Source organism: Coleofasciculus sp. C1-SOL-03 (genome assembly GCF_040220555.1).
Classification (GTDB): domain Bacteria; phylum Cyanobacteriota; class Cyanobacteriia; order Cyanobacteriales; family Coleofasciculaceae; genus Coleofasciculus.
Genome location: NZ_JAVJUO010000207.1, coordinates 1 through 57,671 on the forward strand (window position 1 = coordinate 1; position 57,671 = coordinate 57,671).

The window sequence follows — 57,671 nt, forward strand, 5'->3', positions numbered from 1 at the left end:
CGAAAAATCGGGCGTTTCGGCTTTTAGAAGTTAGCTTGACCGAACCTAATTTTGTACGGTTTTTCCCCCTTGTCTACTTTCCTTCCTTGTCCTCCTTGTCTTGTCCCAACCATAAAATAAAAAACCTACACCTGTAAGCTCACCCCCAACCCCTCTCCCACGCCGGGGAGAGGGGAGCAAGATAAGATATAGCCAGCTACATTTTTTATCATTAATAATTCCGGTTCCCCTTCTCCCTTGATGGGAGAAGGGGTTAGGGGAAGAGGGTGAAAATTATCACCATAGAGATACAGTATCCTAATGTTTATCGGTCTTGATTTTGCCAAAATCACTGGATTGAATCAGGGTGAAACGAGATTAAAGATAGTAGAGGGCGGGTTTAGTCCAGTTATCGGTTGAGGCTGAAACGTTATCGGTAAAACCCGCCCCTACAACCGGAATTAAGGACTATAGCGTTTCTCATAAGATGAGGTGTAGGGGTGAGGACGCTTTGCTGAACTTCTGCCTCTGCTTTCAATTGACGAAATCTCTGTCGTGCCAGAGAAGGATTCTGTTTCTGCTCGTCTCGCTGTTGACGGCAAAATGCTAACCAATCTGCCAAGTAAGCACTCACTTCTTCGGTGTTGTGTAGATAGTAAAGAATCGTCGCATAAACCTGTTTTAGGGTAATGCTTTCAAATTGTTGAGCGATTTCTTCAGGGGTTTTAGCTCGGTAAATATACTCGTAAAGAACGCTTTCAATCCCGATGCGACTGTCCTGAATGCGGATATCATCAGGAGCAAGAAAGTTGAAGTAGTCTCGAATTTGCATAGCCAGTTGCTTTTACCATCACGGGGAATTATTTTCTGGGAAATTAGTCAGTCAGATACTCAAAGTCCAATTTTACCTCATTTGTGGTTGAACAGCCCACTCTCCTAATCTTATTCCTAGTAGCTGTAGTGCCACGTTGTATGATTAACCTCGCCAGTTGTCTAGATGCAACTTATAACCTAATAATTGAATGCGTTGATAATGAGATACATTACCAGTTACTAACGTCAAATTCTTATGCATCGCTATAGCTGCAATCATCGTATCAGCAAGACCAATGGGTTGCCCTGTACGTTCTAAGTCGGCGTAGATTCGCCCTGCTAGTTCAGCACTGGACAAATCCAGATTTAACACTTCAACATCAGTGATAACATTAAGAAACTGTTGAATGCGGTCTTGCCGTTGACGCTTATGCCAGCCTTTGATAATTTCGAGAACCGTAATGACCGAAATTGTGTAGGAACCGAAGGTATCGCGATACGCCCTAGCTCTAGTGACAATATTGGAATTTATGCCTTTTTGCACTTCGGAAAAAATATCAGTGTCAAGGAGTGCTTTGTTCACAGTTCTGATTGAGAGGATGTGCAGCGCGATCGCGCATAATCTCTTCTAGTATCTCATCAACAACGTCAGGTTCATCAGCAAACATTCCCATTATCCGGTCTTGTGCCGATTCTTTAACAGCCAGCTTGTTGATGGCGTCTGTAATCAGTTCAGATAGATTACAACGGCGCGACTCGGCTAACCATCGCGCCAGTTCGAGGGTCTTTTTATCAAGTTTAAGTTCTAGTGTCTCCATTCGTTTTTTGTTTTGAGATTACCGTATAGTTTGATCATGCCATAACCGCGTTCCTTGTTCCTTCCCCTTGGCAATGGGAGAGTTAGGGAGGGGTCAGATCAAGGGAACGTGTTTCTGGTTGAACCTGTGGTGAGGTTGGCGTTATTTCAGGTGTAGTTTCTGGCGGTGGTGCTGATTGCGGCTTGAGGGCTAAAAACCCAGCAATCATACTCAAAACCCCAGCAATTGTGCCAATAATCGTTAACCAAATTGTCAAATCCCAATTACGCCACGGTTGGGGAATTTGAGGCACAACCCCCAATAAATCCAACCATTCCTGCATCGTTTGGGGGCGTTCTTCGGGGGCTAACGCCATCCCTCGCAGAATCGCCTGATTCGTGCGATCGCTCATTTGGGGATTCACGTCTTGAGGCGGCTTTAATTTAGCCCTTCCCAAACTGCGATCGCGGACACTGGGCGGTTTTTCTCCGGTTAATAATTGATACAATGTGGCGGCTAAAGAATACACATCCGTATAAGCGCCGCGTTCGGCATCCTCATGATATAATTCCAGGGGTGTAAACCCATCGGCAGTTGTCGGATTAATCGTCGTTAACGGGTGATCAAATCCCACGGCTAACCCAAAATCAATTAACACCGCCTCCCGTTTCCCCTGACGCATGATAATATTCCCAGGTCGAACATCCCGATGTACCAAGTTATTTTCATGCACAACCATCAGTGCTGAACCAATCTGGCGAATATAGTGTAAGGCTTCTTTTTCAGTTAGTCGGTTCGCATGGGTTAAATCTTGCCCCTGAATATACTCCATGACAAGACAAACTTGCTGACCTTCTTTAAACGAATCCTTAACCCGGACAATATGAGGATGCTTGCACTGCGCCAACTTCACCGCCTCTTGCCACAACTTATCCTGAAGTCGATTAAGTTCTGCTGGAGTAAGCTGATTGAGTAACGTATCACTCAGGGTTTTCACCACACAGCGTTGGGACGTGCGATCGCGTGCTAAATAGGTTATCCCAAACCGCCCTGAACCTAACTCCTTCTCAATCGTATATTTGCCACGTTGCAACTGCTGTCCCGCCGACCAAGCCATTGCCGATTATCTCAAATACTGTCTTGATTGTGGCATAATATTATGTCCGGTTGAATACTCACTAGATTGTGGAGACAAGGCAGAGGGCAGAGGGCAGAAGGCAGAAGGCAGAAGGCAGAAGGCAGAGGGCAGAGGGCAGAAGGGAAGGAGCTTTTGTTGCAAGGAAGAAGGATATTACGGTTATTTCGGCGGACATAATATCAGTTGGTTGTCCTTTGTCCTTTGTCATACTCACTCTTTTGCACTGCAACTTGGTATCAGTTGGCACAGGGGAATCCTGCTTTGACGGGAACTTGTAACCATAAAACTGCTTTTTTGTCAAATCATTCCCTGAACGAGTACTGTTCCTTCTCGATGTCTTCCCACCCTGGTATTTACGGTTAAACGTTGAATTTATTGCTAAGGAATTGACCCCCAATGCCGCAACAAATGGCAACCACCGCTACAATGATTTGAGTGGCAAGATAATGATGATGGTGAGGATGATCCTCATGAATTTGGCTGATTGCCTCGAAATCAATCCCGCGATCGCTAACGGGAATTGTTAACATATCCCAATGACTATCCTCACCAATCTCCACCTCCCACTCTCCAGTGACGGAATAATCTGGTTCAAAGACAAACAGTCCTTGTTCGTTTGTCATTCCTTCAATCGGTGCATAGTCTGAACCTTTAGGAGGATGGACAATCACAGGAGCCTCTTTAAACGCTTCCCCTGTGCTGAACAGGGATTGAATTTCTAAGGACTTAATGTTTAATTGATAGTTCGTTTCTACACCATGGGCTAGGGCTTGGCTGGGAAAGCCCAAAAGACTGACAAGTACCAGGAGGAGAACCAAGAACTGTTTTGCTTTCATCTGATATCTGTAAAAAAATTGTGATTGACTGTGCCTCATAACGAGGTAGTGATTGAAACACATGTTATACCAATGCCAATGACCATGATCACGATCGCACTCAAAATTGATAACTTCTGTAACACTTGATCGGTTTGCGGCAATCGCTCTAGCCACTGGCGAGCATAAATGGCAATGACACCCAAAATAACCAACACCGATGCTAATCCTAGACTAAACCCGCCCACTAAAAATAGCCCATAGCTGATCTGGTGTAATGCCACAGCACTCAATAACATCACCAATGCCGAAGGACAAGGAATTAATCCGCCGGCAATCCCTAATTTAACTAAGGATGAAAGGCTAGTGGGTTTGTGTGCGTGTGAATGGGAATGGAAATGGGAATGGGAATGTAGCCGCTTTCTCAGCAGGCTCAATCCCACGATACCAATGGTTAACCCGCTTACCAAACTCAGCACGGGATAGGATTGTTCCGGCAAAACGTATTGAGAGGCAAACAGCGCGATTACACCCAAGATAAAAATACTCAGTGTATGAGTAAAGGTTATCGTTAATCCCAGTAAAACCGCCTGCTGTGGAGTGCCTTGAGAACCGATAAAATAGGCACTGACGAGGGTTTTGCCATGTCCGGGGGAGAGGGCATGAACCGCACCGAATCCAAATGCGATCGCGATTCCGATGATAATCGTGCTTAGTGTAGGTTCAGAGGCGATCAGGTTCGGCACAGCGGATGTGTGATTGAAGTGAGCTAAAATACACGCTTGTGACATGGGACAAGTGGGTGAGTCAGTTAGGTAATTATATCAAAACGGGACAACAGACAACCTTCGCTCAATCATTGCTAAGTAGTCGGACAAACCTAAAAAACACAACCCAAAAAACCGACTCAACCAACCGTTCACTCTCTATTATTTCCAGAACAGACTTCCTACCGTAACGCAACCGTCGTTACTTTATAAAAAAATGTGACAAGATGAAACCCGAAAAGCAATTATTTTGTATCCTATCTCTAGCCGTCTTCAATCCGAACCTGAACCTTGATGAACCCTAGCCACTTAACCGGAGTAAACCTAACTGTTTACTAAACTCAGCCTCGCATTTAAACGCCGAAATGATTGACAAACTGTAACACAGGCTACAAAATATCTCTGATTTTGACTTTTGACTGGGTACAGATGTTGCTTTTCACCTCTCTAGACAGCCGTCCATCCGCTTAGTTATCACAGCTCACCACCAACGACTGATTGGTGAGAATTTGCCGCCCAAATAGTCGAGGGACTTCATCGCCATCACGAATAGACCGAATAACACCTGAGCAACAACTATACCTTACTCTAAACTTGAAACTTGAGACATAACTATGGGAAAACCAACTGGCTTTATCGAATATCTGCGCGAATTACCCTCAGAACTGCAACCCGACAGTCGCATTGGCAACTGGGATGAGTTCCATCTACCCATGCCCGAGGAAAAACTCCAAACTCAGGCGGCGCGGTGTATGGACTGTGGCACACCCTTTTGCCATACCGGAACGATGATCAAGGGTATGGCAAGCGGTTGTCCCATTAACAACCTAATCCCAGAGTGGAACGACCTGATTTATCGAGGTCGATGGCGCGAGGCACTTGATCGCCTGCACAAAACCAACAACTTCCCCGAATTCACCGGTCGTGTCTGTCCCGCGCCCTGTGAGGGGTCTTGTGTCCTGGGTATCCATAACCCCCCCGTGACCATCAAAAATATCGAATGTTCGATTATTGACAAAGGCTGGGAGGAAGGCTGGGTCGAACCCGAACCCCCAACTAAGCGCACCGGGAAAAAAGTGGCGATCGTGGGGTCTGGACCGGCTGGACTCTGTGCGGCTGCCCAACTCAATAAAGCGGGTCATTGGATCACCGTATTTGAACGGGCAGATCGTCCCGGCGGCTTACTCATGTATGGCATCCCTAACATGAAACTGGACAAAAAGCAAGTCGTTCAGCGCCGCCTTGATCTGCTGGAACAAGAAGGGGTTAAATTTATCTGCAACACTGAGGTGGGTAAAGACTTCCCCACCGAGAATCTACTCAAAGAATTTGACGCCGTAGTCCTTTGTACCGGGGCAACCAAGCCACGGAACTTACCCATCGAAGGACGGGAGTTAAAGGGCATCCACTTCGCCATGGATTTCCTCACCGCCAATACCAAGGCGCTTTTAGATAACAGCAAAAACGGCAACTTTATCTCCGCTGAAGGCAAAGATGTGGTGATTATCGGTGGCGGTGATACGGGAACCGACTGCGTTGGCACCTCCCTGCGCCACGGGTGTAAGAGTCTGACGCAACTGGAAATCATGCCCCAGCCGCCCCTAGAACGCGCCCCGGACAACCCCTGGCCCGAGTGGCCCAAGATTTATCGCATGGATTACGGGCAGGAAGAAGCGGCGGCGAAGTTTGGCGCTGATCCCCGTTCCTATCTCACCACCGCGACCAAGTTTGAGGGGGATGAGGAAGGAAATGTGAAAGCGGTGCATACAGTGACAATCGAGTGGCAGAAAAATGAGCAAGGTCGATTTATTCCCAGTCCGGTTCCGGGTACGGAAAAAGTGATTCCCGCCCAGCTTGTTCTGTTAGCCATGGGATTCCTAGGACCCGAACAACCCCTGCTAGATGCCTTGGATCTCGAACGCGATGCCCGGAGTAATATCAAAGCCGATTATGGGAAATATGCCACCAGTATTCCCGGTGTCTTTGCCGCCGGAGACTGTCGCCGGGGTCAGAGTTTGGTGGTTTGGGCATTCAACGAAGGACGTGGTGCCGCCCGCGCCTGTGATCTTTACTTGATGGGGAGTACAGATTTGCCAGGTTAATCCCAGAAGGTTTCAGACGAGTCATAGTGCGTCTTTTGTGATGATTCTGGTTCCCCTTCTCCCTTGATGGACTTTGCTGGCGAATGTTACAAAAGAAGGCTCAAAGCCAATAAAAGCGTTAGCTGCTCTAACGTATTTTGGTCATTCTAGGGCGTAATGTTAAATTCGCCAGTTATCGGTGGGGAGGGCGGGTTTTGTTGTTCCGTTAGTGGTGACTAGCTGCATTGATTCCCTAAACCCGCCCCTACAATTGTCCCTAAACCCGCCCCTACAATTGTCCCTAAACCCGCCCCTACAATTGTCCCTAAACCCGCTCCTACAATTGTCCCTAAACCCGTCCCTAAAACTGTGGCTAAACCTATCCCGACAATTAACCTATTAGTTCAGGGGAATGGATCAGCAAGAGTTCACCAACGCATTTACCAAACTTACACCGCGACAAAAGGAAGTTTTACAGCAATTTGTCGCCGGGAAAAATGATGGTGAAATTGCGGCAGAACTCTGTATTTCTCAAGGAACGGTGCGGAAACATATTCAGAATATCTGTCATATTTTTGCCCTAAACCATGACGAAGATAAAGGATCATCTCACCGTTCTAAGTTAATTACTGCCATTGCTCACAATTTACCTAATTTAATCCCTGGAGATACGCAGGCGGCGACCAATCAACCTCAGGTTATTCTGAGTTATCATTGTGGCACTGATCCGGATAAAAGCCTGGCGACGCAATTAGAAACGGCGTTAACTGCCCAAGGATGTCAGGTGTTCATTGCTAATGGTAGTCTCCGTATGGCAACCCAGGGATTGCAGCAAATTTATGCCGAATTAAACCGTTGCGATCGCGTGGTGCTATTATTATCCCCTCTGGCGGCGTCGAGTGAGATGGTAACCGAAGAGGTGCAATGGGCAAAACGGCGGCGGGATCAACACCCGGAGGGGAAACCCGATATTTTGGCGATTCGGATTAATTGCCCTTGGACATTACTCAACCATGACTTACGCGGTTATCTTAAAGGGGTGTCTCAGCAGGAGTGGCGATCGCCTGAGGATACGCCGATTGTGTTAAACTCAGTTCGGGATTGGCTTTGTACTGATCAACCAACCGTTACCCCAGAAGGCAATCCCAAATCCGCGACGTTTCCCAGTGCCTATTCCCTCACCCCCAATCATCCGCCTCAACCTGTCGCTGAACCGGAATTACCCCGAGGACAAGTCGAATTAGCCTCGGCGTTTTATGTGGAACGCCCTGGTGTTGAACAACGTTGCTATGAAGCGGTAGCTAAACCGGGTGCCTTAATCCGAATTAAAGCGCCGCGACAAATGGGAAAAACGTCGTTAATGGCACGAATTTTGCATCGGGGAAATCAGTTGAATTATGCCACCGTTCCGTTAAGTTTTCAATTAGCGGATAGTAACGTTTTTACGAATTTAGATCGCTTCTTGCAGTGGTTTTGTGCGGTGATTACCCTCGAACTGGAATTACCCGATCGCTTGGAGAAGTATTGGAGTCAAATGTTTGGCAGTAAGGTGAGTTGTAAGTCCTATTTTGAGCGGTATTTATTGGCAACGATTGCCACACCGTTGGTGTTAGGGTTAGATGAAGTGGATCGGGTGTTTCATTATCCTGAACTCACGGCTGATTTTTTTGGCTTGTTGCGATCGTGGCATGAAGAGGCGAAAAATCGGGAAATATGGCGTAAGTTGCGATTAGTTGTGGTGCATTCGACGGAAGCTTATATTCCCATGGACATTAATCAGTCTCCGTTTAATGTGGGATTACCGATTGATTTACCGGAATTTGCAGCCGCACAAGTCCAAGATTTAGCCCACCGTCACGGATTAGTCTGGGAATCGAATCAAGTGGAACAATTAATGGCAATGGTTGGGGGTCATCCCTATTTAATCAGACTAGCGCTGTACGCGATCGCCCGTCAAGAGATTACCTTAGCACAACTGTTGGTTACAGCACCAACGGATGCTGGATTGTATGGTGATCATTTGCGGCGACATTTGTGGAATTTATCCCAACATCCGGAGTTAGCTACGGCGTTGAAGAAGGTGGTTACGGCTGATTATCCGATACAACTAGAACCGATGCAAGGATTTAAGTTGCACAGTATGGGATTGGTGAATCTGCAAGGGAATGAGGTGACGCCTCGGTGCGATTTGTATTGTCAATATTTTCGGCTGCGTTTGAATCGTGTTCATGAATAAATGCTGTGTCTATCTATTCATCGACATTTTCCCCCTCATCCCCTAACCCCTTCTCCCACCGTGGGGAGAAGGGGGATCGGATACTCTTGCTCCCCTCTCCTGTGCAAAAAAAGCGAAGCATCCTCTGTTCTCCCCCTTTTCCCTGGGGTAGAAACCGTAGGGGCGCAAGGCTTGCGCCCTTAAACCTGTAAAATCTCTTCCACTATTTTTGAGAACAACAATAAATTACCAGGCAGAAATTATTAATTTATAGCACTTCATGGAGTCAATCGATTATGACTTTCGGCATCATTGTAGAGACGTTACATGCAACGTCTCTACTTTTCTCCAGGATAAACAAACCTGATTCGGGGCGGGTTTAGTTACTTATGGGTGCAACAGAACAGATAATAGTGAAACCCGCCCCTACTGGACTGACACAGCTAAAATTGTGGAATAGATTTGACGTTTAAACCGGGCGCAAGCCTTGCGCCCCTACAATGCTAATCCACCAATTAATGTGTGCCACACCACTCACACTTCATACGATGAAAATTAAGCTAATTAGACCGAATCGCTTGACCTGTTCTTTCATCAAAGAAATGAACTTTATCAGCATTAATCGATAACCAAATTTGATCGCCAACTTTGACGAGATGATCGGCGGGAATTCTAGCTTGTAAACGGGTTTTTCGATCCAGTTTGACTAATAAATAGGTATCATTGCCCAAGGCTTCGACTTGTTCAACAGTGACCGATAAGTTTTTGGGGGCGGGAACACTGACACTCAAATGTTCGGGACGAATTCCCAGAATTAAAGAACGTCCATCATACTCTTGCAAAAAGGATTGCCAAACCTCTGGAAGCGTGAGTCGAAATTGACGATGCTGAATCAGCAGGGGCGCTTTAAATTGAACCGGAATAAAGTTCATCGGCGGTGAACCGATAAATTCGGCGACAAAGCGATTAGCCGGGTAGTTATAGAGTTCTAGGGGAGGGGCGATTTGCTGGATTTCCCCCTGATTCATTACCGCAATGCGATCGCCCATCGTCATGGCTTCGGTTTGATCGTGGGTGACATAGAGGGTAGTGGTTCCTAATTGGCGTTGCAAGCGCACGATTTGACTGCGGGTTTCCGCCCGGAGTTTGGCATCGAGATTGGAGAGGGGTTCATCCATGAGAAAGACTTGGGGATTCCGGGCGATCGCACGCCCTAGGGCGACTCGTTGTTTTTGTCCCCCAGATAGCTGTTTGGGGCGTCGATTCAGCAGGGGTTCAATTTGCAGGAGTTTGGCGACGTAGCGAACCTGATCATCAATCGCCCGTTCGCGATCGGAGAAATAGCGCCATTGTTTGGGAAGCGATCGCGTCATCCTGATTAAAGCATTCTCCATCCAAAGCGGCTTCTCGGTGGTAGGCTTTTCGTAGGCTAATCCCACCCTTGTCCGCCGCAAGCCAAAGGCAATATTGTCGTAGACTGTGAGGTGCGGATAGAGGGCATAATTTTGAAACACCATGGCGATATTGCGGGCTTTTGGGGGTAAATCATTCACCATGCGATCGCCTACCCAAATTTTCCCCCCGGTTAATTCCTCTAATCCCGCAATCACCCGCAGCAGGGTACTTTTACCACAACCCGAAGGACCCACCAATACCATAAACTCGCCATCGTAGACTCTCAGATTAATCCGCCGCAAAACATTCACGCTTCCCGATGACGCAGAGGATTGATCAACGGCTATCAGTGGCGCTTCATCCGTAGGAGTCAACAAGGGTTCTGTCGTCACAGGCGCGACAGTTGACCTGTCCTGGCGACTAGGAAAGCTTTTGTAAACGTTTTCGAGAACAACCTGGGACACGATGGTGACTGGGGATGAGCGACAGTGATAGAGGTAACTATACTATTATGTTCCTTGGCGTCATGAACTGAGGTCCCGAACCCAAGTCCTCGGTGAGAAGCTGGTTATCAAACTGGGTTCGTAGTTGGTACTTTAGTACCATCAGCGCTAAAGCGCTGACTACAAACTCTAAACTTGAAGTTAATTTTTTCATCTGCGATCGCCAGGGCTTTTCTCGGTTTACTTGTTCAGTAGTTCCCTTGATTGAGAATAACAAATTGACTCATATAAAACTCCTTGTTCTGCTAAACGATAGCGTTCCTCGTCTGCTTCTAGCTTGATCAGATCTCGATGACTTTCGCAGTAATGGATCACTTCATAGATTGCAGGTAGAGGCAAATCCCAATTTTCTGCGGCTTGTTCTGGTGTCATTTCATTGGCAATCTTATCGTGCCAAACTGTTGAAGCCAGGAGTTTGCGTCCTTTTATGTAAAGTTGGCGTCGCCACGGATGGGGACGTGCCACCAGATAGTGCCAGTTTTCCTGTAGGTTGGTATCGTCCAGAGATTGAATAATCGCACTGATCAGGGCGAGGCGATCGCTTACCGATAATTGGTTAATCTGTTCTTTGATCTCTGGCAAAGACATAGAGATACTCCGACCCATGCTGGTGTCTATATACAACTAGATCTAGTTTATCCAATTGCGCGATCGCTCTGTTCATTCTCGCTGGTCATTGCTGAAGTTGGTAGCTTTTATCCTGTAGGGTGGGCAAACGTTATCAACTTGAAAATGCTGATGTTATCGTTTTTTACCTTTGCCCACCTCACGGTAACGGGGGATTTATTATTTGTGTGGCAAGATTTCAGGAGAGGGACAGTATCAGATAGATGAGGAAGGGTGGGTTTTGTTGAGAGGTTATCGGTAAATACCCAAATTAAACGGCTAAACTCGCCCTTGCTGCTGAAGTACTTCGTTCAAGCAATTAGATCCAATTGCGATTTGGCGTTGGTCATTGAGAGTTTTGCTGATTTCAACTACCTGTTGGAAAGCTTCGATAGCTTCATCGAGCCGTTCTTGCTGCTGGAATACTCTGCCCAAGCGGTTGAGTCCAATTGCCAATGAGCGTTGGTCATCGAGAGTTTTACTGATCTCAATCCAACGTTGGAAAGCTTGGATGGCTTCATCAAACCGTCCTTGTTTTTGGAGTACTCCACCTAAGCAGTTAAGTCCAATTGCCAATGATTTTTGGTCATTGAGAGTTTGGCTGATCTCAATCTGACGTTGGAAAACTTCGATGGCTTCGTCAAGCTGTCCTTGCTGCTGGAATACTCCACCTAAGCAATTGAGTCCAATTACCAATGATTTTTGGTCATTGAAAGTTTGGCTGATCTCAACCTGACGTTGGAAAGCTTGGATAGCTTCATCAAACCGTCTTTGTTTTTGGAATACCAAGCCTAGACTATTGAGTGTTATTCTAAGACTATATTGATCGCCCAAAGCATCTTCAAGAGCATAGCAACGCTGGAGAATAGCTTCAGCTTGATCAAGAGATCCTTGCTGTCGTAAAACCCGACCTAAACTATCTAGGACATTCCGCAAGCTTTCTGAATCATCCAATGCTTCAGCAATGTCAACACAACGTTGCAGGACATCCACAGCCTCCTTAAACTGTTTTTGGCGCTGTAGTACATTACCCAACCGAGTCAGCCACCTTACCTGGGAACGCTGACGAGTCTTTGGTTCATCGATTCGGCTGAGGAATTCTGGAATCGGTTTTAGCACCTCCTCCGCTTTTAACAATTCACCTTGTAAAGACAAATATTTTGCCTGTCGCGTACAAAAAATGACAACAGTTTCCCAGTCTTGACAACGTTCTGCTAATAATTGAAATCCTGACATCAACTCAATAGCCTGTTGCCAATAGCCATATTCTTCAAAAAATAAGTTAAGGAAATCGGCAAATACATAATCGGCTGTTTCCTGTCGCTGTAACCACTGGGCTGCCAGAATAATGTCGTCTAAGTCCTCTGCTATTTCAGCCGCGATCGCTCGATTAGTGACCTCACTGGACTTCACCAACTCAATAAAAAACTGACCGTGTCGTTCCGCCGCCGCCGCTTGCACCTGCCGCGTTTCTGCCAATTCCTGAGCAAATAAGCGAATCAGGGGGTGAAAGACAAAGCGATTTTCTCCCACCTCCGCATAATTAAGCAGTGAAAGTTGGTAAAGATAATCCAGATACTCTTGCGCTGTCCACTCGTCCTGACAATTCCCCACAACCATCGCCGTGCGTCGGGAAAATCCCTCTTTAGCACAAACACTCAGACAGGCGAAAAAGTCAATCTCATCTGGCTCAAGTAATTCTACACTTAAGGTTAACGAGGCATTTACATTTAACGCCTCGTCTCCTCGCACTTTCAGTCGAACCAATCGCGTCTTTTCTTCCCGTAATGATGCCGCATAATCTGCCAAACTCCGCCGTTTTTGCCGCAATGCTGCACCGACAATTTGTAACCCTAGGGGTAAATTCCCGACTAACTGAATAATTTCCCTCGCCGCTTCTTCCTCCGCCGCCATCCGTTCTTCACCCAAAATCTTCTCCAGCAAACGCCATGAATCGGGTTCAGGAAGGGGAGGAAGGTCAATCGTACCTTCATCGGGAATATCTAAGGATAAAGGGAGATTGCGATCGCGGGTTGTAATAATTACTGCACATCGATTCCCACCCGGACGTAATACCTTAATTTTTGCCTGATCCGCATTATCAAAAATCAGCAACATCCGGCGATGAGCAAACACCTCCTGCATAATTGTGGCAGCATCTCGCTCATCCTCCGGATCAAGTTCCGCCCCAATCCGGCGCACAAACTCCCGCGCAATGGTATCCACATCCTTCCCACTCACCTGTATCCCAATCACCCCATCAGGGAATTCGCCGCGATACTGGGTCGCAAAGTGACAGGCGAGGGCTGACTTGCCAATTCCCCCCGCACCCGCTAACCCAACAATGCTGCACAGTTTTGATCCTTGGCGCTGGAGTAGCAAGTCTTCGAGTTGTTGCAATTCTTGCTCTCGCCCGGTAAACGTGGAGACATCAAGCTGGGGTAAAATAAAGGGAATGGAGGATGATTTTTGGCGATGAGACTCACCTCGGAACTCGTACTCCCATCCCTGATCATCTAAAGCGCCAATATCGGCAATTAAACCCCTGAGTTTTTGTTGATCCTCGACACCAATCCACGGGTTTATACCGTCCACCGGGCTTGCTACCAGATTATTCAGAAATGAAAGCAACTCAGTCTTTCCTTCCGAAGTCAGCAGATTGACCAGTTCCGTAAAAAAGACAAAATTATTGCTATTGTCCCACTTAATTTTGCTGCTTAGGCATTCAAACCCCAGGTAAGCCAAGAGTGCTTTTCGTTCTCTCACGGTTTGAATGGTTGGCATTCTCGCCAAAAACCGTAATAGTTGGGGCTTGAGTTTCATCACCGACGGCTATTCCAGATAGTCTTTGGGCTTCAGGATTAAGCTGAATGCTACTGACTTAAGCTGGGTTCGTAGTAGGCACTTTAGTGCCAGAAGCGAAGACAGCGCTTACTACAAACTCTAAAGTCAGTTACATTCGGGTTAAGCTGTTGCCCCTGAACGAATCCGTTCTGCCAGTTCTGGAGGCAAATCAGCGAGAATCCTACTTACCAGTATGCCTTCATTCCGAAAATAACGGCGTTGTGTGGTCGGTTCGAGAATATTTCCCCCCGCATGATGCAGGGCGACGACATCCCATCGATCATTAAACACGGGTGAACCCGAAGAACCATTTAACGTAGAGGTGACATACTGAACCACATCTCCCCCTAAATACTCAACAAAATTATTCTGAAGGGAAATCTGTTTCGGTTGACCTAATGGATGCTGAATAATATTAACCCGTTCCCGCCGCCGAATCCTTGTCTCCACCAACGATAACCATCCCCATTGGTTCCCCGGTTCTCCAACCAATTGCACCACGGTATAATCTAAAGCCGAGTTCGTCTGAAAAATCCCATCAACCTGAGCGCGATATTCTTCCGGTTGCTGTGCCTCTCCCTGAAAATTTTCCTCATAGTTAAACCGAAAAATCGTATGGGTCAATAAATCAGCACTGGGTAGGACATGATGATTCGTCAACAGCAAATTCGCCCCGATTAAAAACCCCGAACCCGACCAATTTCCTTGAGGACTGCGAACCCCGATATACGCCACAGAACGCGCCACTTTTATTCCTTGTTGAAGAAACGCGATCGGACGCAGCGTACTTTCGCCAATAATCTTCTCAAAAATATCTGTAGGCGTTTCTCGACCTTGCCACTGATCAATCGGCGGTAATGTGGCAATTGGCGTCATCATTTCATAGTCAGTTAAAAGCCGATCAATAAACTGCTGTTGCTGCACACCAACAATATTAAAAATCTTGAGACCATTCAAGAACACACCCAACGCCTCACGGTCATAACTCAAGCGCCCATAATTCGACAACTTAGTGATAATTTCACTAATCGCAACAAACGCAGAACCCGAAACATCCAGCATTGACAGCAATGGCGTTAAGCCCGCCTCTGTCAAGAATTGCCGACGCGATCGCTCGTTACTGAGTTCGGGAATGTCTTTGAGAAGTGCAATTAATTGTTGGCGATCTTCATTTTTTAGGTTAATCATTTATATCGGGGCTATAGTAGAGATTATTGGGGGATTATTTAAATTATTTTAACTTAATTATTGCACTTTTTTCAGTAAGTTACTCCTTTTTTGCCACGGGGATTAAAATTGCTGTTACATAAACTTGCGTCCACTTGACAAGGACTGAATTATAACGGGAGAGGCAAGTGCCACATTTATTCTTTAATCTCTGCCAGAGACATGGAGGGAGTCCAACCAATGTTGGTGTTTATAGTAATCACATATAAAAACTGTAACTGATCTGCGGATTATCATCAGGACTTAAGTATTTCATCACTTGTCCCACTTTTCTAGCACATGCCAACGTAATTGGATACTTGCCATCAAATTGAGTGTTGTTCCAATTCATTTTTGTCAAACCTAAAATTTCTTGGGAAATTACGCCAGGAGATTCATCTGACCTAACAATGCGAATATCAAGAGGTTGTGGAATATATTTTCCTGGATAGGTTCTGTAGTATTCCACTGCACCACGAGTATAGAGGAGATGATTGGCTTCATCAAATTCCAGATGCATACCTCGGTAAGGCGGATATTCTTTCCCACGTAACAGGCGTAGTTCGCTATCAAGAATCGTTACAAAATCAATCTTACGAATCCGCATTTCCTCAGCCGTGGACTCAAACCCAGCCAATTCTTCATCACTATAGTTCGAGGATTTATGCAGGACAATCCGTGCTGGAGACGTATCCATTGCCATTTCATATTCAGTCAAAGCACGTTTTAAAAGTTGATAAGCTTGATCGGCTTGCAAATGAGGTCTTCGATCACGTTTATCGATATCCACTGGCGTACCTCGAAGAATAACATTATTGCCTAACTCATCAAATATTTGAGCTAAACTCGTATTGAGTACCTGGCGATCGCGACTGCGATAAAAGCTAATCCCAATAAAACATACTGATGGTCGATTGATGTTGGTTGAAAGTTTCCAAGGAACTGTTTGATTCGTTTTGTAATACAAAGCCGTACAAAAATTCCAAGCTTTTGTTGCCTCATCTTGTTGACCTTTGAGGTTCGACTCTAAAGAAACCTCTCTGACAAGTTGCAAGGGTTTACCAAGATGCATTGCTCTGGCTTTTAGGGCGCGTCTAAAGTTTGCCTCTAAAATATCATCATGCTGATCTTGATCACTCTCTAAGCTTTCCTCTCTAGAAACCACTTTGGGTTTAGAAATTTGATCATAGAGTTTAGTCGGTACAATGCAGACGATTACGTCAACGACGCGGTTTTGAGCTAAAAATTTAGCTTGGCGATAGTACAGGGCAACGGCTGCATCAATTCGTTCATTCCAATCCTCAATCCGAATGACTTCATTGATATCTGAAGAATTTAATGTTCGAGTAATCTGCTCGTCAATGACAAGGCTAGATTTAAATCCAAAGTCGGGTTTAAAGCCACAAAATGGAGCAAACAAATTAGGTTGGCGACTATCCGGTTTAGAAGGAATAGGTTGTGAACATTTTTCTAGCCAAGAATACAACTTGGATAGCGTATCGCTAGTTCCTACAGCACCAACTAAGACTCGCTCACGTCTAATTTTAAGTTTGGTATCATAAACATCATAATTAGCAATGCCTGCTCTCGGACAAACGTGAGAGTCTTGACCAAATTCTAGCAATGGTTCTCTAATATAGTGCAATTTCATATATCTAACGGCAACTCCATTTGCTGCCAATTATCGGTATTAACGCTGTCATTCTTCGATGTTTTAGGATTCCATGCATCATCATCAAGTGAGGGGGCATTGTCAAAAGTAATCAGTTCGCCAAACTTTAAGAAAGGATAAGATGCTCTTTTAATAAATAAATCTGACGGTTTCTCAGTTTTTAAGAATGCGGTAATAAAACGCAGATGGTTGTAAATATTTTTGTCATGTTCATGCCGCTTCAGCCAATCGAGTTTATCCTTAGCATAAAAAGATCGTCGATAGCCGTCAAAACTAAAAAACCAGTCTGGAATAATAATAAGATACCACTTTTTGCCAAACCGTCGATATCTTGTCCGAAAGGCAAAGTGCTTGCAGTAAAAGATTTCGTCAGGCTTATTATTTTTCATGAATCGTTCATAAACCGTGCGGGTTTCTTTCTTATTACTATACCATTCCTCTTTGCGAATCGCCGCACCATCGACTTCGACAAAAATGAATAGTTTTTCTCGATGTTGCCAGAGGACTTGCTGATGGTATAATTTTTGCTGCAAACATCGACGTAACAATGATTTAAAAACCTTATCATTATTATCATCCATTTCGTAAAAATCTTGAGAATTAAGGACTGTTGTTGTGCTGCGATCAATAATTGCTGTCAGTGGCAGATCATCCTTTGTTAAATCATAAAAAGTCACAAGTTTTCCTTCATGACAAACCCAATCAACGCCAAATGCCAATCCTGCCTGTTCTAAAGCCGAACGAACAACATCTCGTGCTGATGCATTTTTTTGAAGTTTTAGTTTATAATTTGTGGAGTTTTTAATGATTTCATCTCGATTAACTATTAAGCCTGATGTGTATATTTTTTTAGGTAATATCAATTGCAATAAATTCAAATAAATCTTTTCATGAATTTGACTATCTGGTAAGCTGTAATTTTTATTGTTAACCGGATTTTCTTGTCCTCGCCATCTACCAACCGCAGATAATTCAGCGATTGGTGTCATCATTTCATAGTCAGTTAATAGTTGATCAATAAACTGCTGTTGCTGCACACCAACAGCATCAAAAATCTTGAGACCATTCAAGAACAAACCCAACGCCTCCCGGTCATCATTCAAGCGCCCATAATTCGACAACTTAGTGATAATTTCACTAATAGCTATAAACGGAGAACCCGAAAGATTCAGCCTTGGCAGCAATGGCGTTAAGCCCGCCTCTGTCAAGAATTGCCGACGCGATCGCTCGTTACTGAGTTCGGGAATGTCTTTGAGGAGTGCAATTAATTGTTGGCGGTCTTCATTTTTTAGGTTAATCATTTATACCTGGGCTATAGTAGAGATTATTTTGTGATTATTTCAATCATTTTAACGGAGATATTGTACCTTTGTCAGTAAGTACCACCACCCGATAAGGAGTTCAAAGCCCTGTCACCAAGCTACTGTCCCTTACTAAGGAACTAAAACTCTTATCCACGGGTCTTTAGAGACTTACCACAATATAGTGCTAATTTTCAGGCAGGTTGGTATCTTGCCCAGACTGGCAATTACTCTAATCAATGCTGGTGTCTATGTACAAGTAGATCGAGTTTATACGATTGCGCGATCGCTCTGTTTATCTGAAGCAAAAGCGACTACCAGCGCATCGGATTGGATACCCATAAGTCCATCGCCCAACGCTGAAACCTTGACCAGTTAATCTTTTCCCTTGGAACCCTTTGCCCTCTGCCTTTTGCTATATCAATGTTTCAAAGCCTTTGTTGATTTTATAGAACAAATTTAAAACACAGTACAGTCCTAAAAAATGGTGCGTTACGTTTCACTAACGCACCCTACGATTTATTTAATTTATAGACATAGGAGTTGAGTAAAGGAGTTCCCTTGCCAATTGAGGGGAATAGAGTTTAAGCTGAATGGTGCGTTCAAGAACCCCTTTTAGATCAATGCTATTTTATGACGTTTCTGTAACTTCTTTCTCTTCTTTCTCCAGTCGTCGTTGACTCCTATAAGGTCTAATCACTAAACTGACGCCAACCGCCCAAGCAATGGATGCCATCCAACCTGCAATAATATCACTGGGGTAGTGAACACCTAAATACATCCGCGTCCAACCGATTGCGATCGCAAACACGATACCCCCAACCACAGTCAGCCAGCGCCAACGGGTATTCCAGGTCAAAATAATTAATACAATCGCAAACGTCACGCTTCCCATCGCATGTCCACTAGGAAACGCATAATCAGATTCTGGCGCAGGGGATTCCCACAAACTCGGACGTACTCGCTGGAAAGTTAACTTAGCGGTACGATTAATAATAAGACTGCCTAAATAGGTTATCAGCGCATAGGTGAGGAATCGCCACTGGCGTCGGAATGCCAATACCAGTACTATCGCTACAGCTAAGGGAAACACCCCCCAATAGGCACCCAACTTTGTCAGGTTTATCGCAAACGCATCGAGTTGAGGGGAAGTTGTTGAGTGAATCGCTAATAAAATTGGCACATCCCAGGGAAAACCCCCTTCGTTTTTCCAAATCTCCTCGGCTAATTCTCCGAAGATTTGCACGGGGACATAGACACCCAGAAATAATATGACCAGAGAACGCCAATTACTGATTAATAATTTGACCAGAAATTTCCAGAAGGATTGAATACGCTTGGAGAGTTCATCAGTAGACATTAAACAGAACGAAATGTGACGGTGTACAAGTTGAAAAAAAGGGCGAATTCCTCAAAATTCTGATTATCCCACATCCAAGGACAAAGGACATAAATAAATTATTTATCCCTCATCCCTATACATACATTTAAAATTAGGTCAGTCAGGGCGGGTTTTGATTCAATGTTATCATCAATGGCGAAACGAAAGTCCCTAAACCAGCCCCTACAATTGGGCGGGTTTTGATTCAACGTTATCATCAATGGCGAGACGAAAGTCCCTAAACCTACCCCTACAATTGGGCGGGTTTCGATTCAATCTTATCATCAATAGCGAAACGAAAGTCCCTAAACCAGCCCCTACAATTGGGCGGGTTTAGTCACATCTGGGTCTAAAAGAAACGATGGTTGTAAAACCCGCCCCTACAAATTATTTATGCGCTTTTTCCGCAGCCAAGGGTCACAACTTTTTCACAGATACATTTTCCGAAATCCACTGTAAATAAGCCTCAGATCCAGCAATAATCGGCAAGCCAATAATTTCGGGAACGTCGTAACTATGCAACTCCTGAATTTTGGCAGCTAACTGATCAAATTGAGATAAATCTGTTTTTATCACCAATTGCCACTCTTGATCACGATTCACTTTCCCGTCCCAGGTATAAATCGATCGCACAGGTGCAATACTGACACAAGCTGCCATTCGCGCTTCCACCAAGGATGAAGCGATCGCGTCTGCTTCTTCTGGGGATGTCGCCGTTACCAAGACTACACCATGGCTAGAGGTTGACGGTTTCTCCATACAATCATTCCTGCGTTCCTACGCCGGGTTAATTGTATCAACTTACCGGGAAAAAAACATATTGACACACACTACCGTGCGATCGCCGAGTATCTATTCGGACTTACGCATACCCTTTATCTGTAGGGTGCGTTAGCGCAGCGTAACGCACCATTGGCATTATATATGCTGGCTATCTCTGCTGCGGAAACAGGCATCCCTCATCCTCAATTCTCTCTCACCCAGGAAATCCTCAAAAGCATTATGCTGTTGGCAAAAGCATGTAACCTCAGAAAACGCCTAACGAGTTACCGCTACGGTTTGGGCGGCGTGAGAACGGATGCAATCGCTACAGAAGAGTTGACAGGTAGACAATTTTTGCCAATTGTAGTATTGTATAATACAAGTTAGCATAGTCCTCACCCCTGAGTATGAACCCATTGATCTGACTCAGACTCAAGGCAACGTTATCCAACCCTTGTTTAGGGTTAGCTAAACCATTTTAACAGCGATTGATTCAATCAACCATGAACTCTACCCGCCTGGTTAAAATTAGCAAATATCTCAGCAAACATCTGCGACATCAACCCGAACGGATTGGGTTAACCTTAGAACCAGGAGGTTGGGTCAACGTTGATCAACTGCTATCTGCTTGTAAACAGTATTCCTTTCCCCTGACTCTCAATGAACTTAAAGAAGTTGTTGCCAAAAATGATAAACAACGCTTTGCTTTTGATGCGACAAAAACACGGATTCGCGCCAATCAAGGGCATAGTATCGCGGTTGATTTACAGTTAGAACCCACTATTCCACCAGAAATACTCTACCATGGTACAGGTCACAAAACTGTTGAATCGATTCGGCGTCAAGGCTTATGCAAAATGTCACGGCATCACGTCCACTTATCCCCGGATATCGCCACCGCCAAAAAAGTAGGACAGCGTCATGGTCGTCCGGTAGTTTTGGCTGTCGATGCTAAAGCCATGTCCGAGAAGGGTCATACATTCTACTGTTCCGAAAATGGGGTGTGGTTAGTGGATTGTGTTCCCCCGGAATATCTACAGCAACTCTAATCCGCCAAGAGTCTCCAACTCAGCAGGAAAAATAGTGATGAATTCAGAACAGATTTGGTCTCCAGACAATTCTCCTCAGAACAATCGGCAAGCGAAAGGCTTATTGGGCTTAGGCTGGCGTCCTTTATCGCGGCAGTTTGACTTGGACTTTGTTTTACATTTGCTGCAAAATGATACATCAGAGTTATTGCAAAAGACTCTAGATTTTACCAGTGATGTGGCTGATGCATTAGGGCGAAATCACTATAATATTTTCGCCAATGTTTTGAGCTTATTTTCCGAAAACATGCGTTATGAGTGGGATGAGTTCTGGGAGTACATTACCCCTGATCCGCCAACTCCTAATCATTGTCAGCGGGAGACGATATTTGTCAATACACCCGTTACCCAAACCGTTACCCGCGAGAGTATTCCAATTGAGTATGTTCTGAATCGACTGCAAGAAGTCACTTTATTTAAAGTTTTGGATATTCTCGGCAGTCCTGATTTGATTACTCAAGATTACATGGATCGCCGCTTTTATTATCCTCTAGAAAAGTTTGTCAACTGGCAACGCTTAGACGTGTTTGGCACAGTCTATGGCTACTGGTCGAATCCAGAGATTTGGTTACAAATTAATAACCAGGGTCAAGGACGGCGCTGCTACAGTTTAATGGCAGATGAAATTCGCCCGTTAGTGAATAAAGCCACATATAATGTAGCCGTGATGTTGAGTGGTTATCAAAGTCGGGTGGGACAGGTTCACAGTCAGTTTCAGATTAGAGACTTTCCCAGCGATATTCAACGGTTTACCGATACTGTTCAGCAGGCTATTCTGGATCAAAATCAGTTAGCGATTTTGGTACATGGTGAACCGGGAACCGGAAAAACGGTATGGACACAAGCGCTGGCAAAAGAAGTTCTTGTCCCGTTAGGGTATACGATTTTTATTCTGGATCATGATGCCGTGGAAAATTTCGTCCCGCCGAGTTATTTGGAACGAGTTGCCCTAATTATTAACGAGGCGGATAACTTAGCCAAAAATCGAGCCAGTGAAGTGGCACAATGGAATAATAAAACGGAGCATATTCTCAGTTTGCTGGATGGAACGTTGTATCAGAGTGTGATTGATGACACCGGGATTAAAGCGCAGCAAAAATTAGTGGTATTAATGACCTGTAATACCACAGAACGATTCGACCCGGCGATGTTACGTAAAGGACGAGTGGATTTGACTTACGAGTTTATGCATCGATTTGTGTAAGGCTGAGTAGATTTGACGATTAAATCGGGCGCACGTCGGTTATTGGTGTCAACTTAAGGCTGAAACCCTTACTTAATAAGAGATCCCCCCTAGCCCCCCTTCAAAAGGGGGGAACCAGAAATTAATCAAAGTCCCCCTTTTTAAGGGGGATTTAGGGGGATCTAAACTTTAATCGCCAGTTATACAAAGTCTTAAGTTTACACGGATGCAAGCCTTGCGCCCCTACGAGGATGATGTAACAATTGAGACATGCTACGCTACTCGAAACAATTTCATCCTAAAGGTATAAGCTGAAATTGACCTTATTTCCTAGAATGAGAGAGTCTCCGTTCTAAGAGTTATTACATTAGGTAAATCCCCTAGCAACGAGATAACGCATTCTATACAAAAACTATGTTTTTTCTAAAACGACCCATTCTATTACTTCCTCTGGCTTTACTGCTTGTTGTGTCAACTGGTTGTCGCGTGGAAAAAGAGCAAGCCGGGGAAGAACCGGATGTAGATGTTAACGTAGATCCTGGAAACTTGCCAGAATATGAAGTTGAGGGACCAGAGGTTGATGTAGGAACTGAGCAAAAAGAGATTACTGTTCCTGAGGTGGAAGTAACCCAAGAAGAAAAGACGATTACCGCACCTGATGTTGATGTTCAACCTCCGACTGACAATGATTCCCAAGGAAATCAATAATAGTAACAGTTAGGGAGCTTCTTTGGGCAACTGAGAAGCTCCCCGAATAATTTGTCAGAACGTAATGGTTACTTTCAGATGCATTTAGGCTTTGCAATAGTCTACCGTGTTATTGACAGATTCAATCGTAACATTTGCCCCTTTTCTGACGATAAATTCACTCGCACCAATTTCACCATCCAGACGTCCCCAATCATAGCTATAGCCTAATCGTGTCCACGGATAACCATTGTCACCATAAGAGGCTAACTGCAAAGTATTGATCCAATCCTGATGTTGCGGCTCAACAGTCTCCGGGAAGTTCACCTCACAGCGAGTATCGTTAATTTCGGCGTCGGGACAAGGACGAAATAAATCCGACGCATTCACCCACATTTCCACAAATTTGGTTTTGCCATTGTGAGGCGGTAAACCCAAGTATTGTTCTAGGCGTAAGGTGAGGCTTTCTGGGTCAAGGTTTAACGTTCGGGCGAAGGTTTGCAGTTCGGGAACCGCCGTGACCCAAATTTCTCGGCTTAATTCCATCGGTAAGCCAATTTGATTATCATAGCCATTCCAGGATGTCCAAGTTACCATTAATACTTGTTTTTGTCCCTGATAATCTCTCCATTTTAAATTGGGATTGTTGGCGGAAATGGCTTGCAGAGTTGTGGATATTTCTGATTCATCGGCGACTTCCGTATCTTTAATAGCTCTTAGATAGGAGCGCTTGAGTAAGGTTTCAAACAGGGAGGAATCGACTGATGCGAGGGTGATAGGCGTGGGAGTAACGAATTGGGGTAGAGGCGCGGCTGTAGCTAGGCTGGATGAGTTGGGAAGGTTAATACACCAAAATCCGATGATTAAGGCGAAAATAGAAACCAGAAATCGACTGTATTTGTTCATAAATCGCATTGGGAAAAACGCTAAAAAGGTTTGCCAAAAAAGAAGTGGCTAAGTAAAAATACCCGTTGGAGTCATCTAAGTTCAATGACACGCTTTAGTCAGCCGTTTTAGAGTGCCGAAACCCTTGATATACCGTAGGGTGGGCATTGCCCACCAGCCAAAATTTCAGTACCATTCCATACCTAGGTAAGCGAGTTGAGGATGGTGTAGGATCTGAATCCTCTTAGAACAACCTAAAAAACGGGTATGTAATAGTATGCCAGTTTTTTAACTGTCTATGCTACTGTTGGGACTTGAACCGTTGCGACTCCAAGCTGTTCAGGGTACTGTAACCAAAGCAACGGAGTGAAGAAGGTGACAAAGGAAAAACTGGGCTATTGCATTTCCTATCGAGGACAGACGTTATCAAAGATGAATGATGAAGTCTATTCCGGCTATCTCGGTGTTCCCTGTTTCCCTAATTGCCTATGAGTTCCTCCGTAGAGAATCAGCAAACCCAACAAACCCAATCGCCACCCCTGACACCTGCAATGATTCAACGGGTGAAGGAAGGATTAAGTGCAGCCCGCGATCGCAGAGTGCGTAATGCTGTCGAAAATGCTAGGAATAATCTGAATGCGATCGCCCAAGGGGAATCAGATCAGCGAGTCAGGGGAAGGGTAAGGCGTTTCATTCTGCGATCGTTCATTCATCTGCTGTTCCCCGTGCGAATCGAAAACCCGGAATATATTCCCACTCAACCTGCATTACTCACCGCCAACCATCTCAATCACATTGATCCATTACTGATTCTCGCCGAAGTCCCCGGACATCCTTACTACTACACCCCGGCTGACGCCCGTACTCTCTATAATCATTGGTGGAAACGCTGGATTTTGGGTTGGGCGGGGGGTGTCATTCCCCTAGAACGGCGCTGGAAAGAAGAAAAAGCGGTTATTGAAGCCGCCCAAGCAGGGCGCGAGGATTTAGCCGACTTAGCCGCCGCCATTGAAGAGGATGTGCCAAGTAACGCCGGATTGGGTACAATGCGACAGATAGAACGGGCGGTGCAGGCAATTTTTGCCCGTGGGGATGGCGTTTTAATTTTTCCCGAGGGGAGACTGGGTGAGGTTGAAGGTGAATTACAATTACCCCTAGCGCGAGGTGGGATTATGTATGCGTTGCGGGCGGGCGTCCCCATTGTACCCGTAGCCTTAATTGGCACTCATGACCTTTATTTTCGCAAGCTATTAACTCTGCGATTTGGCGAACCCTTGCACTTTCCCCAATCCCAACGCCCCAAACCGAAGGAAGTCCAAAAGGCGATGGAGAGGTTAGAAGAGGCGCTGATTAAACTATTACCCAATAATTATCAAGAACCCAACCAACCTAAACCTCTGCGTCATTGGCTCAATTGCCTATTGTTATAGGGTTTCACTATTATCGTTTGAAATGGTGCGTTACGCTTGGCTCTCCTCACCCTACTGGCTTGACCCAGCTAAAATTGTGCAATAGATTTGACGGTTAAACCGGGCGCAAGCCTTGCGCCCCTACAATTCTAATTCACCATTTTAGGTGGGTCAGCCCACTACACCCGCTAAACCTACCTCGACAGACAGCAAGCCGTCTTCAACAAAGGACGTAGCTTGCTTCTCAAGGGAAGCGAGTATGACAAATGACAAAGGACAAATGACAAATGACTAACACTGATTTAGCCTTCACACCCGCCATAGACCAAGCGCAATTAATTCGCCAAGGTCAAGTATCTCCCTTAGAATTAGTCGAAGTTTATTTAGCCCGCATTCAACAGTTTAATCCTCAATTGGGCAGTTATTTTAGTGTCGCCACTGATATGGCGCTAGCGGATGCCAAAGCCAAGACTGAACAGTTGACGCAGATAAGAGATAGTGCTGAACTGCCCCCTTTTTTTGGCGTACCCATTGCTATAAAAGACCTCACCGCTGTCCAGAATTTACCCTGTACCTACGGCACGCCGATTCTCAAAGATAAAATAGCGCCCTACGATGATGGCGTCGTCGCCCGGATTAAACAAGCCGGATTCATTATTTTAGGCAAAACCGCCACCTCAGAAGTGGGTTCCCTTCCTTATACCGAACCCCCAGGATTTCCCCCAGCCCGTAATCCCTGGAATTTAGAATACACCCCAGGCGGATCAAGTGGGGGGTCTGCTGCAGCTGTTGCTGCTGGATTATGTCCCATCGCCCAGGGGTCTGATGGGGGCGGTTCAGTGCGTGGACCTGCCTCCTGCTGCGGCGTGGTGGGAATTAAACCTGCACGGGGACGAGTCTCTTTTGCGCCAGTGGGCGATCGCCAAAATGGAATTGCCGCTAATGGTTCTTTAGCCCGCACGGTTGCGGATGCGGCGGCGTTGCTGGATGTGATGTCTGGCTATATTCCCGGTGATCCCTATTGGTTACCGGAACCAGAGGTATCGTTTCTGGAAGCCACTCGTCAACCCCTCGGTCAATTGCGAATTGCTTTTTCTACAGCGATACCCCCCCTAGGGGATGCGGCAGAGGTTTGTCAGCAAGCGGTGCATGAAACGGCGCGACGTTTGGAAGAGATGGGACATCAGGTGGAACCGGGTTGTCCTGATTTTAGTGGTTTAATTGAACCCTTTCAAAAGGTGTGGCAAGCCGGGGTTACGGCGACAGGGATTCCCGTGGCGGCGTTAAGTCCGATGAATCAGTGGATTGCTGCCCAATCGGGTTCGGCGGGGGAGTATTTGCAAGCCGTTGCCCAGATGCAGATTATATCGCGACAGATTGTCGGATTTTTTGAGAATTTTCAGGTGTTGGTGCTTCCGGTGTATATGCACCCAACGATTCGGGTGGGGGAATGGGCGGATTTGAGTCCAGAGGAAACGTTGCAAAATATTATTCGTTGGATTGCACCTTGTCCTCCATTTAATGCTAGTGGACTTCCCGCGATCGCAATTCCCACGGGATTTGACTCAACGGGTTTGCCTGTGGGAGTTCAGCTTGTGGGACGCCCTGCGGCTGAAGCCACGCTGATTGCGTTGGCGACTCGGTTAGAAGCAACAAATCCGGGGATTCACCAGCGTCCAGCATTGGTGGTGTAATGAATTATAAACCTTGAAATGCCCATACTATCGTTGGTTATTCCAATTTCCCATGTAGGGGCGGGTTTAGGGACAAAATTAATGAAGTCACCAATCACCTTTCTACAAAACCCGCCCTGCCCCACCCTATCATTAGGCAATGGGCAATAGGCAATGGGCAATGGGCAATAGTGAAGAAAAACACTGACTAATCAAGGGATTGAGCGATTTAAATTTTTGTTCTTTTGTCCTAACCTTAGAGCGTAGTGCTATATGCGATCGCGGTTGAAAATCTGCTGATTTTTGTGGTTCGGTTTTGGATTAATTGATTGTCTGGCGGTGGAGAAATGGGCGGGTTTTGTTGTTCCGTTATCGGTAAGGAGGGCGGGTTTTGTTGTTCCGTTATCGGTAAGGAGGGCGGGTTTTGTTGTTCCGTTATCGGTAAGGAGGGCGGGTCGTTATCGGTAAGGAGGGCGGGTTTTGTTGTTCCGTTATCGGTGAATATCTGAATTTAGTCCCTAAACCCGCCCCTACAATTGTCCCTAAACCCGCCCCTACAATTGTCCCTAAAAAGAAAACAGCATTGTACTAGGTTTTGTAAACAAACCTCAAATCCTTACAAATGACAAATGACAAATGACGAATGACTATCTTCACCGTTTAGGTTAATTATGTCCACCTACTTATAATCGCTTTCTGCCTTCTATCTGCCATACCCACGGAATAATTGCCCCAGCAATCACGCCTATTCCCACGCTCAACGCTAAAACAACTCCCACAGGGAGTTTAATGGATTCAACATTGAGAAATCTAAGAGATATAAGTGTGGCATTTTGTACCGATAGGATGGCAATTGCGGCAATCCAAGCGGCGACAATGAGAGATGTGAGCAGATTCGTTAAGGCTTTCATCTCAAGCTCAAGTCTTAAGGGCAGTGGATGCAGTATAGTGTATTTGAGCGCAGTTTGACCTCAATATGCCAAATGGCGATCGCACCTGGGCGAATTAAATCCGAGAAGGGGTAGGTGTTTTCAAAGGCTATGATGATTTGGCGGCTGTATCTCTTATGGGTTCTGGGTTTGAGGACGCTACCCTAAAAATGAGGTTCTCGGAAATCTTGAAACGCTTACTGGTGCTGAATTTCGGATGTTTTTTTTAAGATGTCTCTTGTCTGTCAAAGTCTGAAATGGTATATTAGATGGAGTCTCTCGGATCTGAACATTGAAAACTACATACACCAAGCTTTTCAGAGGGCGGCAGTCAAAATCCTCTATAATCCCTACCAGGGATTGAAACCCAATCGCCCACTGGTTCTCTAACGCTTGCATGGGTCAAAATCCTCTATAATCCCTACCAGGGATTGAAACGAAAAGGATATTGTGAATGTTGATGAAATAGTTGGTCAAAATCCTCTATAATCCCTACCAGGGATTGAAACTACCTCGGAAGAATTCCCCACACTCCAGTTTAAACTGTCAAAATCCTCTATAATCCCTACCAGGGATTGAAACGACCGTAGGCAGCCGTGGCGCGTCTGATCCCTGGTCAAAATCCTCTATAATCCCTACCAGGGATTGAAACAAGTCGCTGACGCTGGCGTGGCTCATGTTCTGACCAGTCAAAATCCTCTATAATCCCTACCAGGGATTGAAACTTGCTGTAGCCAACTCCAAATCGTTGTACTTGAGTCAAAATCCTCTATAATCCCTACCAGGGATTGAAACCTTCTGGCGTCTTTAGCCAACAGCGCTGACATAAAGGTCAAAATCCTCTATAATCCCTACCAGGGATTGAAACGGGATATTTTAGATCGACAAATGCCCGCAGCTTTTGTCAAAATCCTCTATAATCCCTACCAGGGATTGAAACAAGCCTTCCAGGACAAGAAAAATATCTGATATCAGGTCAAAATCCTCTATAATCCCTACCAGGGATTGAAACTACACGCATGGAGGAGATACCTATTCTTTGCCTTGTCAAAATCCTCTATAATCCCTACCAGGGATTGAAACAAATTCTGGGCGGTGGTCTGAGCGAAATTTTGCGTCAAAATCCTCTATAATCCCTACCAGGGATTGAAACGAGTGAAGGGAGTAGCCCCGGTGACTCCATCCAGTCAAAATCCTCTATAATCCCTACCAGGGATTGAAACCAGTCACCGCCTCTTAAATCGCCTCATAACTACGTCAAAATCCTCTATAATCCCTACCAGGGATTGAAACTGGATATAGAACAGACTACCACCAATATCCTGTGTCAAAATCCTCTATAATCCCTACCAGGGATTGAAACTCAATTTCGGGCTTGCCCTTGGACTTGCCGATATAATGTCAAAATCCTCTATAATCCCTACCAGGGATTGAAACTCGAGAGCTTAGCCCCATTATTTTGGCTAGCTTCCGTCAAAATCCTCTATAATCCCTACCAGGGATTGAAACTTGGGATCAGCAGCACCCAAGATCAAGCGACAAGTCAAAATCCTCTATAATCCCTACCAGGGATTGAAACTAGTGGGATGTCTTTAAAGCCTCCTGCGGCTACAGGTCAAAATCCTCTATAATCCCTACCAGGGATTGAAACTTTGACAAGAGACTCTAACCAGACGTGACCGACGTCAAAATCCTCTATAATCCCTACCAGGGATTGAAACTCCAGTCGCGCCTTGATTTCCAAGGAATCGGCAGTCAAAATCCTCTATAATCCCTACCAGGGATTGAAACTACTAATTGATTATGGGCAAGAGGATGATTGGGGGTCAAAATCCTCTATAATCCCTACCAGGGATTGAAACAGATTTAAGCCGTATCCGTACCAGGTATTGTTGTGTCAAAATCCTCTATAATCCCTACCAGGGATTGAAACGTCTTTTTGGCATTGGTAAGCCCTCCCTTTTGGTCAAAATCCTCTATAATCCCTACCAGGGATTGAAACTGCCGTGTTCCTCCCAATCTGGATGATCTGATTAATGTCAAAATCCTCTATAATCCCTACCAGGGATTGAACTCTCTACCGCCCACTGTGCAGAGACGTTGCATGCAACGTCTCTACAACCCGGATTCAGCAAGCCTTAGTTATACCGTTGCAGGTTCCATCTGCTGAATCATCTGCTTCATCGCCTCAGCAATTTGATTTTGCTTTTCAGGAGAATCTGCTTCCATATACACCCGCATCAGCGGTTCGGTACCGGAGGGACGCAATAACACCCAACTTCCTTCTGATAAATACAGTTTAATCCCATCTTTGCGCCCCACTTCTTTAACCTTAATTCCAGCCACTTCTTGGGGAGGATTTTTGGCGCAAGTGTCTAAAACGGCGGCTTTGTGATCCTCGTTCAAATGCAAGTCCAAGCGCTGGTTGTAAACCGGACCATCCGCTTCTTTAATCGCTTCTTCGACTAACTGACTCAGGGGTTTACCTTCGTAGGCAATGGCTTCAGCCACCAGCATATTGGCTAAAATACCATCTTTTTCGGGAATATGCCCAATAATGCTCAATCCCCCGGATTCTTCACCGCCAATCAGCACCTCGGTTTCCCGCATTTTCTGACCGATGTATTTGAAACCGACGGCTGTCTCGTAAGTTTCTAGACCATGTTTTACGGCGAAGTTGTCCAATAGGTGAGTTGTGGCAACAGTACGGACGATCGCACCTTTTTTACCTTTGTTTTTAATCAGGTGACGTGCCAGTAACAATAGCACAGTATTGGGGGTTAGTACATTACCCTGTTCATCTACGATACCAAAGCGATCGCTATCCCCATCAGTCGCTAGACCTAAATCCGCCTGATCCCGCGTCACGGCTTCTCTTAACCCCACCAGATACTCGCCTTTGGGTTCGGGCATTCCGCCACCAAATAAGACATCACGGGTAGTGTTAAAGCTTTCCGTCTGACAGCCGCAGTTTTCTAGGACATCATCCAGATAACCGCGAGACGTGGAATAGAGGGCATCGTATTTTACTTTGAGTTGCGCCCGCCGAATCCGTTCTACGTCTAGTAGTGTGTAAATAAAGTGTAAATAATCCGGTTTCGGATCAAAGGTAGAAATTTTATCACCCGACTTACCACTCGGTAGTGCATCATCTGCCCCAGCAATATTGGAAACAATCGTATCCGTAATTTCCGGGGTAGCAGGACCTGCATAATCCGGAATATATTTAATCCCGCAATAGGCAGCGGGATTGTGGGATGCTGTAAACATCAGCGCTCCGGCTGAGTTGAGTTGACGCGCTTGATAGGCAATCACTGGCGTCGGACAATCCCGGTTGACAATTTTCACCGTCCAGCCCAAGTCTGCCAACACCTCAGCAGCAGTGCGGGAAAACTGATCAGCCAGAAAGCGGGTATCGTAAGCTACTAATACCGGGCGGTCTTTGCCGTAGGCTGTATCCAGATAACTCGCGATCGCACGAGTTACCTTACAGACATTGGCGAAGGTAAAATCATCGGCGATGATTCCCCGCCAGCCATCGGTACCGAATTTTATTTTTTTAGCGCTATTTGTTGCACTCATTTGGGCTACTTTGCTCTTGATTTTCCTCAATTATAGGGGGACGAGTCTTGTCATTTGTAATTTGTCTGAGTATCCCAATGTGCGCCTGAATACCATTTGCCGAAAATAGAATTGGCTTCCCCATTAGTCGAGCGTGAGAACCTCTTCTCCAATCGTGGGATGGATACAAATCGTCGCATCTAGCTCTTGCTTGTTGAGACCCTGACGAATCGCTACGGCGAGAGTTTGCATAATATCCGCCGCATGTTCACCTACCATCTGAGCGCCCACGATGCGTTGGTTTTCGCCCTCAACGATTAATTTGATCATCGCTTTTTCGTCTTGTTCACTCAGGCTGTAAAGCATCGGTTTAAATTCAGTGCGGTAGCAGCGCACGGAGTCACCAAATTTTTCCTGTGCCTTGCTTTGTGTCATTCCCACAGTCGCCGCTTCTGGGCGGGTAAACACCGCAGAGGGAACATTGTCGTAATTGACCGACTGGGGGTGGTTACCAATCGCCGTATCTACAACGGCTTGACCTTCAGCGATAGCGACGGGGGTTAAGGGGATACGATTGGTGCAATCGCCAATGGCAAAAATAGTATCCTGTGTCGTGCGGCTGTACTCATCCACCTCAATGACGCCTTTTTCACTGACGTTAACCTCCGTGTTTTCCAAACCCAAGTCTTTCGTATTGGGGGCGCGACTGGTGGCAATTAAGACGGTATCGGCGTTCAGGGTTTCTTGATAGTCCCCAGATAAGTTGAGTTGGATTCCATCGCTTCCTTGACTAATTTCTTTGGCTGTGGTTTGAGTCAGAATCCGAATTCCTCGTTGACTTAAGCCCCTTTGTACAGACATGCAGATATCGTGATCAAACCCGGGTAAGATTGATTCCTCGACATCCATCAGCGTGACCTCAGCTCCCAAAGCATCCATCATACTGGCAAATTCTACACCAATATAGCCGCCACCAATAATTGCCAGTCGTTTGGGCAACTCTTGCAGTTGAAACATTTCGCGGGAGGTAATCCCATGCTCTTTGCCAGGGATATTTGGCACAATGGGATGCCCACCCACAGCAATAATAATTTTATTGGCAGTAATTTGGCGATCGCTTACAGTTATCGTATGAGCATCTACAAATTTGGCTTGACCGCGAATCAGGTCGATTCCAGCCTCCTCCAGGGTTTGCAGATAGGATTGATTCAGTTTATCGATATGGTGGTGGACTTTGCTGAGAAATTGTGACCAATTGATTTGCCGTTGACATTCACTCCAGCCATAGCTGGTGGCGAGTTGATCTTGTAAGGCAAAATCCGCCGCATAAACCATCAATTTTTTGGGAATGCAGCCGCGATTGACACAAGTACCACCGAGGGATTCTTTTTCCACCACAGCAACGTTGATGTCATAAGCCGCTGCTCGTTTCGCCGCTGCTAGTCCGCCAGACCCTGCACCAATGATGAGGAGTTCGTAATTATAAGACATACTGTTGTTTGAAGTATCTGTACCTGATTTGAAGGTTGCATAGGTGAAGCAAGTCTTGCACCATTCAACAGGCAGATTTTTGGGCAATTACAGTCGATTGTAGGGGCGGGTTTAGAAACTAATGTAGGGGTGGGTTTAGGAACTGTAGGGGCGGGTTTAGGAACATGTAGGGGCGGGTTTAGGAATTAATGTAGGGGCGGGTTTAGGAATTAATGTAGGGGCGGGTTTAGGAATTAACGTCAGCTATTGCTGAAATAACGGAACAGCAAAACCCGCCCTCCTCACCAATAAATGAACAACAAAACCCGCCCTAGTCCAGTCGATTGTAGAGGCGGGTTTAGCCGCTAAATTAAGATAGCCATCAGTAAATGAACAACAAAACCCGCCCTGGCTCACCGATATAGTGATATCAACACAACCCACCTTATATTTAAGTCTTACTCGTTTCCTGGCGATGCCTCCTTTGATAAAGGCTAAAGCCCTTACTACGAACTACGAACTAACGTCATCAACCTTTAGGCAGAGGATAGTCTAGGTCATAACACCTAAGGTGAAGCTATAGTGAATTTTTTGGCTTGCCCATCACCAATTGCCACAATGAGCCAGACTAAATCCCCCGATAAAACTCAAGACCATTCCACCAATACCAAGGAAGAGGTAACTACCTCTCATATTTCCCCTTGGTTAGTGCGTCTAGTCTATCCTCTAGGTCGTTACCTGGTTTTGCCCTTTTACTTTGGCAAAATTGAGGTCAAGGGACGGGAGAATTTACCCAAAGATAGTCCAGTTATCTTTGCACCCACCCATCGGTCTCGCTGGGATGCGCTGATGTTAGCTTATGCCGCTGGTCGAGATATTACCGGACGGGATTTACAGTTTATGGTGTCGGTTAATGAAATGAAAGGGGTGCAAGGCTGGTTTATTCGTCGTTTAGGCGGGTTTCCCGTTGATCCTAAACATCCGGGAATTTCCAGTCTGCGTCACGGGATTGAGTTATTGGAGAAGGGAAACGTTCTGGTTATTTTCCCTGAAGGCGATATTTTTCGGACGGAAGACATCCAACCCCTAGAACCGGGATTGGCTCGGATGGCACTCCATGCAGAAACGGATCAACCGGGTTTAGGGATTAAAATTGTGCCGATTCGGATTCATTACAGTCAACCTGTACCGCACAAGGGATGCGATGTTGATATTCATATTGGTTCGCCTTTATCGGTGGCAGATTACTGTCATAAACCTGTGAAAGGATGTGCTGAAGAAATTAGGGATGATTTGCGACAGGCGCTTCAGGAGATTGGAGATTGATGATTCGTGATTGGTGATTGGCATCGATTGTAGAGGCGGGTTTAATCAATTGTAGGGGCGGGTTTAGGGACTAAAGTCAGCTATTGCTGAAATAACGGAACAACAAAACCCGCCCTCCTCACCAATAAATGCACAACAAAACCCGCCCGACCTCACCGATAACGGCTCACCAAAACTCGCCCTAATTAATCTTTGTCTCTATTACTAAGTAGGTGGGGACAATTAAAGTTAACGGTGGGGATCGTCATTCGTCATTCGTCATTCGTCATTTGTAAGGGTTTGAGGCTGGTTAACATAACTTAACCTGGTTGAGTTTATTTCCACCAACCTACTTATCAGTTGATGGCTTTGATAGTCCTCCTATAAACTCAGCTCCCCTCTCCCAAGCTTGGGGGAGAGGGGTTGGCGGTGAGGGTTGTCTACAAGGCTAGCCAATCTGAATTCTCACCGATTTGGATTAGCCAAGGTTCACTTTAAAGACTTTGTTCTTTTCTGCTTCCGCTTTGGGAATGTTGAGATTGAGGATGCCGTCTTTATAATCGGCTTGGACTTGCGTATTCTCAACTTGTCCAGGTAAGGGAATTACGCGGCGGAACTTACCATAGCGGAATTCACTGCGCGTCATTCCTCCTTCTTCAGTCTTGGCTTCTGATTTGCGTTCACCGCTAATCATCACCGCATCTTTGGTTACTTGCACATCTAAATCCTTGGGTTCCATTCCCGGAACTTCTAGCTTTAGATGGATGTTATTTTCGCTTTCTTCCATTTCCACGGGCGGCGCAAAGTTTACGCCATCACCTTCCCCGCGCATCGGTGCGAGACTCTCAAACAGGCGATTCATTTCTTGTTGCAGAGAGTCGATTTCTCCGAAAGGCTGCCAACGAACGAGTGCCATAGTCATGTCCTCCTAATTGCTTCTACGCTAATTTTGATAGGTTCTATATCGGTGAACATCTACCAAAAGTGGCAGATAGATAGTCTTATGGCTTTTGGTCATATTAGGTTGATTAACTATCTATCTGGATAGGAAAAGTGATTGGTTTTCAATCCACTTTTATTTCCCTTACTTTCAGGATATTCAGCTAAATCAATTCCTCAATTCGGTTGTGCCGAATTGGAATGGGGGAATGACCGTATTCCGGGCAGGGTATAAGCTAAAACGCATTTAAATTGTGTATTCAGGCGTTGCCTGTTGCCTGTTGCCTGTTGCCTTTGAGCGATTGAGGTATCCCAATCTAAATGCCGAACAGCTTATAGCATTAAGTAGTCGGACAAAAGAAAAAGACACGCTCCGGAGCCAGTGCAAGTAAATCGCCCTCAACCCCTTACTGTTCCTTCCTGTTCCCTAATCTCAACCGTTAACTTTAATAGAAAGTCCACCGACTTAGGAACTTTGCCGTTCTTGGGCTAATTCAATCAACTGATCAACCAATTGAGGGAATGGTACACCAGTGGCTGCCCACAGTTGAGGATACATACTGGTGGCGGTGAAACCCGGTAAGGTATTGATTTCATTAATGAAAACCTCCCCTGTCGCCTCCACATAAAAGAAATCTACCCGTGATAAACCAGCCGCATCCACCGCCGCAAATGCCTGGAGTGCCATCTCCTGGATCTGACGACTTACGGCATCCGGTAACGGTGCGGGAATGGATAATGTGGCACGACCTGCTGTATATTTGGTTTCATAGTCGTAGAAATCACTGGTGTAACTGATTTCACCCACCACAGATGCTTTCGGATTATCATTCCCTAAAACCGCACATTCCACTTCCCGCGCCACGACTCCCGCTTCCACAATAATCCGACGATCATAACTGGCGGCATTATCTAACGCCGTTTCCAATTCACTTCGCGATCGCACTTTGGCAATACCTACTGATGATCCTAAGTTAGCGGGTTTGACAAAACAGGGATACCCCAAGGTTTCCTCAATCTGATCACAGAGTTTCGGGAAAACGCAGGGATTGGACCACACTTGGGCGCGACTCAATCCCTTATGCTTCACTTGGGCGAGTCCCACTTGATCAAACACTTGTTTCATGGCAATTTTATCCATTGCCATGGCTGAACCTAAGACACCGGAACCCACACAAGGAACCTGCATTAACGTTAACAAGCCTTGAATCGTGCCATCTTCGCCATTGGGTCCGTGCAAGATGGGAAACCATACATCCACGTCAGCCACCTGAGGTGGGAATTGCCAGAGGTTTCCGTCTCCATTGGCGTCTAGAGGTGTTCCCGATGCCAAAACCTGCTGGGCGATGTCTGGGGGTTGCCAGATGCCATCTTTTTGAATATAAATCGGTAAAACCTCGTACTTCTGAGTATTTGGTGGCGTACCCAACGCCTTGGCGATCGCCTGTGCTGAACAAATCGAAACCTCGTGTTCTCCTGAGAGTCCCCCAAATAGCAGTCCGATCCGTACTTTTGTCATGTTGTTGTCGATTGTTGATGGGTCAAACACTTATCCTACTTGGTTAGGGCGAGTTTAGTCAGCTAAAACGCATTTAAATAAGGACAAATAGTCATAAACCATAAAGCAGAATAATTAACGGAGGAATTACAAACATCATCAAAAGACTCAGAGGAGCGCCCACCCGGAAAAAGTCCAGAAACCTGTAACCGCCTGCACTGTAAACCATCGTGTTGGTTTGATACCCAATCGGTGTCATAAAACTATTCGACGCCGCGAAGGTAACCACAAACATAAAGGCAAAGGGATTAAGATCCAACGTCTGAGCCACCTGCACAGCAATAGGTAAGAGTAAAACCACCGAAGCGTTATTGGATAAAACCTCAGTCAATAACGCCGTAATCAGAAAGAAAAACGTCAGCATCCAGTAGGGTGAAAAACTACTGCCTAGGGAAACCAGATTATCGGCTAACCATTTCGTTGTACCGGAATTTTCCATGGCAATTCCCAAGGGAATTAATCCCGCCAGAAGGAAGATAATATCCCAGCGAACGGCACTATACACTTCCCCGGGCTTCAGACAACCCGTGACAACCATTAAAACCACTCCCGCCAAGGCACTGACTAAAATCGGCAATGGGGTAAACGCGGCAACCAGTACAACTCCCACACCAATTGCTACAGCAATGCCCGCTTTTTCTCGCCGTAACGACTCCATGTCTCGTTGCTCAAAGACTAACAAATCGCGACTGTTTTGTAATCCGACAAAACTTTGCTTGGGTCCTTGTACCAAGAGCAAATCCCCAAACCGTAAAGGAACTTTACCCAAACGTTCCCGGACAAATTCTTGTCCACGACGAATAGCTAATACCGTCAGGTTATAGCGTTGCCGAAATCGAAAGTCTTTAAGGGTAGATCCGGCTAGATCAGAGTTTGATAAGATTAAGACTTCAGCAATCGTATCTTCCCCAGATGTAAGATCTTTTTCGATGGATATTTTGCCAAATTGGATATCCGGCAAAATATCGATCCCCCGTTCATCTTTAATATTCAGCAAACATTCCCGCTTACCCCGGACAATTAAAATATCTCCAGGCTGTAATATTTTGTCAGCTAAGGGTTGGGCAAAACGAGTCTCGTTACGGATGATCTCCAGTACGTCCATATCAAATTTACGCTGAATTTGAGTCGAACGTAACGTTTGTCCGACTAAGCTAGACCGTGGGGGAATCACAATTTCACTCACATAGTCTTGAAGTCCGTACTCTTGAGTATCACTCCCTGCCGCTTTTTTATTAGGTAAGAGTCGAGGGGCAATAAATACTAAATAGGTTAAGCCAATTGTAAACGTAATTAGTCCTAATTTGGTGAACTGAAATAAACTGAATGTACCGTACCCCAATTTATCCGACAAACCACTCGCCAAAATGTTGGTGGATGTGCCAATTACGGTAATCATTCCCCCTAAAATACTGGCATAAGACAAGGGGATGAGAAGCTTGGAGGGAGAAATCCGCTGTTGGCGACATAAATCTTCCACAATTGGCAGAAAGACAGCCAGGACAGCCGTATTATTAATTACACCACTAATCGGACCTGCAATTACCCCCAACGCTAAAATCTGCTGCGAGGACGTTTTACCTCCCCACTTCAACAGGAGTTCGCTGACGACTTGAATCGCACCCGTGCGGGCAATTCCGGCACTGAGAATAAACATTGCCATCACGGTAATCGTGGCGGAACTACTAAACCCAGATATGCCTTCCTCTGGGGTGACTAATCCCAGCACGATCAGCAGCACCATAATTGTGAGTGCGGTAATATCAACGGGCAACCATTCGCTGATGAATAAAATCAGAGTCAGTAGGATAACACCGAGGGTGAGCAGAATTGTCATAGTGGGTGAGATGCATTAAGTGGCAAGTAGCGTTCGGGTTAGCACTGAATCTAATATACTCGCTGCAATTATTAATCCGTCCCTTGATACATCTGTTCAGCCACCCGTTTCAGGCGGCGTAGCTGGGCTTTCATATCCTGCTGTGTCCAACTTGTGGCAAAGGTATCAAAGCCCCAACTGACGAGAGGATTGGGAATTTCAAACTCAAAACGATTCAGCAGCCTCGTACCTCGAATCGTGGGTTGACATTCCCAGCGATCGCGCCCTTGGAAGAATCCTTGGAATTGCCAAACGACTAAACCAGGTTCCCGTTCCACAACGACACTATTGAGGGTAGGCTGGACTAGCGGGATTTGAATCACAAAGCGACTGCGACTGCCAATATCTGTACTCCACTCCCCCACCGGATAACAACGCAGGGCGGAATTGAGCCAACGGTGCATCAGCGTCAGATCGGTGATGCAGCGCTCAACGGTGGTGGCGCTGGCTTTAATGTGAATAGATTGTTCAAAAACTTGAAAATTGGACATTTAAAGCGATAATAGCGTGTCAATAGCTGGTAATCTGACTTTTATTACTACGATGCCAGTTCGCTGGGTCTGACTCAATCCGGATCGAATCTCTTCTATTGTGCAAAAAGGGAGGAAGACGAGGCAAATCGGGGATAGGGAGACTCCTGACCATACCCGCTCAGGGATGAGGGTGTTTTGTCTTCCCACCGGCTTCACTTGCCTCACCGATTGGACAAAGAGAGATCCTGTACCCTAAAGAACGCCAAAAAAAGCTGATTTGAGGGAAAAAACCAACATAAGCTTGATTTTTGTCACCAAATTCCCCATAAAGATAAAGGTGACGCCGTAATTAGCCGAACATGGTTAGCGATGACGATCTGAGGTGAAAAATCTTGACTTAGCCCAAAAACGTTGAGACAAAGATATCGATCGATGGATTGAGAGGATTATAGATACTCGATGAGTTGTAGCCCAGAAGTCACAGATTGTTTGTGAGAGCGTTTACTGTTAAAGACTATTAGAGAAGGAAGACTATGAACCAACCGTGGCAAGGAATTATCCCAATTGGAGGTGTGCCCCCTTGGGTGCATCCCCTCTTAGCCCAAGACACACCAACACCCATCCAAGAAGCTCAGACTGGTATTCAGGGAATTTGGCAAAATGTCAGCAGCTTCGTTCCCAATCTAATTGCCGCAATCCTGATCCTGATTGTCGGTTGGATCGTTGCCTTGATTGCTAAGTCAATGACCAACGGACTGCTCAACCGCACCCGTATCGACAATCAAATTGCCGAGTGGTTTGCTGGCGGTCAAGATGGCGCAGAAGCGCCGCCGATCGAAAAATGGGTCGCCGGTGCCGTTTACTGGATTATCATCATCTTTACGGTGGTAGCGGTTCTGCAGACGTTGAAGCTTGAGGTCGTCTCTCAACCGCTGAATAATTTCCTCAACAAAATCCTGGAGTTCTTGCCCCAGATTTTCGCTGCGGCAATTCTGGTGGTGGTGGCTTGGTTATTGGCAAGCTTGGTCAAGCTGATTACAACCCGAGGATTACGGGCATTAGGTTTGGATGAGCGCTTGGGTGAACAAGTCAGTGAGACACCCCGTTCCGGAGAAGGTGAGGCTCAACGGCAAACTAACCAGTTTTCCCTGAGTGAAACCATGGGGAACGCGCTGTACTGGTTCATTTTTCTGCTATTTCTGCCCTCCATTCTCAGCACTCTGGGCTTGGAAGGCACTCTGCGCCCGGTGCAGGAGTTGTTGAATGAAATTTTGGCAATCTTGCCAGATATCTTGGCAGCCCTTGTAATTGCAGCAGCAGGTTGGCTCGTGGCTCAGGTGGTGCGGCGCATCGTCACCAATCTGTTGTCAGCCGCCGGAACGGATCAACTAGGAGCGCGATTTGGACTGCAAAGTGCGCCCGGAGGGAAATCACTCTCCTGGATTATTGGCACGACGGTTTATGTCTTAATTTTGATCCCCGTCGGCATCGCCGCGCTGAATGCCTTACAGATTGAGGCGATCTCAGAGCCTGCGATCGCGATGTTAAATCAGATTCTCGATGCTCTACCGAAAATCTTTACGGCAGCGTTGATTCTGTTGATTGCTTATGTAATCGGTCAGTTTGTCAAGGATTTAGTCACCAATATTCTCGCCAGCATTGGCTTTAATAATGTTTATCGTTGGATAGGCATACCAGAACCTCGTCCCAGTCGTCCCGCGCCTACCCCCCCACCAGCCGAACCTTCGGAGTTAGGCATACCCACTCCAGAGACTGGACCGGAAACGCGGGTTCAACCGGAATCAACTCCCTCGATGCGTACACCGTCAGAACTGGTGGGTATTATTGCCTTCATTGCTATCCTCTTGTTTGCTACGGTTGCCGCGACGAATGTCTTGCAGTTTGAAGCCTTAACCACGATTGTCACCGGGATTATTGTGATCGCAGGTCAGATTCTGGCGGGGTTAATTGTATTTGCTGTTGGCTTGTACTTTGCTAATCTTGCCTTTAACTTGATTGCTAGTTCGCGATCGCGCCAATCCCAAATCCTGGCACAAGCGGCTCGGATTGCGATTATTGCCTTTTCCGTGGCGATGGCGCTGCAACAAATGGGTATCGCTGGCGACATTGTCAACTTAGCCTTTGGCTTACTCTTAGGTGCGATTGCTGTGGCGATCGCGCTGGCGTTTGGACTCGGATCTCGCGATATTGCAGCGGGTCAAGTTCGTGAATGGTTATCTTCATTCAAAGAAGACAGACCCCCCGGACCCTACCAATAACGGGAAAGAGAATCGAACAGCCTTGAATTCGATCCCCTGCCAAAACGTGCAGGGGATTCTGATGAACTACTTGATCTCGGTTTAACCTAAAGTTCCTTTAGGGCAACGGCTATGTATGAACAAATGTTAAGATAAGCTAACTTTATTTAACCAGCCGACCAACGGTTAAAAAATTAATATAATTTTTATATTACGTTTAAATCCCCTAAAATAAGGCATTAGCTGCATCAATCAGGGGAACGTAGCTTTTACATATCTTCAGGTTCGGGGGACTTATGTTCAAGGGTTGCACTGAATTTGTTTTTTTTTTGTAAAGAAAAATTTTGACAACATGTCGCGTTGTCACAATGCCGTCAGACCCAGTAAGAGCAACGCTCTGCTAACCATGGTTAGCTATGGGTAACTGTAGCGGTGGACAACCCGTCATAGAACCTGGCACACTTTTAACCTACCGATTAAGACTGGAGATTCACTAATGAGATTAATTCGCGAAATTGTTCAAGAAGCGGAAAAGACTGGCTACCTAACCCTACAAGCGGAAGACCAATTGCGTCAACTTTTAGCCAACAAGTACGACTGGGAAGACTTTACGGCGTTTATCCAACTCCAGCAATCGGTGATGGAACAACGGGTGAAGCAAGAGTCTCGTGAACTACTCTACACGTTATCTGGCTCCACCCCTACCCCTTGCCATCAAGCGGGGTAGATTCGCAAGCGGCGATTGGGTTCATCGCCAAAACTATCGGACTTGAGGCGATAATGTTCCACCAGTTCGTGCTGCATCTTTCGCACTTTTGGCGATCGCGGCAGTAATTCGACGGGCTGTCCATTGGGAATCACGATTTGCTCAACGGCTAACCGGGCTTCTTCTAGCGCCTCAATCTCATCATCACTGCCACTTTGGGTAAACAACCGCAAATCAGCCGCATCCGGAACGCCAGGATCATCCATATCCAACATCCGCCGCAGGGCGCGACTGACTTGGGGAACGGTGCTGGCTTTAACCGCGTGGATGGGAATTTGCCGGGAGCGGGCAATTGAACGGAGTTTCGAGTGACTTTTCACATGCGATCGCAAGCCCAAAATCGCATCCGCACTATCCATATCCTTGGTTAAAACCACAGGTAAATTTAGCACCCGAATCACCTGTTCAATTTGATGACGACTCACCCCATAGGGATAGACATGGAGGGGCAAATCTTCACCATTGGGTCCAATCGTCTCGACAACATCGCCAACCGAGTTGGGGTGTTGCCAAGAGTCATGAAGCAGCTGATCAAAGTAACTGGTTTGAGCCGCAGCCGAGGATGAGGAACGCGACAGGGGCTGCATCTGTCCCGATGAACGCCAGCCACTGGGTTTCGCCACTAACCCGGACTGGGTATGGCGCTCTGGGGGGACGGGTGCATGGGGAAATTCATGGGTAATCATCACCTTATTCTGCTCATCCACCGTCCGCACTTGGGGATTCGGTTGGCGTCCTCGCAGTAGCGCATCCACCGTATCCGCCACACTCTCATGCACCACCCAGCGCTGACGTTCCAGCATTTCCACCGCAATCTCAAAGGTAGGCGGGGCTTTGCGTTCGAGTACCGTCTTTTGAGAACCCCGACGTCTGGCTTCATCATCCCCCAGGGTTACCGCTTGAATCCCGCCAACTAAATCGGAGAGGGTAGGATTTTTAATCAGATTCTCGATTTGGTTTCCATGGGCTGTCCCCACCAACTGCACCCCCCGTTCGGCGATCGTGCGGGCGGCGAGGGCTTCGAGTTCGGTGCCAATTTCATCAATCACAATCACTTCGGGCATGTGATTTTCCACGGCTTCAATCATCACCTGATGTTGAAGTTCTGGACGCGACACCTGCATCCGTCTGGCTCGACCAATGGCAGGATGGGGAATATCGCCATCGCCAGCAATTTCATTGGAGGTATCAATAATCACTACCCGTTTTTGCAGATCATCTGCCAGCACCCGGGCAATTTCGCGTAACGCCGTCGTTTTGCCCACACCTGGACGCCCCAACATTAAAATCGATTGACCCCGTTCCACGAGATCGTGAATCAAACCAATCGTACCAAACACCGCTCGTCCGACACGACAGGTTAAGCCAATAATGTCGCCGGGGCGATTGCGAATCGCGCTAATCCGGTGTAAGGTTTTCTCCAGTCCGGCTCGATTATCGCCACTGAAATGCCCAACTCGCTCAACACAATAGTTTAATTGTTCAGCGGTGACGGGGGTTTCGGACAAATATTCGGCACCAGACGGGAAACGCACTTCCGGAAATCGACCCAAATCCATCACCACTTCAATTAAATTGTCGCGATGGGGGTGTTGCTCCAGGATTTGGCGAATATCCTCTGGTAAAATATCCAGTAATTTTTGAAGATCCTCAGTAATCTGCATCCCAGCTAAATTTGTGGTGTTAGATAAGGCTTGATTGGATAACGATTGGGAAGGGGATGGGTTCATCCCGTTGGCATTCACCATAGGCTTGTTAGTCGTCATTCGTCGTTGGTCTTATGTCCTTTGTCTTATGTCCTTTGCCCTTTATTGATGTAAGGGGTTGAGGACTATTGACAGAACCTACTGAGTTCGGGTTGAACAGGCTTAGGCACAGACTTGAGTTGAGATACTAGGGAATGGGCGATCGCTACGGCTTGTGCCAGCCGCTGCGGATCAGTTTCCAGGTTTGCCCTTGATAATAATGGAAATGATTGGGAATTGATATCCTGATTTTCTTCATCATATTGATCGAGTTGGTCTAAAATCGGAGTCAGTAATACCCGGGCATAGCTACCGTAAGCCACACCCGCGACAAAGGGCTGGACTGGATGAGCCGGGAATTCCGTCGGTGTTCCAGGGTTGAGGAGTCCTGCTGCTTTCAGTTTACTAACGGTATGATGATTGGTGCCTCCCGCCAGTTGCACGTACCCTGGCAAATGGGCGGATAAGACTTTTTGTGCCAGTTTCACGGCTTTTCCAGTGGTGCCTGTACCAATATCACCGCTCATTGGCTTGCCATCGGTTTGCCAGAGGAGGGGACAAGGTAAGGGCGTGATCAGATGGTAAAGTTCCCAGAGATAATCAATCATGCCCTCACCATCGGGACAACTGATTGCCAGCAACTTCAGGCTATGAACCCAGGGAGCGATCGCGCCCCAGAGTCGTTTAAAATCACTAAAATGCCCGACTTGGGTGTGAATTTCCAAAGCATCAACGCCCGTTGAAAGAATCAGTTCCGCTAACGTTGTAGGGGTGGATACATAGGAGCGAGTATAGATCAGTTGACTGGGGCAAACGGGTAAACAACGTCCACAACCATAACAGCGTTGATCAATAACACCGGAGAATCTCTGGGGCGAGTGAGACGAGTTGAGGGGTTGAACTGGCTCCCACTGTCCTGGATTGTCCGGATGAGTTGGCGGTGGCTCAAAGACAATCGCTTGAGCCGGACAAATCGTTTGGCAAGGACGGGGACAGTCGGGAGGACAAGCATTGGGATTAAATTCAGCTTTGCGAAAATGGGGATCTTCCCCATCATTTAAACTGACCATTAACCAGGGTTGGTTACTATATCCCATGCCTTGTGCTTGACCGGACTCCACCAGACTTGTCGCCACCCCTAAGGCTGTCTTTGCCGCCGCAATTACGGCAGGGTCAGCTGCCACATCAATACAATCAGCCCCAGCTAGAGTATACGCCAAGGTGAGGTTACGAACGGCAGGGAGGTGCTGAAAACTAGCGCCACAGATGAGCTTGAACCAGCGACCGTCCCTTAGGGATTGTAAGGGAGTGTACAGTTTAGTCACCCTTATATGCTAATTCCTTGTGCCAAAAATGGGGAGATTGATTTCTCAGCAAACCTGGGGGATAATCAGCCCTAGGGTTTAGGGTTAAGGTGGGGATGCTAGCCGTGCGATCGCGACGCTTATCGGTTAATCTCGCCATATCTAGGCAGTTGAGTTGGCAATTCCCCTAAATCTGGGGGGTGAATCCCGACGGGGGTGTTTCTCATCTCCGACCTGAATGAACCTGGATTTCATGTTTAAGTTTTGTAACATTAATGAATCCGGTTGATCCAGTACAGATGTGCCATGGGGCATCTCTACAGATTCCCACAAAAAGACCCCGCTCTGTTCATTTGGCGGAGTCAACCTTAACTCTCTACTACACTAAAAAGGTTACTGCAATTCCAGGGTGAGATCTATGAAGTTTCGGTAAAGTTCCGGGGGAAAACCTTAAAGATTCTGTAAAGCCACTCTCTTGTCCCTGACAGGCTCCCGTAGAGACTCCTAGGCGTGGAACCTCTGGAAGCAGAATTGAAATTAGAGCTGATCCGATCTCGATTGCAGCTACCCCTACCTAATTGTTGCTCCAGATTTCTGTATTGGGGTGAAATTCCTTCCATCCCAACCACCAGTGTTTTTCAACAATTAAAGTTTGGTTGTTTTCTTTGTCCTTTGCCGCCAAGTAGTTTGCTTGTTGATCGTAAAATAACTCCACATCTTTCCCGTTAAAGTTATCTGTGAACTGGAAAACCGTGTTTAATTCGGATAGGGGATAAGCCTTAGAAACACCATTAAAGCTTATGCCAAAAACCGTTTCGCGTTGGGGTAATCCTGACAAATCAGCAAATCCGGGCATTGTTACCTTGGGGGTGACGAAATTAAGGGCTTTTAGCATGAGTTTCCTGGAGAGAATCCCTTGTCTGGATTCAAAGCATGTTTCGGCAAACAGCGAATCCGGGTGTTTTCCTTGCCAAACTCCCCAGGTTGTGTTCTCACCCGGTAACAATTCTAGTTGAGTTCCTTTGTACGTTCCATAAATGCATTCCCCCGTTGCTTGTTGCCATAGACTTTGGGTTTGATTGTCAATCATAATCATATTCCTTCTCCAGACGCCTGCCACTTTGAAATACAAGTGTTGTTTACCTACCTCGGCTTTAAACGCCAAGGCACTTTGGCAAAGCGCACAATAAGAAATTAGAATAGCTGTGTATTCGATTTCGTCGTTAATAATATGCCTGGGGATAACCACTTCATCAAGGGGATAAGCGATAGCTCTTTGTCCTATCGTTAATCCAATTATTCGGGTCATTTCGTTAGGACAAAGATGCTCAAATGTTCTGGCAGTTCGGGAAAAAAATGAGGCTCTTCATGCTCCCCTTGCCTCGGATTGAGATTGTTGACCTCCTTTTGTTTCCCCACACCCCACAGCCCATACCCTACACCCTGTCTCCTTTTTAGCTATCTTGTCACCCCTTGAGATTTTTGAGAATGCCGTAGGTGGCATATTCCCAACCACACCCGATGGACGATCTCTGATTTATTATAGATAAAGTATTCCCTGTTAGAGGATAAAGAGTTCTGGCAAGTTGTGCTACTAAATAGACAGAAACGGGTGTTTAACATTAGCGTTTAATCTTTCGCCATTTCCTACAGGAAACGGAATTCAATTAAACTATCCCTGATTTCCTTTGTTTCGACAGCAGCTTGGACTTGGTGTCCCCCAATCAAGGACGCCAGGGCGCATCGCTATGCGCCCCTACCCTCAATCGACTCACAGCAAAACAACATGGAGCATTCATTCCTTTGGATATCAATCGGTTGGATTATGGGCATAAATTCTGTACGCTGTACTAAGACATGTTTTCATGCCTCAAACCCTTACTGTTGCCTGTTGCCTGTTGCCTAATCTCAACCGTTAACTTTAATTGTGTCCACCTACTTAACAATGCCAGATTTACTAACAACCTTATTGTACATTCCCCACGGTCATTGCTACTTATGGCAAACGAATTTAGTCTCCCTACATGTTATTTCGGACTCGTTAATCGCCCTGGCTTATTTTTCAATTCCTGTTACTCTGCTTTACTTTGTTAACCAACGACAGGATATCCCGTTTCCCCGAGTCTTTTTCTTATTCGGTGCTTTTATTATTGCCTGTGGGATGACTCATGCGATGGGAGTCTGGACACTTTGGTATCCAAATTACTGGATTTATGGGTTGATTAAAGCGTTTACGGCTCTGGTTTCCTGTTACACGGCGTTAGTCCTGATTCCGCTGACTCCTCAAGCCTTGGCGCTACCCAGCCCCGCTCAACTGCAAGCGGCAAATCAGGCGTTGGAAATTGAAATCCGCGATCGCCAGCAAGCAGAAGCTGAGGTGCGTACCCTGAATGCTCAACTTGAGGAGCGGGTAAATGAGCGCACTCAGGAATTAACCCAGGTGAATCAGAAGTTAGAACGGGAAATCACAGAACGTATCCAAGTCGCCGAAGCCCTGTTTGAAGCCGAAGAAAAATATCGCAGTATCTTTGAAAACGCGGGTTGGGGTATCTTCCAAACTACCCCCGATGGACGGTATCTTAGCGCGAACCCAGCTCTAGCGAAGATTTATGGCTATCCCTCACCCGCCGCCCTAATCAGTCGCCTCACTGATTGTGAACATCAACTCTACGTGGATCAAAATCAACGGGCTGAATTTAAACGGCTAATTCATCAACAGGGTTCTGTGTCCAGCTTCGAGTCCCAAGTATATCGCCAAGACGGGAATATTATTTGGATTAGTGAAAATACTCGTGCAGTACGGGATGCCAATGGCGTGTTGTTGTACTATGAAGGTTCCGTCGAAGATATTAGCGATCGCAAACAAGCCGCCCAACAGTTACAAGCCAGTGAGCAAAAGCTGCGTCAGATTATTGATCTAGTGCCTCACTTTATTTTCGCCAAAAATCTCGATGGACAGTTTATCCTAGTTAATCAAGCGATCGCGGATGCCTATGGGACAACAGTAGAACATCTGCTCAACCAAAAAGACGAAGACTTTATTAAATCCCCCGAACAATTGCGCCGCATTCGCGCAGAAGAACGGCAAATTATCCAACAGGGACAACCCAAACACATCCCAGAAGAACGAGTTCCCGATGCTCACGGGAATATCCGCATTGTCCAAACCACCCGCATTCCCTTCTATGTTACGGGTTCAGCAACCCCAGCAATTTTAGGCATTGCCATTGATATTACTCAACGCAAACACATTGAGCAAGAATTGCGCGAAAATGCTGCCATTATTCGCGCCTTATACGAAGTCACCACCGGGCAAAATTCTGACTTTGAGCAAAAGCTGCAAAACTTACTCACAATGGGACGTCGCCAGTTTAATCTGGATGTCGGTATCCTGTCTCATATCGAAAACATTGACACCGAGAACGGGCGTTATGAAATCATCTCCGCTCAAATGCCCAATAATCTAAATATAAAGGGCGTTACCCTTGACCCCAAACAAACCTACTGTACCGAAACCTTACACGCCAAAAAACCCCTGTGTATCCTCTCCGCTAGCACCAGCCAATGGCACAATCATCCTGGCTTCAAGATTTTCCAAGTCGAAGCCTATATTGGTGTCCCTGTCCTTGTCGCTGGAGAATTGTATGGTACACTCTGTTTCGCCAGCCTTACCCCCCGGCAAATGCCATTCAAAGACATCGAAATTGAACTGTTAAGACTGATGGCGCAGTGGATTGGCGGCGAAATTGAGCGTCAACAGGCGGCACAAGAACTGGCACAAGCGCGTGACGAAGCGTTAGCCGCAACTCGGGCTAAAAGTGACTTTCTCGCCACAATGAGCCATGAAATTCGCACGCCGATGAATGGGGTGATTGGCATGACTGGACTGCTGTTGGATACCACCTTAACCCCTCAACAGCAGGAATTCGTCACCACCATTCGTAATAGTGGCGATACCTTACTGACGATTATTAATGATATTCTTGACTTCTCCAAGATTGAATCTGGCAAACTCGAGTTGGAAGAAGCCTCCTTTGATCTACAAGTTTGTATTGAAAATTGTCTAGATCTGTTAGCGGCTAAAGCCAGTGATAAGAACTTAGAACTTGCCTATCAAATCACGCCTCAAACCCCCCGCATGATTATTGGCGATGTGACTCGCTTACGGCAAATTCTGGTTAATCTGTTAAGTAATTCGGTTAAATTTACCCAATCGGGGGAAGTAATTGTTTCGGTCAACGCCGAGAAACTCGACTATGAGCAATGGGAGCGCCTGGAAACAAAAACTAGCCTCACTCCACAGATTACTCCCTCGGCGGCTACCCCTCATTATCGGATTCAATTTGCGGTTAAGGATACCGGAATTGGGATTCCCCCAGAACGATTAAATCGATTATTTCAACCTTTTAGTCAAGTAGACTCCTCCACCACCCGCAAATATGGTGGCACAGGATTGGGACTTGCCATCTGTAAGCAATTGTGTGAAATGATGGGCGGGACAATGTGGATAGAAAGTCAAGAGGATATTGGCTCAACCTTTTACTTTACTCTCGTGGTTCCGGCGGAAGCGAGTAGCCAGCTTAATAGTAATCAGGTTTGTCGGTTGGAACTCGATGGTCAACGCCTGCTGATTGTCGATGATAACGACACCAATCGCCAGATTTTGATGCGCCAAGCTCAAGTTTGGGGAATGGAATGCTATGCGGCGCAATCAGGGGTTCAAGCCTTAGACTGGCTGCATCAGGGGGAACGGTTTGACTTGGCGATTCTGGATATGCAGATGCCGGAGATGGATGGGGTGACATTGGCGCAAAAAATCCGTAAAGTTCCCGGTTGTCAAACTCTACCTCTGGTGATGCTGTCATCTCTGGGTGAGTTGCAAGTCGATACACCTGATGTGAAGCAAACGTTTGCTGGCTTTTTGAGTAAACCGATTAAACAGTCTCAACTGTGTGATGTGCTGATGCAAGCGATGGCGGGGATACCGATTAAGGTGAAAGTCCACAGCGCGAAAACACCAGACATTGACGCCAAGATGGGTGAACGGTTACCCCTACGGATTTTACTGGCGGAAGATAATCCAGTGAATCAGCAGGTAGCGTTGCATTTGTTGCAACGGATGGGGTATCGAGCGGATGTCGCAGGGAATGGGTTAGAAGTTCTCGAAGCGCTACAGCGTCAGCCTTATGATGTGGTATTGATGGACGTACAGATGCCAGAAATGGATGGGTTAGAGGCATCCCGGCGTATTCGTCAAGCGTGGTCTGATTTGGATGGGGATACTCAATCCCAACGTCCGCGCATTATTGCCATGACCGCTAATGCCATGGTGGGCGATCGCGAAATGTGCATCGAGGCAGGTATGGATGATTATATCAGCAAACCCATCCGCATTGAGGAATTGGTTGAGACGTTAAAGAAAGCAGGGAATGTAGGGGCGGGTTTTACCAATACCCTTGCGGAGAAAACCTCTAACTTAACTAAACCCGCCCTAGCAGAGGGAGCAGGGGGAGCAGAGGGAGAGGAGATTAAAGCCTCTGGGAGTTCTGTTGATACAACCCCATCGGATAGTACCCAGGCGGCGGAATTAGATGTGTCCGATAAACCCGTGTTTGATCCCGTAATTTTTCAACAATTACGTGAGATGCTGAATCAAGAGGAAATATTAGCCGAAGTGATTCAGCACTATCTAGAGGATACTCCTAAACTCTTACAAGACTTGTCCGATGGAATTACCCAGGAAGAAACTGAACTGGTGACACGAACTGCTCATACCTTAAAATCCAGCAGTGCGATGCTAGGAGCAACCCGTCTGGCTCATTTGTGTCAGGAGTTAGAAGCCAAGGCGAAGCGTGAGAATCTTGACGTGACAGCCGCGTTATTATCCCAGATAAAAGCTGAATATGAACCCGTGAAAACAGTTTTATTAGAACACAAACCTTAGTTCGTCGTTTGTAGTTTGTAGTAAGGGAACCTTAGCCTTAGCCTTAGTTCGTAGTAGGGAACCTTAGCCTTAGATTCTGTTGGGTTGAGCGAAGTCGAAACCCAACCTACAACGATTCCACTGTTTTGGTATAGTAATCTTATGACCACAGACCTAATTGACCCAACACTTGATCAAGCGATCGCGTATTTAACCACGCCTTCTGCCCAACCCCCTGCACCGGAGGCTGTGGTTGAGGCACTATTAACCGCCGAGAAGACAGCCAAACAGACAAAAGTACGCCATAGCTATTCCCAGTTGCTGGGAACATGGCGCTTAGGATTTATCACCGGAACCAAACGCTCTCGCCAGCGTGCTGGCGTGGTGTTGGGTGCGGGACGGTTTTTGCCCAAATGGGTAAAGATTCAGTTATCCTACTCCCCCTCAGAAGCCAGTCAAGCGCAAGGAACAGTGGTAAATTCAGTACAACTGGGATCTCTGCAACTGGTTGTCACTGGACCCGTTCAGTTTTTTGCCAAGACGAATATCCTGGCTTTTGATTTCACCCGCATGAACGTGTCATTATTTGGCTTAAACTTGTATAACGGATATATTCGCGGTGGTCAAGAGCGAGAGGCTTCTTTTTATGATAAACCCTTAAAAGATAAGGCATTTTTCACCTATTTTCTAGTTGAGAATCGGGCAATTGCGGCGAGAGGGCGCGGTGGTGGTTTGGCATTGTGGACAGCATTGTCAGGGCGGGTTTAGGGACAATTGTAGGGGCGGGTTTAGGGACTCAATTCAAATATCCACCAATAACGGAACAACAAAACCCGCCCTCCCCACCAATAACGGAACAACAAATAACGGAACAACAGAACCCGCCCTATCGCACCCATAACAGAAAAAAAAACGCCTACCTTAAACGTCTCAACTATTCCAGACTAGAAAACAGTGCTGTCCAATCAATTTTAGCGGGTCTTGCGCCTTTATTCACTAACTCAAAAACCTTTCCCTCTGTCACCGGATGCTCAATACATTCCACACAGGCGGCGGCTACATCAATTCGACTGGTTTCACCGTTTAGAGTATCGCCTGTCCCCACAACCACACCTAATTTCCCATTAGTTTTTGCCTTCAATAGCGTGTTTAAATCATAGGAAGTGTAGGGTCCATCAATGAGCCGTGCAGGACGAATAATTGTGTAGGGTAACCCCGAATTAATACTAGCCGCTTCCCCCTTTTCTTTAGCATCCAGTACACCGAAAGCATTTAGAAGATTGAAGGGGGGTTTATCTTTCCGCAAAACACCACAGGAGGAGATAAACACAAATCGGTTTAAATCCTGAGGCGCTGCATTGACTAAATTACTGACTCCTTGAGCATCCACTTGTTCAGGACTATTGCGAGCGTGAGTGCGGCGATAGTCAGCATCCAGATAAATTTTACCCCATTCAATTAAATTTCCTAACCCCTCCCCTTGATCCATGGTGTCGAAATCCCATTTGTTAGAGGGTAAGGCTGTGGTTCCAGTACAACAAATAATGTGAGTAATGTTCTGGGTGGCGGGGGGGAGAGTGGTTGGCTGACGGATATCGCCAATGGCAATTTCCACCCGGTTATCAAACATCGTCCGGGCTTTTTCGGCGTTGCGGGTGAGTACGCGCACAGGATAGCCTTTCTCTAGGAGTTTGGCGACGGTTAATTGTCCCACTCCGCCTGTGGCTCCGGCGACGAGTACCCGTTCTTGAGTTCTGGCTGCTGGTGAAGTCATGATGCTCTATCCTCTTTGGATACTGTACCTTAGAACCGGAAATAGAGCAATGCGATCGCGTTGGCGTGGCACACCTTATTTGATGAATTACCCATTAGCCGCGAAACCTTAGGGGCGCAAAGACTTGCGCCCGATTCAATGATCACGACAAAGGTGACATGCTCAAAATACCCATCCCCTTCAAGGTGAAATTACGGAGATGGAATCCTCAACCCAGGTTCACACCCCGTATTTTCCACGAGGACTAATCAGAATCACTATGCAACAATTTATCAAAGTGGACAGTAATCCCCCTGTTTGACTCTGGGGTTCTCTCAGTCTTCTGATCCATTTTCAGGAGATGAAACCGGAATTAATTGAGTTATAGATGAGGAGCTTATTGCTGTCATGATTGTAGCCATATTTTTAAACACGTTAATACTGGTTAGGCATCTCAAGGAGAGCAACAATGGTTAGAATTTTAGTGATTGAAGATGAGGAGTCTGTACGCGAAAATATCCTGGAACTGCTGGATGCAGAAGGGTTTGATGCGATTCTCGCTGAAAATGGACAGAAGGGGTTGCATCTGGCACAACAGCATGATCCGGATTTAATTTTGTGCGATGTACTGATGCCAGAAATGGATGGTTATGGGGTTCTTTCTGCCTTGCGTTCTCAAGGTACGACGGCTAATATTCCGTTCTTATTTCTCACCGCTAAAGCCGCCAAAACTGATATCAAGCAAGGGATGAATTTGGGCGCAAATGCCTATCTGACTAAGCCCTTTACCTTGGCAGAATTACTCGATGCGATCGCGACTCATGTCGGGGTGATCCATCAGTAGTTCATTTATCGGTGAGGCGGGGCGGGTTTTGTTGTTCATGTATTGATGACAAGTCGTTTTAATGGCTAAACCCGCCCCTACAATTGGGACTCAATCCGATGGTTTGGAGGTGGAAATTAACCAGATAACGTTTATTCTAGGATTCGCCAATGTCAAACCTTTTATGTTTCATCCATTCATGACTTATGGCTATCTCATCCAAGCATCTATCAATTAACGCTAATGAATTGGGGACAATGGAGAATCATCTGTTAACCCTACAAGTGGCAATTATGCAGCAGATTGCCCAAGTAAGCCAAGGGAATGGGGTTCCCCAAGATGGGCTGCAAACGACGGTGGATCAATTGCGCCAAGTTCTACACGTTGACTCCTGTCTGATGTTTATGGTATCAGACTTTGAACCGATTACAACACCCTTTGAGGGAGAGGTAAAGGGAAAAAAAAGACAAGAAAACCTGTATCAACTACTGCGAGGAAAGGGGACTGTAGATAACTCATCTTCTCGGTTAATTTGTGAGTTCTACGGGAAATATTATACTTGGCTAATTCAGGGAAAACCACTGATTTTTCCGATCGCGGATGAACAGCCCCCAGCGCCAATTCAAGAATGGCAGAGGGTTTCCGGTTTACCCCTGTTAATTCTACCCCTTTGTCATCGTCAATCCTATTTTGGGGCGATTAGCCTGATGGCGACGCAAACGCAACGCCAGTGGAGTCAGGCGGAAATTGATTGTGTCTGGGCGATCGCGTCGCAATGGGCAACGGTATTTTATCACATTCAACGGGAACAAGCTTACCACATTCAACAGCAACAACATCAGCAAATTATTGCCGCTTTAAATCAGGCGGAATCCCGAAACCATGCCCTTTTAGAACTTATCCCTGATGCCTTGTTTCGGATTAACAGTGCGGGGATTTATTTAGATTGGCATGGCGCAAAAACTGACACGCTTCCTCTTCCTGCTACCGATATTATCGGTAAACATTTACATCAGGTTTTGCCCACGCCAGTGGCGGGATTAATTTGGGATCATATTGAACAAGCCCTGGAAACCAAAACCATTCAACGGGTGGAATATCAACTCTGGGTGCATGGTAAAGCCCGCAATTTTGAAGCGCGAATTGTTGCCAGTGGGATTGAAGAAGTCTCGGTGATTGTTCAAGATGTTACGGATCGGGTGCAAATGCGACTTAGCCTAGAACAAGTGAATGATGCCTTAGAAATGCGCGTGGAAGAACGCACGGCGGCGTTAAGGAAAGTGAATGATGTTCTCAAAGCCGAAATTATCGAGAGAAAACGGATAGAGGAACAACTCCGTACCAGTGAAGAACAATTGCGGCAACTGACAGAAAATATTCGCGAAGTCTTCTTTTTAACTACCCCTGATTTTAGCCAGATGATCTATATTAGTCCTGTGTATCAGGAGGTATGGGGACGTTCGACTAAAAGTTTATATGAACACCCGTCATCTTGGTTAGAATCCATTCATCCGGAGGATCGCGATCGCGTAACCCAAGCGTTACACAAACAGTCACTCGGGGAAGCAAATTTCCAGGAAGAATATCGGATTATTCGCCCGGATAGTTCGGTTCGCTGGATGGGGGTACGGGCGTTTCCGGTGGTGAATGAGGCGGGAATTACGACAAGGATTGCTGGGATTGCGGAGGATATTACGGAACGCCAACGAGTGCAAGCGGAAATCCTGAATGCATTGGCACAAGAAAAGGAACTGAGTGACCTAAAATCTCGCTTTATTACGGTAACATCGCATGAGTTTCGCACGCCTCTAACCACGATTCACTCATCAGCCGAGTTACTAGAACATTATCGGCATAAATGGTCAGATGAGAAACAAAAGATGCACTTGCACCGAATTCAAACCTCGGTTAAGTATATGACAAAATTATTAAATGATGTATTAATTTTAGGCAAAGCAGATGCCGGGAAACTTAGCTTAACTCCAGAACCAATTGATTTGGAAATATTCTGTACTACCTTAAGCAAAGACCTACAATTTAATCAGCCTGAACCGTCGGTTATTAACATCAGTTATGAGTGGGAACCGACCCTTGATGCCCAAGATATCTATCTAGATAAGCAATTACTTCAGCAGATTTTAGAGAATGTATTAAGCAATGCGATTAAATATTCCTCCCTAGACCAATCTATTGACGTTAAAGTTAATGGAAATTGCGAACAAATTACCCTAGAAATTCGCGATCGCGGCATTGGAATTCCCCCCGACGATCAAGAGCGATTATTTGAAGCCTTCCATCGCGGCACCAACGTTGGCACGATTCCGGGAACCGGATTAGGGCTTGCCATTGTTAAAAAATGTGTGGATATTCATCAGGGTGATATTCACATCAATAGTAGCATCGGGGTTGGCACTACAGTAACTGTTACTCTACCCATTGTAAAGTCATGAAAAAGATATTAGTCATTGAAGATGAAGAACTCGTCCGGGAAAATATTTTAGAATTCTTGGACGCCGAAGGATTAACTGGAATTGGGGCAACCAATGGTTATAAAGGGATTGATTTAGCCAAAGTCGAAAAACCGGATTTAATTATTTGTGATGTGATGATGCCGGGATTGGATGGGTATACGGTGTTAAAAACACTGCGCCAGGAGACAACATTCGCCACCACACCCTTTATTTTCTTAACCGCTAAAGCGGCTAAAGCCGACTTTCGTCAAGGGATGGAATTAGGGGCAGATGATTACCTGACTAAACCCTTTACCCGGGCAGAATTACTCGGCGCGATCGCGACTCGGTTTAAAAAGCAGCAGCAGTATCGTAGCGAACTTGAGCAAGCACAGGATCAACTCGATTATTTGATGTATCATGACTCCTTAACTAATTTGCCTAATCAGTTATCGTTGCGGGAGCAATTTAAACAGATAAAATCGACGCATAGCCAGCAATTAATGACGATTATGTGTGTCGGTTTAGATCGGTTTAATCAAATTAATGACGACTTAGGACATAGTATCGGCGATCGCTTATTACAGGCTGTAGCCCAGCGGTTAGTTAACGCGGTCACATCTGAGGATTATGTGGCACGATTAGGGAGTGGTCAATTTGCGCTTATTCTGCCCACAACTCCCCATAAAAAAGATGCGGTTTTCGTTGCCCAAACTCTCTTAGATCAGTTCTGCCAAACCTTTGTAATTGACGACCAAGAAATTTTTGTCACCGCTAGTATTGGTCTGGCACTCTATCCCCGTGATGGCAGAGATATTGAACAGTTACTGAATCAGGCAAATAAAGCCATGTTTCAGGCAAAGCAACAGGGGGGGAATTGTCATCAGTTTTACTCGATTGCCTTAAGTAAAGGAACCTCGGATCGGGTGGCGTTAAAAACGAGTTTACGCTATGCGTTAGAACGAGAGGAACTGCAGGTTTACTATCAACCGCAACTTGATTTAAAAACAGGTAAAATAATCGGCGCAGAAGCCCTGTTGCGCTGGGAACATCCGGAACGGGGACTGGTTTCTCCCATTAAGTTTATTCCCCTCGCGGAAGAAACGGGATTAATTCTGCCGATTGGCGAATGGGTGTTAAAAATGGCTTGCCAGCAAACACGCCATTGGCAAAAAATGGGTTATCCGAATTTTAAAATTGCCGTCAATTTATCCGGGCGTCAATTCCAGCAATTAGACTTGCGTCATCGGTTAGTCAAGATTTTTACCGAAACCGGATTGCGACCGGAGTATTTAGAATTAGAATTAACGGAGAGTATGCTGGTGGAAAATACCGATG

Annotated in this window: 45 protein-coding genes and 1 CRISPR repeat array (1 of these 46 running past the window's edge); of the genes, 18 read left to right on the top strand and 27 right to left on the bottom strand. The window is 46.1% G+C overall.

Annotated features, from left to right (window positions below; all coding sequences use genetic code 11):
• Positions 1 to 409 precede the first annotated feature (409 nt).
• The 6 genes from RIE73_RS31575 to RIE73_RS31600 form a co-directional block, all read right to left on the bottom strand.
• Complete coding sequence (locus RIE73_RS31575; protein WP_446404928.1) at positions 410 to 811, bottom strand: DUF433 domain-containing protein; 402 nt, start codon at positions 809 to 811, stop codon at positions 410 to 412.
• 144 nt (positions 812 to 955) lie between these two features.
• Positions 956 to 1,375, bottom strand: coding sequence for a PIN domain-containing protein (locus RIE73_RS31580; protein WP_446396461.1), 420 nt, complete (start codon positions 1,373 to 1,375; stop codon positions 956 to 958).
• The gene (locus tag RIE73_RS31585) at positions 1,356 to 1,610 is read right to left on the bottom strand and encodes a hypothetical protein (protein WP_446396462.1); all 255 of its coding nucleotides are present in this window, start codon (positions 1,608 to 1,610) and stop codon (positions 1,356 to 1,358) included. Before RIE73_RS31585 ends, RIE73_RS31580 begins: the two co-directional genes overlap by 20 nt.
• A gap of 82 nt (positions 1,611 to 1,692) precedes the next feature.
• Positions 1,693 to 2,706, bottom strand: a complete 1,014-nt coding sequence (locus RIE73_RS31590) for a serine/threonine protein kinase (RefSeq protein ID WP_446404929.1) — start codon at positions 2,704 to 2,706, stop codon at positions 1,693 to 1,695.
• 380 nt (positions 2,707 to 3,086) lie between these two features.
• Complete coding sequence (locus RIE73_RS31595) at positions 3,087 to 3,563, bottom strand: hypothetical protein (protein WP_446404930.1); 477 nt, start codon at positions 3,561 to 3,563, stop codon at positions 3,087 to 3,089.
• A gap of 35 nt (positions 3,564 to 3,598) precedes the next feature.
• Complete coding sequence (locus tag RIE73_RS31600; protein WP_446404931.1) at positions 3,599 to 4,333, bottom strand: nickel/cobalt transporter; 735 nt, start codon at positions 4,331 to 4,333, stop codon at positions 3,599 to 3,601.
• Positions 4,334 to 4,923: 590 nt separating this feature from the next.
• Here RIE73_RS31600 and gltD point away from each other — a divergent pair.
• Positions 4,924 to 6,411, top strand: a complete 1,488-nt coding sequence (gene gltD, locus RIE73_RS31605; RefSeq protein WP_446404932.1) for a glutamate synthase small subunit — start codon at positions 4,924 to 4,926, stop codon at positions 6,409 to 6,411.
• Positions 6,412 to 6,802: 391 nt separating this feature from the next.
• Complete coding sequence (locus tag RIE73_RS31610; RefSeq protein ID WP_446404933.1) at positions 6,803 to 8,626, top strand: AAA-like domain-containing protein; 1,824 nt, start codon at positions 6,803 to 6,805, stop codon at positions 8,624 to 8,626.
• A gap of 539 nt (positions 8,627 to 9,165) precedes the next feature.
• Here RIE73_RS31610 and RIE73_RS31615 read toward each other — a convergent pair.
• The 6 genes from RIE73_RS31615 to RIE73_RS31640 all read right to left on the bottom strand — a co-directional run bounded on the left by RIE73_RS31615 (position 9,166) and on the right by RIE73_RS31640 (position 18,132).
• Entirely contained in the window at positions 9,166 to 10,464 is a 1,299-nt protein-coding gene (locus tag RIE73_RS31615) for an ABC transporter ATP-binding protein (RefSeq protein WP_446404934.1), read from the bottom strand.
• 219 nt (positions 10,465 to 10,683) lie between these two features.
• Positions 10,684 to 11,091 (bottom strand): hypothetical protein, encoded by a 408-nt coding sequence (locus tag RIE73_RS31620; RefSeq protein ID WP_446404935.1) that lies wholly within the window; start codon positions 11,089 to 11,091, stop codon positions 10,684 to 10,686.
• A 297-nt stretch (positions 11,092 to 11,388) separates the two neighbouring features.
• On the bottom strand, positions 11,389 to 13,932 hold the full coding sequence (locus tag RIE73_RS31625) for a tetratricopeptide repeat protein (RefSeq protein ID WP_446404936.1): 2,544 nt from the start codon (positions 13,930 to 13,932) through the stop codon (positions 11,389 to 11,391).
• A gap of 141 nt (positions 13,933 to 14,073) precedes the next feature.
• On the bottom strand, positions 14,074 to 15,141 hold the full coding sequence (locus RIE73_RS31630; protein ID WP_446404937.1) for a trypsin-like peptidase domain-containing protein: 1,068 nt from the start codon (positions 15,139 to 15,141) through the stop codon (positions 14,074 to 14,076).
• A 238-nt stretch (positions 15,142 to 15,379) separates the two neighbouring features.
• Positions 15,380 to 16,810, bottom strand: coding sequence for an argonaute/piwi family protein (locus tag RIE73_RS31635; RefSeq protein ID WP_446404938.1), 1,431 nt, complete (start codon positions 16,808 to 16,810; stop codon positions 15,380 to 15,382).
• Positions 16,807 to 18,132, bottom strand: a complete 1,326-nt coding sequence (locus tag RIE73_RS31640; protein WP_446404939.1) for a hypothetical protein — start codon at positions 18,130 to 18,132, stop codon at positions 16,807 to 16,809. The genes RIE73_RS31635 and RIE73_RS31640 overlap by 4 nt, the downstream gene beginning before the upstream one ends.
• A gap of 211 nt (positions 18,133 to 18,343) precedes the next feature.
• On the opposite strand from RIE73_RS31640, the gene RIE73_RS31645 reads away from it, so the two are divergent.
• Positions 18,344 to 18,511: a hypothetical protein gene (locus tag RIE73_RS31645; RefSeq protein WP_446404940.1), complete on the top strand. Its 168-nt coding sequence runs from the start codon at positions 18,344 to 18,346 to the stop codon at positions 18,509 to 18,511.
• A 252-nt stretch (positions 18,512 to 18,763) separates the two neighbouring features.
• On the opposite strand, the gene RIE73_RS31650 is transcribed toward RIE73_RS31645, so the two are convergent.
• Together RIE73_RS31650 and cutA are read right to left on the bottom strand one after the other, a co-directional pair.
• Positions 18,764 to 19,492 (bottom strand): phosphatase PAP2 family protein, encoded by a 729-nt coding sequence (locus RIE73_RS31650; protein WP_446404941.1) that lies wholly within the window; start codon positions 19,490 to 19,492, stop codon positions 18,764 to 18,766.
• A gap of 438 nt (positions 19,493 to 19,930) precedes the next feature.
• Positions 19,931 to 20,272, bottom strand: a complete 342-nt coding sequence (cutA, locus tag RIE73_RS31655; RefSeq protein ID WP_446404942.1) for a divalent-cation tolerance protein CutA — start codon at positions 20,270 to 20,272, stop codon at positions 19,931 to 19,933.
• Positions 20,273 to 20,437: 165 nt separating this feature from the next.
• Between cutA and RIE73_RS31660 the strand changes: the two genes are divergently transcribed.
• From RIE73_RS31660 to RIE73_RS31675, 4 genes are all read left to right on the top strand, one after another.
• Complete coding sequence (locus tag RIE73_RS31660; RefSeq protein WP_446404943.1) at positions 20,438 to 20,662, top strand: hypothetical protein; 225 nt, start codon at positions 20,438 to 20,440, stop codon at positions 20,660 to 20,662.
• Positions 20,663 to 20,778: 116 nt separating this feature from the next.
• Positions 20,779 to 21,324, top strand: a complete 546-nt coding sequence (locus tag RIE73_RS31665; RefSeq protein WP_446404944.1) for an RNA 2'-phosphotransferase — start codon at positions 20,779 to 20,781, stop codon at positions 21,322 to 21,324.
• Positions 21,325 to 21,361: 37 nt separating this feature from the next.
• On the top strand, positions 21,362 to 22,567 hold the full coding sequence (locus tag RIE73_RS31670) for an AAA family ATPase (protein WP_446404945.1): 1,206 nt from the start codon (positions 21,362 to 21,364) through the stop codon (positions 22,565 to 22,567).
• Positions 22,568 to 22,960: 393 nt separating this feature from the next.
• Entirely contained in the window at positions 22,961 to 23,254 is a 294-nt protein-coding gene (locus RIE73_RS31675) for a hypothetical protein (RefSeq protein WP_446404946.1), read from the top strand.
• Positions 23,255 to 23,338: 84 nt separating this feature from the next.
• On the opposite strand, the gene RIE73_RS31680 is transcribed toward RIE73_RS31675, so the two are convergent.
• Positions 23,339 to 24,139, bottom strand: coding sequence for a hypothetical protein (locus RIE73_RS31680; RefSeq protein WP_446404947.1), 801 nt, complete (start codon positions 24,137 to 24,139; stop codon positions 23,339 to 23,341).
• 467 nt (positions 24,140 to 24,606) lie between these two features.
• On the opposite strand from RIE73_RS31680, the gene RIE73_RS31685 reads away from it, so the two are divergent.
• Both RIE73_RS31685 and RIE73_RS31690 read left to right on the top strand, forming a co-directional pair.
• Complete coding sequence (locus RIE73_RS31685) at positions 24,607 to 25,548, top strand: lysophospholipid acyltransferase family protein (RefSeq protein WP_446404948.1); 942 nt, start codon at positions 24,607 to 24,609, stop codon at positions 25,546 to 25,548.
• Positions 25,549 to 25,814: 266 nt separating this feature from the next.
• On the top strand, positions 25,815 to 27,221 hold the full coding sequence (locus tag RIE73_RS31690) for an amidase (protein WP_446404949.1): 1,407 nt from the start codon (positions 25,815 to 25,817) through the stop codon (positions 27,219 to 27,221).
• A 662-nt stretch (positions 27,222 to 27,883) separates the two neighbouring features.
• On the opposite strand, the gene RIE73_RS31695 is transcribed toward RIE73_RS31690, so the two are convergent.
• From RIE73_RS31695 to gorA, 3 genes are all read right to left on the bottom strand, one after another.
• Positions 27,884 to 28,111 carry a lipopolysaccharide assembly protein LapA domain-containing protein gene (locus RIE73_RS31695; RefSeq protein ID WP_446404950.1) on the bottom strand — a complete coding sequence of 76 codons (228 nt, stop codon included), beginning with the start codon at positions 28,109 to 28,111 and terminating at the stop codon, positions 27,884 to 27,886.
• A gap of 348 nt (positions 28,112 to 28,459) precedes the next feature.
• Positions 28,460 to 30,204: a CRISPR direct-repeat array (repeat unit 37 nt; unit sequence GTCAAAATCCTCTATAATCCCTACCAGGGATTGAAAC).
• 67 nt (positions 30,205 to 30,271) lie between these two features.
• A complete protein-coding gene (locus tag RIE73_RS31700; RefSeq protein ID WP_446404951.1) occupies positions 30,272 to 31,711 on the bottom strand; it encodes a phosphoglucomutase/phosphomannomutase family protein in 1,440 nt (479 codons plus the stop codon).
• Positions 31,712 to 31,834: 123 nt separating this feature from the next.
• Complete coding sequence (gene gorA / locus RIE73_RS31705) at positions 31,835 to 33,181, bottom strand: glutathione-disulfide reductase (RefSeq protein ID WP_446404952.1); 1,347 nt, start codon at positions 33,179 to 33,181, stop codon at positions 31,835 to 31,837.
• Positions 33,182 to 33,778: 597 nt separating this feature from the next.
• Between gorA and RIE73_RS31710 the strand changes: the two genes are divergently transcribed.
• Positions 33,779 to 34,486, top strand: coding sequence for a lysophospholipid acyltransferase family protein (locus tag RIE73_RS31710; protein ID WP_446404953.1), 708 nt, complete (start codon positions 33,779 to 33,781; stop codon positions 34,484 to 34,486).
• A 457-nt stretch (positions 34,487 to 34,943) separates the two neighbouring features.
• Here the strand turns inward: RIE73_RS31710 and RIE73_RS31715 are convergent, their stop codons facing one another.
• From RIE73_RS31715 to RIE73_RS31730, 4 genes are all read right to left on the bottom strand, one after another.
• Positions 34,944 to 35,381: an Hsp20/alpha crystallin family protein gene (locus tag RIE73_RS31715; protein ID WP_446404954.1), complete on the bottom strand. Its 438-nt coding sequence runs from the start codon at positions 35,379 to 35,381 to the stop codon at positions 34,944 to 34,946.
• Positions 35,382 to 35,870: 489 nt separating this feature from the next.
• Positions 35,871 to 36,923: a D-alanine--D-alanine ligase family protein gene (locus RIE73_RS31720; protein ID WP_446404955.1), complete on the bottom strand. Its 1,053-nt coding sequence runs from the start codon at positions 36,921 to 36,923 to the stop codon at positions 35,871 to 35,873.
• 91 nt (positions 36,924 to 37,014) lie between these two features.
• On the bottom strand, positions 37,015 to 38,799 hold the full coding sequence (locus RIE73_RS31725; protein WP_446404956.1) for an SLC13 family permease: 1,785 nt from the start codon (positions 38,797 to 38,799) through the stop codon (positions 37,015 to 37,017).
• A 71-nt stretch (positions 38,800 to 38,870) separates the two neighbouring features.
• Entirely contained in the window at positions 38,871 to 39,329 is a 459-nt protein-coding gene (locus tag RIE73_RS31730; protein ID WP_446404957.1) for an SRPBCC family protein, read from the bottom strand.
• A 515-nt stretch (positions 39,330 to 39,844) separates the two neighbouring features.
• Here RIE73_RS31730 and RIE73_RS31735 point away from each other — a divergent pair.
• Positions 39,845 to 41,590, top strand: a complete 1,746-nt coding sequence (locus RIE73_RS31735; protein WP_446404958.1) for a mechanosensitive ion channel — start codon at positions 39,845 to 39,847, stop codon at positions 41,588 to 41,590.
• 475 nt (positions 41,591 to 42,065) lie between these two features.
• The gene (locus RIE73_RS31740) at positions 42,066 to 42,296 is read left to right on the top strand and encodes a hypothetical protein (RefSeq protein WP_446404959.1); all 231 of its coding nucleotides are present in this window, start codon (positions 42,066 to 42,068) and stop codon (positions 42,294 to 42,296) included.
• Here RIE73_RS31740 and RIE73_RS31745 read toward each other — a convergent pair.
• From RIE73_RS31745 to RIE73_RS31760, 4 genes are all read right to left on the bottom strand, one after another.
• A complete protein-coding gene (locus RIE73_RS31745; RefSeq protein ID WP_446404970.1) occupies positions 42,284 to 43,999 on the bottom strand; it encodes a R3H domain-containing nucleic acid-binding protein in 1,716 nt (571 codons plus the stop codon). The two genes, RIE73_RS31740 and RIE73_RS31745, sit on opposite strands and share 13 nt — an antisense overlap.
• Before the next feature lie 167 nt (positions 44,000 to 44,166).
• On the bottom strand, positions 44,167 to 45,405 hold the full coding sequence (gene ldpA, locus RIE73_RS31750; RefSeq protein ID WP_446404960.1) for a circadian clock protein LdpA: 1,239 nt from the start codon (positions 45,403 to 45,405) through the stop codon (positions 44,167 to 44,169).
• Positions 45,398 to 45,544, bottom strand: a complete 147-nt coding sequence (locus RIE73_RS31755; RefSeq protein WP_446404961.1) for a hypothetical protein — start codon at positions 45,542 to 45,544, stop codon at positions 45,398 to 45,400. The genes ldpA and RIE73_RS31755 overlap by 8 nt, the downstream gene beginning before the upstream one ends.
• 414 nt (positions 45,545 to 45,958) lie before the next feature.
• Positions 45,959 to 46,693: a DUF3179 domain-containing (seleno)protein gene (locus tag RIE73_RS31760; RefSeq protein ID WP_446404962.1), complete on the bottom strand. Its 735-nt coding sequence runs from the start codon at positions 46,691 to 46,693 to the stop codon at positions 45,959 to 45,961.
• Positions 46,694 to 47,311: 618 nt separating this feature from the next.
• On the opposite strand from RIE73_RS31760, the gene RIE73_RS31765 reads away from it, so the two are divergent.
• Positions 47,312 to 51,328: a response regulator gene (locus RIE73_RS31765; protein ID WP_446404963.1), complete on the top strand. Its 4,017-nt coding sequence runs from the start codon at positions 47,312 to 47,314 to the stop codon at positions 51,326 to 51,328.
• Positions 51,329 to 51,469: 141 nt separating this feature from the next.
• Entirely contained in the window at positions 51,470 to 52,075 is a 606-nt protein-coding gene (locus RIE73_RS31770; RefSeq protein ID WP_446404964.1) for a hypothetical protein, read from the top strand.
• Positions 52,076 to 52,241: 166 nt separating this feature from the next.
• Here RIE73_RS31770 and RIE73_RS31775 read toward each other — a convergent pair whose 3' ends face one another.
• The gene (locus tag RIE73_RS31775; RefSeq protein ID WP_446404965.1) at positions 52,242 to 53,081 is read right to left on the bottom strand and encodes an SDR family oxidoreductase; all 840 of its coding nucleotides are present in this window, start codon (positions 53,079 to 53,081) and stop codon (positions 52,242 to 52,244) included.
• A gap of 448 nt (positions 53,082 to 53,529) precedes the next feature.
• On the opposite strand from RIE73_RS31775, the gene RIE73_RS31780 reads away from it, so the two are divergent.
• The 4 genes from RIE73_RS31780 to RIE73_RS31795 form a co-directional block, all read left to right on the top strand.
• Positions 53,530 to 53,904: a response regulator transcription factor gene (locus RIE73_RS31780; protein WP_446404966.1), complete on the top strand. Its 375-nt coding sequence runs from the start codon at positions 53,530 to 53,532 to the stop codon at positions 53,902 to 53,904.
• A gap of 61 nt (positions 53,905 to 53,965) precedes the next feature.
• On the top strand, positions 53,966 to 54,121 hold the full coding sequence (locus RIE73_RS31785) for a hypothetical protein (protein ID WP_446404967.1): 156 nt from the start codon (positions 53,966 to 53,968) through the stop codon (positions 54,119 to 54,121).
• Positions 54,090 to 56,333, top strand: coding sequence for a PAS domain-containing sensor histidine kinase (locus RIE73_RS31790; protein ID WP_446404968.1), 2,244 nt, complete (start codon positions 54,090 to 54,092; stop codon positions 56,331 to 56,333). The genes RIE73_RS31785 and RIE73_RS31790 overlap by 32 nt, the downstream gene beginning before the upstream one ends.
• Positions 56,330 to 57,671, top strand: partial view of an EAL domain-containing response regulator gene (locus tag RIE73_RS31795; RefSeq protein ID WP_446404969.1) — the 5' portion only. 371 nt of this gene lie beyond the right edge of the window; the window shows 1,342 of its 1,713 coding nt (coding positions 1-1,342); its start codon is at positions 56,330 to 56,332; its stop codon lies beyond the right edge, outside the window. Before RIE73_RS31790 ends, RIE73_RS31795 begins: the two co-directional genes overlap by 4 nt.

Bases quoted from the DNA above. Each gene is read 5' to 3' on its own strand.
- RIE73_RS31575 (WP_446404928.1), bottom strand. From the start codon at position 811: ATGCAAATTCGAGACTACTTCAACTTTCTTGCTCCTGATGATATCCGC.
- RIE73_RS31585 (WP_446396462.1), bottom strand. From the start codon at position 1,610: ATGGAGACACTAGAACTTAAACTTGATAAAAAGACCCTCGAACTGGCG.
- RIE73_RS31590 (WP_446404929.1), bottom strand. From the start codon at position 2,706: ATGGCTTGGTCGGCGGGACAGCAGTTGCAACGTGGCAAATATACGATT.
- RIE73_RS31595 (WP_446404930.1), bottom strand. From the start codon at position 3,563: ATGAAAGCAAAACAGTTCTTGGTTCTCCTCCTGGTACTTGTCAGTCTT.
- RIE73_RS31600 (WP_446404931.1), bottom strand. From the start codon at position 4,333: ATGTCACAAGCGTGTATTTTAGCTCACTTCAATCACACATCCGCTGTG.
- gltD (WP_446404932.1), top strand. From the start codon at position 4,924: ATGGGAAAACCAACTGGCTTTATCGAATATCTGCGCGAATTACCCTCA.
- RIE73_RS31610 (WP_446404933.1), top strand. From the start codon at position 6,803: ATGGATCAGCAAGAGTTCACCAACGCATTTACCAAACTTACACCGCGA.
- RIE73_RS31620 (WP_446404935.1), bottom strand. From the start codon at position 11,091: ATGTCTTTGCCAGAGATCAAAGAACAGATTAACCAATTATCGGTAAGC.
- RIE73_RS31625 (WP_446404936.1), bottom strand. From the start codon at position 13,932: ATGAAACTCAAGCCCCAACTATTACGGTTTTTGGCGAGAATGCCAACC.
- RIE73_RS31630 (WP_446404937.1), bottom strand. From the start codon at position 15,141: ATGATTAACCTAAAAAATGAAGATCGCCAACAATTAATTGCACTTCTC.
- RIE73_RS31635 (WP_446404938.1), bottom strand. From the start codon at position 16,810: ATGAAATTGCACTATATTAGAGAACCATTGCTAGAATTTGGTCAAGAC.
- RIE73_RS31640 (WP_446404939.1), bottom strand. From the start codon at position 18,132: ATGATTAACCTAAAAAATGAAGACCGCCAACAATTAATTGCACTCCTC.
- RIE73_RS31650 (WP_446404941.1), bottom strand. From the start codon at position 19,492: ATGTCTACTGATGAACTCTCCAAGCGTATTCAATCCTTCTGGAAATTT.
- cutA (WP_446404942.1), bottom strand. From the start codon at position 20,272: ATGGAGAAACCGTCAACCTCTAGCCATGGTGTAGTCTTGGTAACGGCG.
- RIE73_RS31660 (WP_446404943.1), top strand. From the start codon at position 20,438: ATGCTGGCTATCTCTGCTGCGGAAACAGGCATCCCTCATCCTCAATTC.
- RIE73_RS31665 (WP_446404944.1), top strand. From the start codon at position 20,779: ATGAACTCTACCCGCCTGGTTAAAATTAGCAAATATCTCAGCAAACAT.
- RIE73_RS31670 (WP_446404945.1), top strand. From the start codon at position 21,362: ATGAATTCAGAACAGATTTGGTCTCCAGACAATTCTCCTCAGAACAAT.
- RIE73_RS31675 (WP_446404946.1), top strand. From the start codon at position 22,961: ATGTTTTTTCTAAAACGACCCATTCTATTACTTCCTCTGGCTTTACTG.
- RIE73_RS31680 (WP_446404947.1), bottom strand. From the start codon at position 24,139: ATGAACAAATACAGTCGATTTCTGGTTTCTATTTTCGCCTTAATCATC.
- RIE73_RS31685 (WP_446404948.1), top strand. From the start codon at position 24,607: ATGAGTTCCTCCGTAGAGAATCAGCAAACCCAACAAACCCAATCGCCA.
- RIE73_RS31690 (WP_446404949.1), top strand. From the start codon at position 25,815: ATGACTAACACTGATTTAGCCTTCACACCCGCCATAGACCAAGCGCAA.
- RIE73_RS31695 (WP_446404950.1), bottom strand. From the start codon at position 28,111: ATGAAAGCCTTAACGAATCTGCTCACATCTCTCATTGTCGCCGCTTGG.
- RIE73_RS31700 (WP_446404951.1), bottom strand. From the start codon at position 31,711: ATGAGTGCAACAAATAGCGCTAAAAAAATAAAATTCGGTACCGATGGC.
- gorA (WP_446404952.1), bottom strand. From the start codon at position 33,181: ATGTCTTATAATTACGAACTCCTCATCATTGGTGCAGGGTCTGGCGGA.
- RIE73_RS31710 (WP_446404953.1), top strand. From the start codon at position 33,779: ATGAGCCAGACTAAATCCCCCGATAAAACTCAAGACCATTCCACCAAT.
- RIE73_RS31715 (WP_446404954.1), bottom strand. From the start codon at position 35,381: ATGGCACTCGTTCGTTGGCAGCCTTTCGGAGAAATCGACTCTCTGCAA.
- RIE73_RS31720 (WP_446404955.1), bottom strand. From the start codon at position 36,923: ATGACAAAAGTACGGATCGGACTGCTATTTGGGGGACTCTCAGGAGAA.
- RIE73_RS31725 (WP_446404956.1), bottom strand. From the start codon at position 38,799: ATGACAATTCTGCTCACCCTCGGTGTTATCCTACTGACTCTGATTTTA.
- RIE73_RS31730 (WP_446404957.1), bottom strand. From the start codon at position 39,329: ATGTCCAATTTTCAAGTTTTTGAACAATCTATTCACATTAAAGCCAGC.
- RIE73_RS31735 (WP_446404958.1), top strand. From the start codon at position 39,845: ATGAACCAACCGTGGCAAGGAATTATCCCAATTGGAGGTGTGCCCCCT.
- RIE73_RS31740 (WP_446404959.1), top strand. From the start codon at position 42,066: ATGAGATTAATTCGCGAAATTGTTCAAGAAGCGGAAAAGACTGGCTAC.
- RIE73_RS31745 (WP_446404970.1), bottom strand. From the start codon at position 43,999: ATGCAGATTACTGAGGATCTTCAAAAATTACTGGATATTTTACCAGAG.
- RIE73_RS31755 (WP_446404961.1), bottom strand. From the start codon at position 45,544: ATGGCGAGATTAACCGATAAGCGTCGCGATCGCACGGCTAGCATCCCC.
- RIE73_RS31760 (WP_446404962.1), bottom strand. From the start codon at position 46,693: ATGACCCGAATAATTGGATTAACGATAGGACAAAGAGCTATCGCTTAT.
- RIE73_RS31770 (WP_446404964.1), top strand. From the start codon at position 51,470: ATGACCACAGACCTAATTGACCCAACACTTGATCAAGCGATCGCGTAT.
- RIE73_RS31775 (WP_446404965.1), bottom strand. From the start codon at position 53,081: ATGACTTCACCAGCAGCCAGAACTCAAGAACGGGTACTCGTCGCCGGA.
- RIE73_RS31780 (WP_446404966.1), top strand. From the start codon at position 53,530: ATGGTTAGAATTTTAGTGATTGAAGATGAGGAGTCTGTACGCGAAAAT.
- RIE73_RS31785 (WP_446404967.1), top strand. From the start codon at position 53,966: ATGGCTAAACCCGCCCCTACAATTGGGACTCAATCCGATGGTTTGGAG.
- RIE73_RS31790 (WP_446404968.1), top strand. From the start codon at position 54,090: ATGGCTATCTCATCCAAGCATCTATCAATTAACGCTAATGAATTGGGG.